Raw genomic sequence first — 56,675 nt, forward strand, 5'->3', positions numbered from 1 at the left:
TGAGTTTCTCGTTACGCGCGTTGACCTCGAGGAGGGTACGGCCGAGCGCTTTGAGATCCTCGGACGCCTCGGGATCGGAGAGGGCGATCTCGAGGACCGTACGGTTGATCGTGAGCGGGGTGCGCAACTCGTGGGAGGCGTTGGCCACGAATCTGCGCTGGGTGTCGAAGGCGACGTTGAGGCGGGTGAGCATGGCGTCGAAGGTGTCGGCCAGCTCCTTCAGCTCGTCATTGGGGCCTTCGAGGGCGATGCGCTGGTGGGCGAGCGTGCTCTCGGAGAGCTTGCGCGCCGTGGCGGTCATCTTGGCCACCGGCCGCAGTGCCCGGTCGGCGACGAAGTAGCCGATGATGAGCGACAGGATGCCCACGCCGACCAGCGCCATCAAGGAGTTGCGCAGCAACGCGTTCTGGGCGGCCGTCACGGCCTGCTGCTGCGCGTCCTGCCAGAGGAGCTGGGCCTGAATGGACTCGACGTTGAGCGTCGGCCAGGTGTTGTCGATGGCCTGGGCGACGATCGAGTAGACCGAGAAGAGCAGCACCGCGGACGCCACGAAGACGAGCGCGCCGTAGGTGAGCGTCAGCCGCCACCGAATGCTGACCTTCCCGTGCAGCTCCTTCATCCGCCCCATCGCCGTGCGCTGGACCGGCGCCAGCCCTGGCGGTGGCGGGCCGTCCCAGACGGGCGGCCCGCTGGGCGGCGGCGCCTCCTGGACGCGCGTCGCCTTCCTCGCCGAATGCGGGCTGATCATCGGATGCGTCGGCCCGGCTTCGCGCTCTGGCCTGTCTGTCACAGTTTGTACCCAACCCCGGGCACAGTCTCGATCACCTGAGGCTCGCCCAGCTTCTTCCGCAGCGTCATCATGGTCACGCGGACCACGTTCGTGAACGGGTCGATGTTCTCGTCCCACGCCTTGTCCAGCAGGTCCTCCTGGCTGACCACGGCGCCTTCGGCCCGCATCAGCTCCTCGAGCACCGCGAACTCCTTCTTGGTCAGCACGACCTCCTTACCGTCGCGCTCCACCAGCCGCTTGCCCGGGTCGAGCCGGATGCCGGCGCGCTCCAGGACGGGCGGCAGGGCGGGGGCGGAGCGGCGGCCGAGCGCGCGCACCCTGGCGACCAGCTCGATGAACACGAACGGCTTGGCCAGGTAGTCGTCGGCGCCCAGGCCGAGCCCCTCCACCTTGTCGTCCACGTCGCCCGACGCGGTCAGCATCAGGATCCGTGAGGCGGTCCGCTGCTCCACCAGCCGGCGGCACACCTCGTCGCCGTGGACGACCGGCAGGTCGCGGTCCAGCACGATCACGTCGTAGTCGATGTACGAGGTCCGCTCGAGGGCGCCGCCCCCGTCGTAGGCGACGTCGACCGCCATGGCCTCGCGCCGCAGCCCGGTAGCGATCGCGTCGGCGAGCACCCGCTCATCCTCAACCACCAGCACCCGCACGCCTGATGCACCTCTCTCCGATTGTGGTCACTCATTCTGCTCACAGTGTCGATAAGCGCACGGTAAGCCATGTTCAGGGGTGAGTGACCCCGTGGTCAGGCACGGGAGACAGAAATTCATGTTTCGGGGAGCGACAAGCCGGGGTATGCCTGCGGGACACCCATTTCCCGGCAATGCGGCGTACTTCGCCCCAGGCACGGAACGGACCCCAGAGAGAAGGTGAGATGGGCGAGTTCACGACCACGATCGAACACCGCCTCGACCAGGCTTATAAGGGCCTTCGGGAGGCCCGCAGCAGCGGCGACGACTACCTCGCCGACACGCTCACCGCCGAGATCGAGGACCTACGGCGGCTGGCCGACGATCACGGCATCCCGTTGCCGCGCTAGCCACGCGAAAACGGCCGGAGCCCGGGGCTCCGGCCGTTTCGCGTTTCACCGAGCGGTGTCAGGCGTCGCGTTCCGGGTCGAGCGGCGCCAGCAGGTCGTGCAGCTCCTCGAAGAGGCCCGGCGCCGCGCACAGCGCGAACTCCGGGCTGACCGGCTTGCCGTGCAGCCCTTCGAGGCGGGCCCCCGACTCGGTCGCCACCAGGCCGGCCGCGCCGAAGTCCCACGGGTTGATGCCGCGCTCGTAGTAGGCGTCCACGCGGCCGGCCGCGAGCGAGCACAGGTCGATCGCGCACGAGCCGCCGCGCCTGATGTCGCGCACCCGGGGCAGCACCGCCGCGACGACCTGGCCCTGGACCGCGCGTTTGGCCACCGAGTAGCCGAAGCCGGTCGCCACCAGCGCCTGCGCGAGCGGCACCCCGGTGTTGCAGCGCAGCCGCTCACCGCCGAGCCAGGCGCCCTCGCCGAGGGCCGCGGTGTAGACCTCGCCGCGCGTGGGCACGTTGACGACCCCGGCCACGACCCGGCCGTGCACCTCGACGGCTATCGACACTGCCCAGTCGGGCAGGCCGTACAGGAAGTTGACGGTGCCGTCGATCGGGTCGACCACCCAGCGCACGTCCGAGTCACCGGGCTCCTCCCCGCCCTCCTCACCGAGGATCCTGTCACCGGGCCTGGCGGCCAGGATGCGCTCGCGGATGAGCTCCTCCGAGGCCGTGTCGAGCGCGGTGACCACGTCGGTGGGGCTGGACTTGGTCTCGACCTCCTCGGACATCGTGGGCCGCTTGGCGAGCAGCATGTCGCCCGCCTCGCGTGCGATGTCCTCGGCCAGTCGCAGGAAATCCGTCATCAGGCCACCGAGTCCGGGCGCTTCCACTCCTCGCCGAGCACGTGCTGGGCCAGGAACGCGAACACGGTCTCGTACCAGGCGATCGCGTTGCCCGGCTTGAGGATCCAGTGGTTCTCGTCGGGGAAGTACAGGAACTTCGACTCGACCTCCGTGCGCTGCAGGTCCCACCAGAGCCGCAGGGCCTCGCCGATCGGCACGCGGTAGTCCTTGTCGCCGTGGATGACGAGGAGCGGCGTGGTGATCTTGTCGAGGGAGTGGTGCGGCGACAGGAGCGTGTAGCGCTCGGAGCCGGGCTCGCCGAACTCGCGCTGCCAGTACATGGAGGCGTCGGTGGTGCCGGCGAACTGGTCGAGGTTCCACAGGGACGCGTGGGTGACGATGGCCTTGTAGCGGTCGCTGTGGCCGGCGAGCCAGTTGGCCATGTAGCCGCCGTACGAGCCGCCCATCGCGCCGATGCGCTCGCCGTCGATGTCGTCCCTGGCCAGGGCCACGTCGACGATCGCGTCGAGGTCGGCCTGGGTGCGCGGGCCCCAGTTGCCCCAGCCGCGGTCGATCATCTCCTGCCCGTAGCCGGTGGACAGGCACGGGTCCGGCATGAGTACGGCGTACCCGCGCGCGGTCATGAGCCACACCTGCCAGCGCCACTGCCAGTCGTTCCACGAGGCGACCGGGCCGCCGTGGATCCACAGCAGGAAGGGCGCGGGCTGGTCGGCGGAGGCGCCCTCGGGGAGCGCGAGCCAGCCGCGGATCGTCGCGCCGTCGTCGGCGGTGGCGGAGATCTCGGTCAGCGTGCCGGGCACCTCCGGGCGCGGCGCCGGCGAGGGCAGGTCGGCGATCTCGCCGGTCGTGACGTCGATCCTGGCCGGCCCGGGCGCGAGAGCCAGGCCGCTGCGCAGGGCGTAGACGAACGCGCCGTCGGAGGAGACGTTGAGCCCGGCGTAGGCGGCGTCGTCCTGGGTGAGCCTGGTCGTCTCGCCCTCGAGCGGGACCCGGAAGATCGGGCGGCGGCCCTGGTGGTCGGCCACGAGGTAGACGGCCGAGGAGTCCGGCGCCCACTCGATGTCCGCGGGGAACAGGTCGGGCGCGTACGCGCGGCCCTCGCCGGTGGCGAGGTCGGCGATCCACAGCTCGACGCGCGCCGAGACGTCCAGCCCGGTGAAGCGCTCGCGCGCGCAGGCGACCTTGGTTCCGTCGGGCGAGATCGCGATGGGGCTCTGGTAGTCGTGGCGGTCCTCGGTGAGCACGGTGCGCCGCTCCCCCGTGGCCACGTCCACGGCCACCAGGTCGATGCGGTGCTCGCCCTTCGGCAGGTACGTGCGCCAGGTCGTGATGACCGTGGCGCCGTCGGGGGTCAGCTCGAACGCGGGGTCGCGCAGCGCCTCGCCCGCGTCCGGGGTGAGGTCGCGCACGTCCTCCAGGCGGTCGGCGCCGAGCCTGGCGGCGAACAGGCGGGTGCGGCCGGGGCCGAGGTCGTGGTCCCAGTAGCGGACCGGGTAGCCCTCGTGCAGGACGGCGCTGATCCCGGCGTCCTTGCGGGCCTTGCGCCTGGCCTCCTCGGCCCCCTCCTCGCCGTCGAGCACGTCGGCGGCGAACACGACGACGTCACCGGCCGTACGGACCGCGCCGATGCCGCCCGGGCGCGTGGCCACCTGGCGGGCCTCACCGCCCGCGCGGGGCAGCAGCCAGAGCGAGGGCACCTCGTCGGTGGAGTCCTTGACGGTGGGGTCGGGGCGGGCGGAGGTGAACAGCACGTCGCCCGCGTCCGTGAAGACGGCGGCGGACTCGCCCTTGGCCGAGCGGGTCAGCCGGTACGGCTCGCCGTCGACCGGGATCGCCCAGAGCGCGGTGCCGAAGGACTTGCCGTCGGGGTTGAGTGACTGGACCGTCGAGATCAGCCTGGAGCCGTCGGGCGAGAGTCTCAGCGAGAGAACCCGAGGGATGGCCACATAGTCGCGTATGTCGTTAAATGCGCTCACTCCATCGAACCTACCCGTCCACGGCCACACCTCGTGAGGCGGCTCGGTCACCGAGATCCGCCGCGAGGACCGCCCGCACTTCGGAATACTGTGGTCACGTGGGAAATTACGACGCGCTGCTCGTCCTGTCGTTCGGCGGTCCCGAGGGGCCGGACGACGTGATCCCGTTCCTGGAGAACGTCGTGCGCGGCCGGGGCGTGCCGCGTGAGCGGCTGCTTGAAGTGGCCGAGCACTACCAGGGCTTCGGCGGGGTCAGCCCGATCAACCAGCAGAACCGCGAGCTGGTCGAGGCGCTGCGCCCGGTGGCGGGCGTGCCGGTCTACTGGGGCAACCGCAACTGGCACCCGTTCGGCGAGGACACCGTGCGCCGGATGAAGGAGGACGGGATCAGGAAGGCGGCCGTCTTCGCGACGTCGGCGTTCGCGGGCTACTCGAGCTGCCGCCAGTACTACGAGGACATCGCCAGGATCTCCGTCGAGGGCGGCCCCGAGCTGGTCAAGATGCGGCACTTCGGCGACCACCCGGGGTTCGTGGCCGCGATGGCCGACCACACGCGGGCGGCGCTGGAGCGGCTCGGCCGTGACGACGCCCGGCTGGTGTTCACCGCCCACAGCATCCCCGTCTCCATGGCCGAGACCGCCGGTCCGTCGGGCGGGCTGTACGAGGCGCAGCTCCGCAGGAGCGCCGAGCTGGTCAGCCAGGCGCTCGGCCGCAGCGAGCCATGGGACCTGGTCTGGCAGTCGCGCAGCGGCCCGCCGCAAGTGCCGTGGCTGGAGCCGGACGTCTGCGACTTCCTGCGCAAGACGGACGCGGGTTCGGTCGTGCTGGTGCCGATCGGGTTCGTCTCCGACCACATGGAGGTCGTCTACGACCTCGACACGGAGGCCAGGCAGGTGGCCGCCGAGCTGGGCCTGCCCCTGGAGCGGGCGGCGACGGCGGGCACGCACCCGCGCTTCGTCCGGATGGTGCGCGAGCTGATGGACGAGCCCGAGCCCGTCCCGTGCGCGCTGACCTGCTGCCCCGCGCCCCGTAGGCGTCCTCAGGCGTAGGTCCTGGCGTACGCCTCGGCGATCCCCATGACCTTGTTCACGTAGTCCCAGGAGTGGTTGTAGAACCAGATCGCCTTGCGCAACTTCTCGCCGCCCTGGCCCGCGCCGTTGGCGCACAGGTAGTTGGCCGCGCCCGGCACCGCGTCGTACGGGCTCCAGATGTCCGTCTTGCCGTCGCCGTCGCCGTCCACGCCGTAGTGCTTCCAGGTCGAGGGCATGAACTGCATCGGCCCAAGCGCGCCCGCGCTGGACGGGCCGTTGTTGCGCCCGTGCCCGCTCTCCACCTGCCCGATGGCCGCCAGCACCGTCCACGACAGCCCCGGGCAGCGGGTGGCCGCGGCCCTGTACAGGTCGAGGTAGCTGCCGGGGCGGCCCACGTTCACCGTGGTCCGCGGCTTCTGCTGCTGCGGCTGCTTGGCGGTGCGGTGCGCCGCGTCCAGCACGACCACCTGCGAGCCCTTGCCGAGCAGCTTGCGCACCCCCGCCTCGCTGATCGTGCCGGGCTTGCCGTGCAGCAGCACCGCGACCCCCGGCGCGAACCCCAGCGCCTTGCCCAGGTCCGCGCTGACCAGCCCGTCCACGCCCGTGAGCCCGAGCGTGGCCGAGGCCGCGACGCGCAGCCTGGGCCCGCCGTCCACCTGGTACATGGCGCCCAGGATCATCCCGAACTTGCGCATCGAGCCGGCGTCGGCCACCAGCTCGCCCCGCGCCAGCGCGCTCCACACGGCGGGCTGGTCGGCGACCGGCTGCGGCGTCCAGGAGCGGAAGTCGGCGGGATCGACGGCCAGCAGGTTGAGCCCGGTGCCCGACACCTTGACCGCGCCCGCGTCCACCACGATCACCTTCTGCACGTGCTTGAGCGCCCCGAGGGCGAACCTGGTGCTCTTGGGCACGGTGCCCGCGGCGATGGCCAGCACGCGGGGCGGGGTCGAGGTCACCCCGGGTCCCCCCTTGCCGAACTCCTTGACCGGCTCGGCCGTGGGGACGAGCTGGTCGAGACGGGGGGCGGGCTGCGACTGCCGCGGTGAGACCTGCCTGCGTACGGGTTCCTGCACGGTTCTGACCAGGTTGTCGCCCATGATCACAACGACGCCGCCGGCCGCGGCCGTGACCGCGAGCACGGCGATGACCATGAGCATGACCGCACGAAACGAGGGGAGACCGGACACCGGGCCACGTTAACCCACTCCGCCCATAAAACACTTGCCATCCGGACATACGGTGCGCAATGGTTAGCTGGCTCAAGTAAGGGGGAAACAGCGTGGTCGGGCCTTACCGGCGGTTGTTCGACAGGCCCGGCGTCAAGGGGTTCGTGCTGGCGGGTTTCGTCGGCCGCATGCCGATGTCCATGCAGGGCATCGGGATCGTCCTCCTGATCTCCACGCTCACCACGTCATACGCCACCGCGGGCGGGGTCGCCGCCATGACCAACGTGGCCTTCGCCGTCGCCGCCCCCCTGACGGGCCGGCTCGTGGACAGGTTCGGGCAGAGCAGGGTCATCCCGCCGTTCTCCGTCGTCAACGCGCTCGCGCTGGTCTCGCTGATGCTCTGCGCCGGGTTCGGGCTGCCCGACTGGACGCTGTACGCCTCAGGACTGCTCGTCGGCGCCACCTCGATGTCCATCGGCTCCATGGTGCGGGCCCGCTGGTCGGCCCTCCTCGGCGGATCGGGCAAGCTGCACGCCGCGTTCGCCTTCGAGTCGGTCGTGGACGAGGTGGTCTTCGTCACCGGGCCCGCGCTGGTCACCGTGCTGGCCACCGCCGTGAACCCGTACGCGGGGCTGGTCGTGGCCCTGATCTTCATGCTCCTCGGCTGCCTGGCGCTGGCGGCGCAGCGGCGCACCCAGCCGCCCGTGCAGCCGGTGAGGTCGGCGTCGGGCACGCCCATCCTGATCCCCGGCATCGCCCTGCTGGCCTGTGTCGACCTGGCGCTGGGCTCGGTGTTCGGCTCCGTGGACCTGATCTCGGTGGCGTTCGCGGAGGAGCACGGCGTGAAGGGGTCCGCCGGGTTCCTGCTGGCCGCGTTCGCGGGCGGCTCCATGGTGTCGGGGCTGTGGTTCGGGTCGCGGCAATGGAGGATCTCGCTGCGCGGGCGGTTCGTCCGGGCGCTCGGGCTGTTCGTGGTGGGGCTGGTGCCGATCATGTTCATCGACGACGCGTGGATCATGGCGGGTGCGCTGTTCCTGGCCGGCTTCGCGATCTCGCCGACCCTCATCACGGGCTTCTCGCTGACCGAGCGGCTGGTGCCGCCCTCCCTGCTCACCGAGGGGATGGCGTGGATCTCGACGTCGATCGGGTTCGGCGTGGCGATCGGCGCCTGGGCCGGCGGGCGGCTCACCGAGGCGTTCGGCGCGTCCGACGCGTTCGCCTTCTCCTGGGGCTCGGCGATCCTCGCCGCGGTCGTGGGAGTCGCAGGTTCGGGTTTGCTGAGACTTCCGGAGGCTCCTTCACCCGCCAAGAGCTGATCCGCTACCGTCAGGGACATCCCTCGCAACACCCATCACAATGGAAGCTTTACTTATGTCCCGAAAGATCAGTTCACTTCTGGCCATCGCGGCTGTCTGCGTCACGCTGGCCCCGGCGCCCGCCTTCGCACAGACGCCCAAGAAGGCGCCCGTCGACTGCGAGCAGGTCAAGTGCATCGCGCTGACCTTCGACGACGGCCCGGGCAAGTACGCGGGGACGCTGCTCGACACACTGAAGAAGTACGACGCGAAGGCGACGTTCTTCCTCGAGGGCCAGTACGTCAAGAGCCGTCCCGCGTTCGTCAAGCGGATGGCCGCCGAGGGCCACGAGCTCGGCAACCACAGCTACAGCCACCCCGACTTCACCAAGTCCGAGGCCGACACCATCAGGACCGAGATCCAGAAGACCCAGGACGCGGTGAAGAAGGCCGCGGGCGTCGAGCCCAAGCTGCTGCGGCCGCCGTACGGACTCGCCGACCTGCAGGTCTCCGACATCGCCACCGAGTTCGGCATGCCGATGATCCTCTGGACCGCCGGTTCTGAGGACTGGAAGACCAAGAACGTCGAGGCCATTCAGAAGAAGACGCTCGAGGTCGCCCAGCCCAACGGCATCATCCTCATGCACGACTGGGTGAAGCAGACCGTCGACGGCATGCCCTCCCTGATCAAGACCCTGCAGAAGAAGGGCTACCACCTGGTGACGGTGTCCGAGGTGCTCAAGGGAGAAGGCGAGAACCTCCAGCCGGGCGACATCTTCCCGGTTCCCGCCGGCTGGGAGAAGTGAGTATCGTTCGCGTCTAATCGAACGACGCTCTGAAGGGGTGCGCATGGCGTTCGCGAACTGGGCGCGCAACCAGTCGGCCACCCCTGCGGAGGTGCGCATGCCCGCCTCCGTCGAGGACGTCGTACGCGCCGTGCGGGACGCCGCCGCCTCAGGGCGGCGGGTCCGCATGGTCGGCACGGGCCACTCCTTCACCGGGGTGGCCCTCACCGACGGGATCATGCTGCGCCCCGGCGAGCTCACCGGCATCAGGTCATCGGCCGGCGATCGTGTCACCGTGCTGGCGGGCACCCCGCTCCGCGTGCTGAACGAGCTGCTCGACGAGCGCGGCCTGGCCCTGGCGAACATGGGCGACATCACCGAGCAGACCGTCGCGGGCGCGATCCAGACCGGCACGCACGGCACCGGGCGCGACAGCGGCGGCCTCGCGGACCAGGTCGTCGAGCTGGAGCTGGTGCTGGCCGACGGCTCCGTGGAGACCGTCGGTCCCGGCGAGGACCTGTTCGACGCGGCCAGGGTCGGGCTGGGGGCGCTCGGCGTGCTGACGGCCGTCACCTTCCGGGTGGAGCCCGCGTTCCTGCTGCACAACCGGCGGCGCAAGCTGCCGCTCGGCGAGATCCTCGGCTCCCTCGACGCGCTGACCTCCGAGAACGAGCACCTCGACTTCTTCTGGCTGCCGCACACCGACGCCTGCCTGGTCAAGACCAACAACCGCAGCGCGGGCCCGGCCCGCCCGCCGGGCGCGTTCAGGCACTGGCTGGACAACGTGTTCCTGGAGAACACCGTCTTCGGCGCGGCCTGCGCCATCGGCGCACGCTCCCCCGATCTGATCCCGCGGATCAACGCCGTCAGCGCGGCGGCGCTCGGGGACTCGGAGTCGGTCGACACCTCGTACAAGATCTTCACGGCGCGGCGGGACGTGCGCTTCCTCGAGATGGAGTACGCCGTGCCGCGCGAGCGTCTCGCCCAGGCGCTGCGCGAGACGCGGGACCTGATCGAGCGGATGGACTGGAAGATCACCTTTCCGGTGGAGGTGCGCGTCACGCCGCCCAGCGACGCCTGGCTCTCCACCGCGTACGGGCGGCCGTCGGCGTACATCGCGTGCCACATCTACCGGCCGACCCCCAACCCCGCCTACTTCGAGGGCGTGGAAGAGATCATGACCCGGCTGGACGGGCGGCCGCACTGGGGCAAGCTGCACACCAGGGACGCCGCGTACCTGAGCAAGGTCTATCCCCGCTTCGCGGACTTCAGGGCCCTGCGCGACCGGCTCGACCCAGGACGCCTGTTCGGCAACGACTACCTGGATCGAGTGCTCGGCTAACGCATCATCAGTTGACCCGCACCTCGCCGCGCAGGGCGAGGATTCCCGTCCCGCCTATGGCGGCGGGTGCTTGGCGCTTCACAGACCCGGCCACCGCCTGAAAGATCTCCGTGCCCTGAGACGACCGGCCCGGCCGCCTTGTGGTTGCTTTTCGTGCGGCCTTAATTACTCTCCGCATGTCAAAGACAGCAAACCTTCTGGGACCACGGGCCTTCGGTAAAGAAGCTTCCCCGGAAGCGTGTCCCGGCATCCCCGCGGCCGTGGGACGGGCATTCTCGTAACTCGTGCCCCGACGACTCACCCTGCCCTCCGTGTACCTCGCCGCGGCCGTGGCCACGGCCGCCACGACCGCCGTGCCTCTCGCCATGACGCCCGCCTCCGGACTCGCTCTGCGCCCCGGCCCCTCGGAGCCCACCCGGCCCTACATCGTCACCGCGCGCAGCCGGACGGCCGCCCGTGACCTCGTCGGTGAGGTGAGATGGCGGGTGCGGCGCTTCTACACCGCGGCACTGCCCGGATTCGCCACCTTCCTCACCGCCGCCGAACTGGCCGAACTCCGGTCCGACCCGCGGGTACGCGCGATCGAGCCCGACCGCCAGGTCCTCCCCGCGCCCGCGGGCAGGGCCCGCCCGCTCCCCCGCTCGGCCACCACGTTCTACGTCGTGGACAGCGGCGTGGACACGGGCAGGGCCGAGTTCGGCGACCGGGCCTGGCGCGCCTTCGACGCCACCGGCGGCACCGGGCACGACTGCCTCGGCCACGGCACGGAGGTCGCCAGGCGCGTCCACACCGCGGCGCCCAGCGCCCGGATCGCCTCGGTACGGGTGCTCGGCTGCGGCGGCTCGGCCACCCTGGCGGACGTCCTGGCGGGGCTGGACTGGATCCACAGACACGCGCGCGGCCCGTCCGTCGCCCACCTGTCCCTCGACGGCTCCGGCTCCCCCGCGCTCGACGCGGCCGTACGGGCGCTGCTGCGGTCGGGCGTCTCCGTCGTCCGGGGCAACGCGATTCGCCAGAACCCGTCGGCGGCATCTAGCCTCCAAATACGCAACGGCGGGCTCTAGAGTGATGGATCTTACGAATGTGACCGGCGTCACACCGTCCCGGGAGTATCCCAGGAAGGCGATGTTCGGACATGCCGGGTACGGTGCTGGCAGGCAACCGGCACACGCGAGAGACTCAAGGGTCCGGGGGAAGAATGGCGACGCTGACGAAGGGACTCGCATGCAGGAGCTCCGACTCGTCGCGGTGAGTGAGGACGGCACCTATCTCGTGCTGGCTACTGCCGGGCGAGGTACGCGCTTCACGCTTCCCGTGGACGACCGGCTCCGTGCTGCCGTCCGCGGCAATTTCTCCCGTCTCGGTCAGTACGAGATCGAAGTGGAGAGCCCGTTGCGTCCCAAGGAGATCCAGGCACGTATCCGTGCCGGAGAGACGGCGGAGGAAATCGCCGCGACCGCCGGGATCCCGGTCGAACGTGTCCGCTGGTTCGAGGGCCCGGTCCTCCAGGAGCGCGAGTACGTCGCCCAGCAGGCGCAGCGCGTGGCCGTACGCATGCCCGGGGAGTCGGCTCCAGGGCCCACCCTCGGTGAGCTCGTGGCGGAGCGCCTGACCAGGCGGGGCGTGCCCACGGACGAGATCGACTGGGACTCCGCCAAGCGCGACGACGGGCTGTGGCGGGTCAAGCTCGGCTACGTGTGGAACGGTCACACGCGCCACGCCGAGTGGCTCTTCGACCCGCGCAAGCGCCACGTGACGCCCCACGACGACGAGGCCATGCGGCTGTCGTCGGCCGACTTCGACCCCGAGCCGACCGTGGTGGAGGACACCACGGTGACACCGTTCACGCCGCGGGTGGCCAAGCTGCAGCCGGTGCCGCCGCTCACCTCCGTGCCTTCGGTGGTGCGCCGCGAGACCGCCGAGGAGCCTGCGGTCGGCTACAACCCGCCGCCGAGGTCGTCGGATCCGGCGTACGGCCGCGCCCAGGACGCCTCGCCGCCCTTCGACCGCCCCGCCCCTGCCGCCAGGGAGTCGTCGTTCGACGCGCACGACACCGACGAGCGCCAGGACGCTGCGTCCTCGCTGCGGCGCGACCTCTCCAGGGATGCCGTCCAGTGGGACGAGCCGCCGTCCCGCGAGCCCTTCCGCCAGGAGCCTCCTGCGCGTGAGACCGGCTACGCCCGTCCGGGCGACACCTCGTCCCGCCGCGGCGGGTCGTCGACGTGGCTGCCCGACTTCGGCTCCGGCCGTCCGGGCGACCACGACCCGGACGCGATCCACGCCCCCGCCACCGACCCGGCCCCCACCCCCACACCGCCGTCCTCCCCCTTGTCGCCGTCCGCGCCGTCGTCTCCGGTCTCGCCGTCGTCTCCGGCCTCGCCGTCGTTCCCGGACTCCCGCACGGCTCCGCCGCCCGCCGCCGAGGAGCCGCCCGCCCGGGACCCCTTCGTCGCCCGCGAGCCGGGGCCTGTCCAGGCTCCGGGCCAGCAGCAGGCCGCCGCGACCACGCAGCCTCCTGCCCAGGCAGAGGCCGCCACCCAGGCACCCGCTCAGCCAGAGGCCACCGCTCAGACGCCCGCCCAGGCAGAGACCAGTGCCCAGACGCCCGCTCAGGCAGAGAGCACCGCGCAGACGCCCGCCCAGGCAGAAGCCAGTGCCCAGACGCCCGCTCAGGCAGAGACCACCACCCAGGGGCCTGCCCAGGCAGAGGTCAGTGCTCAGACGCCCGCTCAGGCGGAGGCCGTGGCCCAGGCACCCGTTGCGGTGGAGTCGCCTTCCGCACCGGAAGCGGCCACCGAGTCGGTTCAGGGTGCCGGCCCGGAGACGGTCGGCCAGCAGGGCGCCATCTCAGCACCTGCCGAGCCCGCCACCGCCCCGGTCGCCCCTGCCGTGCCCTCAACCGAGCCCGCCGCACCGGCGGCATCCGCCGAGCCCACAGCCACCGCCGAATCCACGGCAAGCGCCGAGCCTGCAGCCACCGCCAAGCCCGTGACACCGGCGGCATCCGCCGAGCCCACGGCCACCGCCGAACCGGTGGCAAGCGCCGAGCCCACGGCCACCGCCGAGCCCGTGGCAAGTGCCGAGCCCACGGCAAGTGCCGAGTCCGCAGTCACCGGCGAGGCTGTTGCAAGCGCCGAGTCCCCAGCAGCTGCTGAGCTCGCGGCCACCGCCGAACCCACGGCAAACGCCGAGCCGGACGTGGCCTCGCCCGCGAACGCCGAGTCCGCTCCGGAGGCCGCCGCCGCACCCACCGCCGTGTCCGGCGACGTCACGGGACCGGACTCCACGACGACCCCCGGCACCGCGACGCCCGCATCGGCGGAAGCGAGTGCGGCGACCACCGCCACCGCGCAGGCCGACACGCCCGACGCCTCGGACGCCAAGGCGGCTGCCGGAGCGGACGCCACGTCGCCCACTGCCGCGGACACCCAGGCGCCCGGCACCGGGGACGCTCAGAAGGCGGACGCCGCGGACGTTCAGACGCCCGCTGTCGTGGAGGCTGAGGCGGCCAAGGCTGCAGAGGTCGTGACCAGCCCGGTCTCGTCTGAGCCGACGGCGACCGCACCGGAGGACAAGGCGACGGCCCAGACCGTACCGGACGCCAAGCCACAGCCGGAGAGCCCCGCACAGCCCGCCGCGCCGGAGTCCGAGAGCACCACCCGGCCGGCGGCGTCGGAGGCCCAGCCGCCCAAGGCCGAGCAGCCTGCGCAGGAGAGCGAGCCCGCTCAGGAGAGCGAGCCCGCCCAGGAGCCCGAGCCTGCCCAATCCCAGGCTGCCGAGGAAGCCCCGGCTGCTGAGGAGGCCCCGGCTGCCAAGGAGGCCAAGCCGCCGGCGCCCGCTCCCAAGCCCAAGCCTGCGGTCCCGGCGGCGCGTTCGGGCAAGGCAGCGGCAAAGGAGGAGCCGGCCGTGCCCGTGCCGTCCCCGCCGCCCGCCCCGGCCGCCCGCCAGGCGCGCAAGGGCTCGAGGGGACGCAGGGCTTCGGTCCCGACCTGGGACGAGATCATGTTCGGCGCCCGCCGCCAGGACTGACCGCGCACCCAGCCGGCAGCCACCGCGCCAAAACCCGCTTCCGACCATCTGCGGCCGTCGTCAGAACCGCCGCCAGGACCGGATTCACCAGCCCACGGCCGCCGTCAGGGCCGCCACCGCAGAGATCGGCCGCGGTGGTGGCCATGCCGGACAGGCCGGTCAGCCTGCGCACGCCGATCCGGACTCGACAAGGGGTCAGGCTGTGGGCGATTCGCGAGGGCCGAGGAAGGGTCGGCCTGCGGGCTGCCGCCGAGGTCCCGGAGAGAGTCGGCTTGCGGGTGGCCATCGAAACCCGCGCAAGGGACGCGCCCAGGCGCCCTTCGAGGCCCGAGGAGAGGGACAGCCTGCAGGCCAGGCAACCGTCGAAACCGCGCACGGGACGCCTGCACGTGACTGCCGAGGTCCGAGGAGGAGCCAGCCGCGCGGCCTTCCAGAAGTCCCGCGAAGTCGGCCTTTGGACGCCGTTCAGGGCCCGCGGAAGGCGTCAGGGTGCGGGCGGGGTCGGGGGCTTGAGGAAGGGGGCGAGCCAGTCCGGCGTCACCTCCGCGGGAAACGCCGCCCCCTGAGCCTCCGACACGTCGATCGCCGAGTAACCGCCCTTGCCGGCCCCGACTCCCGCGATCAGCGTGAGCACCCCCGCCCGCCGCTGGAACCACGTCTGCCGCAGCCGCCATCCCACCACGGCCCGGCGTTCGACCACGGCCTGGGAACGCCGGAGCGACCCGGAGCGCACCGCCAGTCGCACCCCGTCGTAGCCGTGCCCCAGCGAGGCGTACCGGTCGAGGCCCAGCGGGATCCCGGCCCCGGCCAGCAGCAGCGCCGGCACCAGCAGCACCCACCACAGCGTCATCCCCGTGGCCCAGGCCGCGAGGATGGTCGCCACCGCGAGCGCGGCCCACGGGAAGACGGCGCGGAACAGGCGGCGGTTGCGCGCCACGGGCGGGTGGGGGCGGAGGGGGGCCAGGTAGGGGCCGATGGCCTCTCCGGTCACCTGGTACGCCACGGGCCGGGGCACGTCGGGCAGGAGTTGCCCGCGCGTCTCGGAATCGCCCAGCCCCGTCACGATGGCCCAGACACGTACGACCCCGGCCCACCGCTCGGCGAGGCCGTCCACGGTCTCGTAGCCGCGTACGCGGGCGGACTCCAGTGACACGCTGCGCCGGTTGATCAGACCGCGCTCGGCCACCAGGTAGCCGTCGCGGCGCTTGAGCCGGAAGTCCCAGTTGAAGATGGCGTACATCAGCCCGCCCACGAACGGCATCGCCACCACGAGCAGCAGCACTGCGACCAGCAGCAGGTAGGGATGGCCCCACAGCCACTCCCCCGCGCTCCAGGCGGCGTCCTGGTCGAGCCCCAGGTCGTCGCCCCACTGGAACGCCAGCCCGATGGCGCCGCCGGCGAGCGCGAAGGGGGTGAGCAGGTACGCGCCCGACAGCGGCCCGTACAGCAGCCACCTGCGCGGCACGCTGACGATCACCCGCTCCTGGGGCGTCGCCAGGTGGGGCACGTGCGCCTCGGGCCGGGCCGCGCGCCGCAGGAGCACCGACTTGAGCCGTTCGGCCTCCTGCAGCGTGACCCCGTCGAGCTCGGCCTCCTCGTCGTCCCCGCTCGCGCCCGTGTCGATCTTGAGTACGGCCAGCCCGAGCAGGCGGTGCATGGGCGGCGTGGACACGTCGACGCCGCGGATCCGCTCCAGCGGGATGGTGCGGACCGAGCGGCTGATCAGCGAGCGCTTGGTCTCCAGCCGGTCGCCGGCGATCTCGTAGGTGAAGGTGGCCCACCTGACGACGGCGAACGCCACGGTGCCCGCCACGCCGAGCGCCGCCCAGATGTACGACCTGGCCGAGAAACCGCCCACGAAGAGCACGCCGACGAGGGGCAGCAGGAGCGAGGGCAGCATGCGTACGGGATCGATGAGCAGCACCTTCGGGTGCAGCCGCAGCGGCGCGCGCGCCGGAGGGGCGCTCTGCGGCGGAGCCTCGCCCCGCGGCTCGGGGTCGGCGTGCGGCTCGGGGCCGGCGTGCGCGGCGCCGTCTCCCTGTGGCGGGACGGGGCCGGCATGCGCGGCGCCGTCGCCCTGTGGCGGGACGGGGCCGGGGTGCGGGGCGCCGTCGCCCTGTGGCGGGACGGGGCCGGTCATGTGGCGTCGTCCCTGAGGGCTTCGGCGCGGTGCGCGAGCTGCTCGGCCAGCCCGGCCGCGACATGGTGGTCGAGGCCCTTGATCGTCGAGGAGCCCGCGTGGGACGCCGTGCGGATCTCCAGGGTGGCCAGCCCGAGCATCCGTTCGATCCAGCCCTGCGCCTTGTCGACCGTCTGGATGCGGCTCACGGGCACGAACACCCACTCCCTGGTCAGGAAGCCCGACCTGGCGTAGACGACGTCCCCAGAGAGCTCCCAGCGATGCACGGCGTACCGTATGAAGGGCTCGGCCACCAGGAACGGTCCCATCAGGACCACGACCGCGCCGGGCAGCAGCCAGGAGTGCTCCGCGAACCAGCCGGGCACCCACGACCATCCGCTCCCGCCGACCCACCGCGCCACCAGGAGCGAGCCGCCGAGGAAGAGCACGAAGGCGATCAGTGACTCCAGCAGCCAGAGGCGGACGGCCTTGGGGGAGACGCGGTTCGCCGGATCGCGCAGCGGGCCAATTGACGTCACAAGGCCAGCTTAGGGCGCGAACCGCCGAAGGCGATCTGTCGCCGGGCGGCCCGGATCCGGAGGCTCCGACTCCGGGCACTCGCGCATGATTTTTGCGGACGGAGCTGAAGGGCGGCGACCGAACCCGATGTCCGTTTTGTCAGGGCACCGTACGAGATCCCGCCAGAAGTCCGGCCGCGGCGAACCAGCAGGCCACAAAGGGTCCGCCAGTACGGCGCCATTCACGTCCCCGCCATCGGCAAGGACAGAGATGTGTTCAAGCTCACTACCCGGATCCCATGATTCTGCCTCGTTTCGGATCCTTTACCGAGGACCGACCATCGAGAAACGGTCTGCGCATCGCCGTGAGCCGCGTAGCATCATCCGGCATGGGGCTGTGTAACGCGGCATCACGCATGCGACACATCACCGTCACTGTGACGGTGGTGACCGCCGCGCTCGCGTCGGCAGGTTGCGGCAGCCTCATCGGTAGATCCCAGGCCCAGGACATCTCGCAGATCAACGTCTCGAGCCCGGAGCTGCGCGAGGGCAAGCCGCTGCCCGCCGAGTTCTCCTGCCGAGGCGACCAGGGCAGCCCGCCGCTGCGCTGGTCGAGCCAGCCGCTGACCCAGGCGAAGTCGATCGCGATCGTGGTCGACTCGCACACATCGTCGGAGTCGGCCGTCAACTGGGTGCTCTACAACATCCCGGCGACCACGACGGAGCTGGGGCCCAACGCCGCGGCCGAGCCTCCCGCAGGCTCCGGCCAGGCGAAGGTGACCAGTGGCAAGGTGGGCTACGACCCTCCCTGCAAGGACCCCGGCACCTACCGCTTCACCGTCTACACGCTGAACGACAAGGTGGTCGTCCCGAAGGATGGCGGGCTCCCCGACATCCTCAAGGACATCGCCAACAAGACCATCGCCCGGGGCAGACTCACGGCGGTCAACATCCAGTGAGACCCCGAACACAGCAGGTAATACGGTGTACCAATTCTTCACGTAGGGTGTGACAACGCTCATAGTGGTCCGACACAATCAGATCCAATTGTTAGGTACTGGTGATCAAAGGGGGCAGGTCGCGTCGATGGCCGCGCGATCTCACCGGTGCCGAAGGGAGGCCATGGCTTTGAGGGTGGTGCAATGATCGCGGTCGTAGTCAGCCTGGTCGCCGTCGTGCTCCTCGTGCTCGTCGTCGTGGCACTGGGCATGCGTTCGATGAGCCGCAGGGAGAGCTCTCTGCCTCCGGAACGGCTGAAGGAGATGGCCGAGAAGGAGGAGCGGACCCAGACGCGGTCCACTGACGAGTTCGCCTCGCACGAGCCTCGCATGACCAACTTCAGCCCCGACTTCAGCCCCATCGGCGAGCGCGAGCCCAAACCGGTCCGCACCGGTCAGCGTGGCAGGCGTGGCGTCGACGAGTGGGGCAACCCGACCTCCGACGACGAGGACGAGGAGTTCTGGGCCAACATCCGCAGCGACGCGGAAGAGGGCGGCTTCGGCGCTGGTGGCACCGTGGCGGCCAGGAAGGGCGCCTCCCGCCCCGTCGAGCGCGAGCGGCCCACCGAGCGACCCGCCGAGCGACCCGCCGCCAAGCGCCAGGAGCGCGCCGCGCAGCCCGCCGCCGCCTCGGCCGACCCCAACGCGACCACCGTCCAGTCCCCCCTGCCGCAGCGCCAGCCGGCCGCCGCGGCCGCCAACCTCGCCGACCTGGTCGAGCCGGCCAAGCGCGCCACTCCGGCCCAGGCGGACATGGCGGACCAGCGGACCATGACGTTCGCGGCGCCGACGGCCGACGTGATGAGCATCCTGGGCGTGGGCGCCCAGCCGGTGCCCTCCTCCCGCCCCGACTCCCTGTCGTCCAACGGGACCGGCAACGGCTCGGGCTCCTTCCCGGCCACTCCGGCCTCCGGCGGCTACTCCGCGACCCCCGTGACCCAGCCCAACCCCCTCAGCGGCGGCTCGTACGGGAGCGGCTCCTACCCGGCGACCCCCGCGGCGAACTCCAGCGGCTCCTTCCCCGTCCAGCCCGCCGCCATCCACGGCGCGCCCACGAGCGACCCGTTCCCCGCCTACACCAACGCCGCCGAGACCACCTGGGTCAACAGCGCGCCCGCCACGCCGTCGTCGTCCGGCTCCTGGCCCGCCGCCCAGCCGGACATCCTCGACGACCCCTCACCCGTCGCCGGCACCTCCTGGCCCGCCTTCGAGCAGCCCGCCGCGCGCTCGTCGTACCCCGCCTCGTACGAGGTGCGCTCCGGCTGGGCGGTCGCCGACGACACCGACCCGCTCACCGGCCCCTCCCCCGCGACCGGCACCCCGACCGCGCCCAGCAGGGCGGTCTCGGCCTACGACGACGTGCTGTCGGCCCCCACGCCGAAGCCGGCGCCGGCCCCCGCGCCCGCCTCGTTCGCGTACGAGACCGGCGACTTCGCCTCGGCCGCCTGGCCGGAGCCGCCGTCGAGCGCGACCCAGCGGCCGACGTACGGCTCCCAGAACGGCAGCAGCGGCAGCCACCGCCGCTCGCCCGCCGACCCGGACTACCCCCACGACTACTACCGGTGATCTCAGGCGCCCATTAATGGGTAAAACCCGCGTGACACAGCCTTAAAGCGGGGTCGACGGAGCAATAGGGTTTGCTCCATGATCCCCGACACGAAGAGTAACTGGCTGGGCACACTCAGGCACGACGTGCCGGCCTCGCTCGTGGTTTTCCTCGTCGCGGTGCCCCTCTCGCTGGGCATCGCGATGGCCTCGGGCGCCCCGCTCGCCGCCGGGCTGATCGCCGCCGTGGTGGGCGGGATCGTGGCGGGCTCGCTGGGCGGCTCCGCCGTTCAGGTGAGCGGGCCCGCAGCCGGATTGTCGCTGGTGGTCGTGGATCTCGTGCAGACGTACGGGTGGCGGGCCACCTGCATGATCACCCTGCTGGCGGGCGTCGTGCAGCTGCTGCTCGGCGTCTTCAAGGCGGCCAGGGCGGCGCTCGCTGTGTCGCCGGCGGTCATCCACGGGATGCTGGCGGCCGTCGGCGTGATCATCGCGCTCGCCCAGCTCCACGTGGTCCTCGGCGGCAGCTCGCAGCGCTCGGCCGTGGCGAACCTGATCGAGCTGCCCGGCCAGATCGCCGACCTGCACGGGCACAAGGTCGCCGTCGGAATCCTCACGATCTCCGTGCTCGCGTTGTGGACGCGGATGCCCAAGCAGGTCAGGGCCGTGCCCGCGCCTCTGGTGGCGCTGCTCGTCGCGGCGGTCACGGCCTGGGCCTTCGGCTGGGACGTCACGCGCGTGGACCTGTCCGACAGCGTCGTCTCGTGGGCGTTCCCCGTGCTGCCGCAGGGCGACTGGCACATGGTGGTGGCGGCGGTGCTGCTCGTGGCGCTGCTGGCCGGGTGCGAGTCGCTGCTGTGCTGCGTGGCGGTCGAGGGGCAGCACGCGGGCCGCCGCGCCGACCTCGACCAGGAGCTGACCGGCCAGGGCGTCGCGAACATGGTCAGCGGCGCGCTCGGCGGCCTGCCGGTGGCCGGCGTGATCGTGCGCAGCACCACGAACGTGCAGGCGGGCGCGCGTACCCGCTGGTCGGCGATCCTGCACGGGGTGTGGGTGCTGGTGTTCGCGATCGGGTTCGGCTGGACGATCAAGCTGATCCCGCTGGAGGCGCTGGCCGCGCTGCTGGTGTTCATCGGCGTGCAGATGGTCAACCTGGGTCACATCAAGAAGGTGCACGGCCACGGCGAGGTGCCCGTCTACGTGGTGACGATGCTCGCCGTGATCCTGCTCGGACTCGCCGAAGGCGTGCTGGCGGGGCTGGCGCTGGCCGCGCTGCTCGCGCTGCGCCGCCTGACCTGGGTCACGGTGGCCAAGCGGCAGGGCCACGACGGCCGGGTGCACGTGACGATCTCCGGCTCGCTGACGTTCCTGGGCGTGCCCAGGCTGACGCGCGAGCTGCGGGCCATCGCCTCGGGCGCCGCCGTGGACCTCGACCTGAACATCGACTTCATGGACAACGCCGCCTTCGAGGCCATCCACTCCTGGCGGCTCGACCACGAGCGCATGGGCGGCACGGTCGAGATCGACGAGCTGCACGACGAGTGGTACTCGCTGGCGGCCAGCGGCGCGCGCATGTTCCCGGTCAAGTCGCCGCCCAAGGCGCCGGACCGGTGGTGGCTGCCGTGGGCCCATCGGCACCGTCTCCCTGCGCTGCCGGACACGGCCGGGGAGGAGTGCCGGCTGACGGCGGGCGCGCGGGAGTTCCACCGGCGTACGGCGCCGCTGGTGCGGCCCATCTTCACCGAGCTGGCCCGCAAGCAGCAGCCGTCGCACCTGTTCATCACGTGCGCCGACTCCCGGATCGTGCCCAGCCTGATCACCGCGAGCGGCCCCGGTGACCTGTTCACCGTGCGCAACATCGGCAACCTGGTGCCGCGCAGGGGCTCGGAGCCGCACGACGACTCGGTGGTGGCGGCGATCGAGTACGCCACCCAGGTCCTGGGCGTGCACACGATCACGGTCTGCGGCCATTCCGGGTGCGGCGCGATGGCCGGGGTGCTCAGCGCGGGCGTGCAGGCAGGCAGCCTGCCGGGGCTGAGAAGGTGGCTGCGGCACGGAAACCACAGCCTGGCCAGGTTCATCGAGACCGAGGGCGATCGGCTGCACAGCGGTGCTCTGGACGTGCTCTGCCGGGTCAACGTGCAGCAGCAGCTGGAGAACCTGCGCACCTACCGCAAGGTCGACGAACAGGTCCGCGCCGGGAAGCTGGCGCTGGTGGGGCTCTTCTTCGACATCGGCGCGGCGAGGGTGCACATCGTGCCGCCGCTGCGCCCCACGTTCTCCGCTCTGGGTGAAGAACGCGGCTCGCAGTCCGAGGATGGGCGAACAATGAGTGCGTGAAACTTCTGGTTATTGGTGGTTCGAGGTTCCTGGGGCGTGCCGTCGTCGTGGAGGCGCTGGCCCGAGGGCATGAGGTGACGACGTTCAACAGAGGGGTGAGCCACGACGACGTGCCCGGCGTCGAGGTCGTGCGCGGTGACCGTGAGGTGCGCGCCGACCTCGACCGGCTGGTCGCCGGCCGGTCGTGGGACGCCGTGGTCGACACGTGCGGCTACGTGCCGCGGGTCGTGGGCGAGTCGGTGCGGGCGCTGTCCGGGCACGCCGGCACGTACGCCTTCGTCTCCAGCGTCTCGGCCATCGACGGCTTTCCCGGCAAGCCGGCCGCCGAGGGCAAGCCGGGGTGGCCGTGCGCGCCGGACGCCGGGCCCGACGACGGCGACTACGGCGTGCTCAAGGCGGGGTGCGAGCGGGCGGTCGAGCAGGGGTTCGACGGCAACGCGCTGATCGTCCGTCCCGGCCTGATCCTGGGGCCGCACGAGGAGGTGGGCCGGCTGCCGTGGTGGCTGAGCAGGATCGCGCGCGGCGGCCGGGTCCTCGCGCCCGGCGACCCGGGCACGCCGATGCAGCTCGTCGACGTGCGCGACGTGGCGATCTTCACCCTCGACCAGGCGGAGCGGAGCGCGTCCGGCACCCACGTGGTGACGGGGCCCGCGGGCAACACCACCTACGGCGAGTGGCTCGGTCTCTGCAAGGAGGTGACCGGCTCGGACGCGCAGTTCGTCTGGATGGAGAGCGAGTTCCTGGTGGAGCAGGGGGCGGGGCTGTGGGTCGAGCTGCCGCTGTGGGGCGGGCCGCCGTCCGCGGAGACCGACAACTTCTGGAGCGTGCCGACCGCCGAGGCGCAGGCGGCGGGGCTTCGCACCCGTCCGGTGGCGGAGACCGTGCGCGACACGTGGGCCTGGCTCCGGGAGATCCCGGAGGAGCGGCGCGTTTACGGCGTCAAGAGCCCGCACGGCATGGCGTCGGAGAAGGAGGCCGCCATTCTCGCGGCGTGGGCCGCCCGTTCTGAGTAATCCTCCGCAGACGTTGGGCATGGGGGCGAATTAGTGTCGCGGGCGCCGGCGAGGTTCTCCCGGCGACGGTCCTGACTCCCAGGGGCCGGAGGGGCGGAGGCTGTGCGGTTGCCTCCGCCCCTCACCTGCGTCGGCGGTCACGCCAGTCGTTCGCCGAGGAAGCGGTGCACGTTGCCGCCGACGATCTTCAAGACGTCCTTCTCCGGGACGCCGCGGGCGAGCAGGCCCTCGGTGACCATGGGCAGCCCCGACGGCCCCTCCAGACCGGCGACGGCCAGCCTCGGGTTGACGCCTCTCGCGTTGACGCCCTCGCAGCACGGCGGCGTCAGGTCGTCCATGACCTCCCGGATGAAGTCGGGACCCAGGCCGACGTGGTCGATACCGGCCACGGACGCGATGTGCTCGATGTGGTCGAGCAGGCGGTCGAGCGTCATGTCCTCCTCGCGTTCGGCGAGGAAGGGGGCCAGGAAGTTGACGCAGATCACGCCGCCCGTGGCGGCCACCCCGCGCAGCTGGTCGTCGGTGAGGTTGCGGTGGTGGTCGCGCAGCGCCCGGGCCGAGGAGTGGGTGGCCATGACGGGTCTGGTGGCCAGCTCCAGGACGTGCGCCACGCCGGAGGCGCCCAGGTGGGAGATGTCGAAGACGATGCCGAGCCGCTCCATCTCCTGCAGCGCCGCCACGCCGTGGGAGGTCAGGCCGCTGCCCGTGGCGTCCTCACCGCTGCCGTCGGCCAGCGGCGTGCGGCCGAAGTGGGCGATGGACGCCACCCGCACGCCCAGCCGGTGGACGGTCGAGATGAGCTCCACGTCCGCGTCGATCCCCGGCATGCTCTCCAGCGCGATCACCAGTGCGATCTTGCCTTCGTCGAGTGTGCGGTCGATGTCGGCGGCGTCCAGACATATGCGGACGTGGTCGGGGTTGCCCTCGGCCAGCACGTGCGCACATTCGATCATGCGCAGCGTCTGCCGCAGCGCGCCCTCCGGCCGGTACTGGTCGTCGATGAAGACCGGCAGGATCTGCAGGTTCACCCCGCCGTCGACGAGCTGGGGCAGCCACCTCTGGCGGAAGAACGCGGCCCACTGCTCAGGTGGCCGCGCGGAGACGGCCATGAGCAGATCGTTGTGCGTGTCGGCCACGACCGCGCGCCGGTGCAGGGAAAGGGTCATGAGATGGACGTTATCGCGCGGACCGGACTGCTCCAATGCGCCGGGGCTGGACGCGGAGGGGGCTAGGCGCGGCGGTAGGCGGGGGCGGGAGGCCTGGAGGTGAGTTTGCGGTAGAGCGTGGTGGTGCCGGGCCAGTTGTTCGTCACGCGGCCCTCGGGGGTTTTGTACCAGCTCTGGCACCCGCCGCCCCACACCATCCGCGTCATCGCCGCGTCGAGCTGCCTGCGCCACGCCGCCATGGCCTCGGGGCGCACCTCGATCGGCCCGGTGGCCGACAGGCGCGGCAGGCAGGACATGACATGCCTGACCTGGCACTCGATCATGAACACGATGGAGTTGTGGCCGAGGTTCGTGTTGGGGCCGTACAGGAGGAAGAGGTTCGGGAAGTTGGGCATGGATATGCCCAGGTACGCCTCGGCCCCGCCCTTCCACTGCTCCTCGAGCGTCCGCCCCTCGCGGCCCACGACCTCCATCGGCGCCAGGAACTCGGTGCTCCTGAAGCCGGTGGCGTGAACGATCGTGTCGACCTCGTAGCGGCCCTCGGTGGTCTCGATGCCCTTCGGTGCGATACGTACGATCCGGTCCGTCACCACATCGACGTCGGCCCTGGTCAGCGCCGGATAGAAGGCGCTGTCGATGACGACCCGCTTGCAGCCCGGCGGGTAGTCGGGGGTCAGCTTGGCCCGCAGCGCGGGGTCGGGCACCTGGTCGTGCAGGTGCCGCAGGGCGCGCTTCCTGAGCAATTCCGCGCTCCACCCCTGGGCCAGGGCGGGGTAGAGGGTGGCCTCGGCGTAGCGGAAGATCCATTCGCGGTAGACGCGCTGGAGGCCGGGGACGAAGCGGAGCGCGAGCCTGGCCAGCGGCCCGAACGCGGTGTCCGGCTTCGGGATCACCCAGTTGGGCGTGCGCTGGAAGACGTACAGATGGCCGGCCTGTTCGGCGATGCGCGGGATGAACTGGGCCGCCGACGACCCGTTCCCGATCACGGCGACGCGCCGGCCGGTGAGATCGTGATCGTGGTTCCAGCGCGCGGAGTGGAAGGAGACGCCCTCGAAATTCGAAATTCCGGGAATGTCGGGGAGGCGGGGGCGGTTGAGCTGGCCCACGCTCATGACCACCACGTCGAACGCCTCGGTACGGCCGCCGCTGGTCACCTGCCACGTCGTGCCGTCGAAGGCGGCGCGCTGGACCTCGGCGCCGAACCGGATTTTTCGCCTGACGTCGTATTTATCAGCGCAATGTTCAAGATATTCAAGAATTTCGGGCTGCTCTGGGTAACGGCGCGTCCAGCTCGCGTACTTCTCGAATGAGTACGAGTAGAGATGCGAGGGAATGTCGCACCCTGCCCCCGGATAGCTGTTCTCCCGCCACGTGCCGCCGAGCCCGCCGGCCTTCTCGAAGACCGTGTACGAGCGGATCCCGGCGCGTTCGAGCCGGATCGCCATGCACAGTCCACCGAACCCCGCTCCGATGATGGCCACGCTGGGTGACATGCCGCCCTCCGCAGGTCAGGGTCCACTTACAGTACGCCGAACGCCGTTCCGACGACACCCTCCCCCAGGCCGATAGTCTGCGCACGTGGCTGCTGTGACGTTGACGAACGTGATCGAGGTGCTGGAGGCGGCCTACCCGCCCGCCCGGGCCGAGTCTTGGGACGCCGTGGGGCTGGTGAGCGGCGACCCGGCGCAGGAGGTGCGGCGGGTGCTGTTCGCGGTCGACCCGGTCGCGGCCGTGGCCGACGAGGCCCTGCAGTGGGAGGCCGACCTGATCGTCACCCACCATCCGCTCTACCTGCGCGGCACCACCAGCGTGGCCGCGACCACGCCCAAGGGCCGCATGCTCCACACCCTGATAAAGAACGACATCGCCCTCTACACCGCCCACACCAACGCCGACGTGGCCAATCCTGGCGTGTCCGACGCCCTGGCCCGAGCCGTCGGCCTGGTCGGCGACCTGGTGCCGCTCCAGCCGTTCCCCGACGACCCGTGGCGCGGGCTGGGCCGCATCGGCGAGCTGCCCTCGGAGATGACGTTGGGCGAGTTCGCGGCGCAGGCGGCCAAGGGCCTGCCCCGCACGCCCGGTGGCATCCGCGTGGCGGGCGACCTGACCCGCCCCGTCACGCGCGTGGCGGTCAGCGGGGGCGCGGGCGATTCGCTCCTCGGTACGGCGAAGGCCGCGGGGGTCGATGTGTTCCTCACGGCGGACCTGCGGCATCATCCGGCCAGTGAGTTCGTGGAGTCGGGCGGGCCCGCGCTGATCGACGCCGCGCACTGGGCGACCGAGTGGCCCTGGCTGGAGGGCGCGGCGTCCATCCTGCGCTCCAGTGGCGTTACCGTTGAAACGCGTGTCTCCGCCACGGTCACCGATGCTTGGACAAGAGGATATTGATCATGAAAGCAGCCCCTGAGGCCCAGAAGAGACTGCTCGACCTGGCAGAGCTCGACTCCGTGATTGATCGGCTGGCGCACCGCCGCCGCACCCTGCCCGAGCTTGCCGAGATCGACGAGCGGTCGAAGTCGTTCGCCAGGCTCGCCACGCAGGTGATCGAGGCCGAGACCGAGGCCGGCGACCTGGCGCGCGAGCAGGCCAAGGCCGAGAGCGACGTCGACGCCGTGCGCACCCGTGCCGACCGCGACCAGAAGCGCCTCGACTCCGGCGCCGTGACCTCGCCGCGCGACCTGGCCAGCCTGCAGTCGGAGATCGCCTCGCTGCACAAGCGCCAGGGCGACCTGGAAGAGGTCGTTCTGGAGATCATGGAGCGCAAGGAGGCGGCCGACACCAAGGTCACCGACCTGGTCGCCCAGCGCGACGAGATCGCCGCCGCCCTCGCCACCGCCGAGGCCCGCCGCGACGAGGCGCTCAAGGAGATCGACAAGGAGTCGGGCGAGGTCCAGGGCCGCCGCGCCACCGTCACCGGCGACATCCCCACCGACCTCCTGGGGCTCTACGAGAAGCTCAAGGGCCAGTACGGCGTGGGCGCCGCGATGCTGCGCGGCGGCCGGTGCCAGGGCTGCAAGGTGGCCCTGTCGATCGCCGAGATGAACCGCATCAAGGCCGCGCCCCATGACGAGGTGCTCCGTTGCGAGGAGTGCCGGCGCATCCTCGTACGTACGGCAGAGTCAGGGCTGTGACCTCCTACATCATCGAGGCGGACGGCGGCTCGCGCGGCAACCCGGGGCCCGCCGGCTACGGCGCGGTGGTCATGGACGCCTCCGACGGACAGGTTCTGGCGGAGGCGGCCGAGGCCATCGGCGTCACGACCAACAACGTCGCCGAATACCGCGGCCTGATCGCCGGCCTCCAGGCCGCGCTCCGGCTGGGCGGCGAGGGCGCGCCGGTGGCCGTCCGGATGGACTCCAAGCTGGTCATCGAGCAGATGGCGGGCCGCTGGAAGATCAAGAACGAAGGGCTGCGCCCGCTCGCCATGGAGGCCGGGTCGCTGGTCAGGCGGCTGCGCGTGACGGAGTGGACCTGGATCCCGCGCGAGCGCAACAAGCACGCCGACCGGCTGGCCAACGAGGCCATGGACGCCGCCGCCAAGGGCCTCACCTGGAAGGCCGGCGGCACGACCGAACCGGTCCCGTCCGGAGGCCAGGGGCCGGACGCACCAGTCCGAACGAACGCCCCCGAAGGTCCCTCTGGGGCGACGGCCAGCTCCGCCGCCGCGTCCTCTCCGCGCGTGGCCCGGCAGACGGACCTCCTCGACGCGGGGAGCGCCATTTCCGAAATATCCGCCCCCACCGCCTCCATCGCCGCCGCCCAGCAGCGCACCGGCAAGGGCACCGGCTGGCGCCCTCCCACCCGCGTGGCCACGTCACTGCTCCTGCTCCGGCATGGCGAGACCGAGCTCTCCCTCGAACGCAGGTTCTCGGGCAGGGGCGACGTCGAGCTCACGCCCAACGGCCTGGCCCAGGCGGCGGCCGCCGCCGAGAGGCTGTCGCGCGAGCCGTACCGACCGGATGTGATCGTCTCCTCGCCGCTCAAGCGCGCCCGGCAGACCGCGGAGGCGGTCGCCCAGCGGACCGGGCTCGACGTCGAGGTGGACGAAGACCTCAGGGAGCTCGATTTCGGCGCCTGGGAGGGCCACACGTTCACGGAGGTGCAGCGCCGCTGGCCGGCCGAGCTCGCCACCTGGCTCGCCGACCCGGAGACCGCGCCACCGGACGGCGAGAGCTTCGCCTCGGCCGCGCGCCGCGTCCAGGCGGCCGGAGAGCGGCTGATCGAGCGGTACGAGGGCAAGACCGTCGTCGCGGTCTCGCACGTGACGCCCATCAAGATGCTGCTGAGACTGGCCCTCATGGCCCCGCTGGAGTCCCTGTACCGCATGCACCTCGACCTGGCGTGCCTGTCGCTGATCGAGTACTACGCGGACGGCCCGGCCGTGGTGAAGTCGTTCAACGACACCGCGCACCTGCGCCGGGGATAACGTAGGTCTTGGTACAGTTTTGCTGACGAGTCGGCCGGGCGACCGCGTCGGGCCACACGGCCCGCCGAGGAAGGTCCGGGCTCCACAGGGCAGGGTGGTCGGTAACGCCGACCCGGGGTGACCCGCGGGACAGTGCCACAGAAAGCAGACCGCCTCCCGGTTGACGGGAGGTAAGGGTGAAAGGGTGGTGTAAGAGACCACCAGCGCCCACGGCGACGTGGGCGGCTAGGTAAACCCCACCCGGAGCAAGGTCAAGAAGGGACGCTCTCCGGAGCGTCCCGCGCGCGACGTTCGAGGGCTGCCCGCCCGAGCCGCGCGGGTAGACCGCTCGAGGCCGCCGGCAACGGCGACCCTAGATGGATGGTCGCCCCTTCTCACGAAGGACAGAACCCGGCCTACAGGCCGACTCGTCACCCATTCCCTCTCCGACCTGGGAGGGAACGGCGTACCCCACGATCAGGGCACATCCAGTGTTGATCTTAAGGCCCTGTCGGGCGCTTCTCTGGCCCTGGCGGAAGCTTTGAGGACGAGGCGGCCGTACAGGTCCACCGTGGTTGTGATCGACTCGTGGCCGAGCCGCTTGGAGACCTCCGAGATCGGGACGCCGGAGGCGAGAGCCGTGCTGGCGAAGGTATGCCTAAGGTCGTGAAAGGTCGTGTCCGGCATCAACTTGGCCGCCTCGGGCCACAGGGCGGGGGCTGTCAGCGGCACGTCAAAATTGATCCGCTGGACGACTACACGCTACTTGGCTTATCAAGGCCAACGTTCGACGATCAACACCACGATGGCGGTCAAGAAGCATGCCAGCCCTACAGACACGATGACGATCGTTTCCGGAACGTCGTTGCTGCCAGGGCTGCTGAAAAAGATCCCGCACCCGCCCAGAACGATGATGAGCCAGCCGAGGATCAGAGGGACCAGGTGGCCATTACGCCTGTGGTTCAAGGATTACCTTCCATGGTCGTTTGGACCAAACGATATCTCGGGACAGGGGCTCGGCACCGTGCCGCCATGACGACGAGCGATGTGCGCCTCAAGCAACCGAACGGCCAGTCCGTGACCGTAGTGGAAGGCGAAGAGCAGCGGAACGTCCCCGTCGGGGCCCGGACGTTCGGGGTCGGCGCCATAGGCCAAGAGCACGGCGGTGCATGCAGCGTCCAGTGGCTGCCCGGTCTGGGCTGCTCCATCAGCTTCCACGTCGATCGCATGCAAGAGCAAGGTCATGTTGGACCACACCTCATTTGGATCGGTACCGGCGTCGAGTAACCGAGTCAGCGCCGCCAGGTGGCCGTGCTCCACCGCCTGGTGCGCCTGAGTCATCGGCTCACAGGCTGCCGCTTCATGTTCCATGGCTGTAATTGAGCCTCCTCGCAGGGCGACACGTGAAAGTTTCAGGGGTTTCGGAAGCACAGGGCGATCTCTGGCAAGCTCACGATTCCGTGAGAGCGCCGCGAGAACTTCGGGGCTCGTCGGGCGCGGGCGGCACTGTCATGATTCCTGAGGTGTCCGTCGCGAATCTCAAAGGAGAATCAATGGGCAAAGCTCGATCGTTGGCCGTCACCGCCGCACTGGCCGCCGGTCTGACCTTGTCGGTGGGGGCCGCTCCTGCTCAGGCCGACAGCATCAGGTACGTCTACTACCTCTACTCGGACTGCGTCAACGGGGGGAACCTCGGCATCCAGTGGGGATGGTGGACCAACTACAACTGCGTCTACACGGAAGCCTACGGAGGGAAATACGCGCTGTGGGCCTGACCATTCGCTGACGGCATTCCTTTCAAGCACCATCCGTAATTGAGGCCGAGCCCGGACGCCCTCAGTAAGTCGGGTTGATTCCGTCGCATGTCGAGTGGCGTCCGGTGCGGTGCGAATTTCATAGTTGCTTGTTTCTCGCTTTCTCCGGTGTGTTCTGCGCGGATTTCGCCACCCGGAAGAGGATCAGTCTCGTGATCCTCACAGACTGTGTGAAGACGGCGTGCTCGGTAGGCTTGACGATCCTGGCTATGGCGCCGATCGCCGGCCATCGGCCGCAACCCAGGACAGTGGGAGAAAATTCGCGGGAAGGAGCGGCTCCCGGCGGGCAAGCAGGGGTGTCCACCTCATTCGGGAGTTCTTGAGTGATCACTGCCCCTGACGCGTTCGAAGCGGTCTTCGACGCCCACTACGAGGAGATCCGCCGCTACCTCGGCCGCCGGGTCGGCCTCGACGTGGCCGAGGATCTCGCCGCCGAGACGTTTCTGATCGCCTTCCGCCGGCGCGAGACGTTCGATCCCTCGTTCGGCGAGATCAGACCCTGGCTGTACGGCATCGCCACCAACCTGATCGGGCGGCACCGGCGTACGGAGCTGCGCCGCTACCGGGCGCTGGCGAGAACGGGGCCGCCGCCTGACGACGACGGGCTCGACCAGCAGGTGGTCGACCGGCTCACGGCCGGGGTGACGGTGGAGCGACTGGCGAAGGCGCTGGCCAGGCTCACTGCCGGAGAACGGGACGTGGTGCTGCTGGTGGCGTACGGCGGTCTGAGCTACGCCGAGGTGGCGAGCGCGTTGCGGGTCGCCGAAGGGACCGTCGCCTCGCGGCTGAGCAGGGCCAGGACCAAGTTGCGTGGCGCGTTGGGGATGGAGGCGTGATGAAGGAGTTCGAGTTCATCGACCGGGTGATGCCGGATGTCCCGCCGCCCTCTCCGGCGCAGGTCGCCGCGGTGCGGGCCCGGATCGCAACGGAGGCCGCCGGAAGCCGTCGCGCGGCTCCGGCGGCACGAGGACGCGGCTGGAGGGGCGTCGTGCTCGCCGCGGCGGCCGTCGCCCTGGTGATCGCCGCGATCGTGGTCATGGTGCCCAGAACGGGCGTCAGGCAGGTCGCGGCCACCCCTGAACGGCTTCTTGAGCTGGCAGCCGCCAAGCTGGCGGCTCAACCGCAGGGTGCCGGACGCTATTGGCGGCTGGAGACCGAGGAAATCCTCCGATCGAAAGACGAGGGCGATTACACCGTCGAGAACCGCGGCCGTGACGTGCTGGTCATCGGGCGCGACAACAGCCGGTACACCTGGTTCGAATCCGTCTCCGCCAAGCCGTACAGCACCGAGGACACCGAGGCGTGGAAGCGATCGGGCTCCCCGCGGCTCTGCCCGGCCCGAGGTTGCGACAAGAACCTGCGCTTCTACCCGCGCCGCGACCCGGAGCACGTCCTGGCCCTGGCGGACGGTTGGGAGCCGACCGTGAAGGAGGTGCTCGCGCTCCCGCGGGAGGCGAAGGCGCTCAAGGCCGAGCTCCTGCGACACCGTTCCGCCTCTTCCGAGCTCAGCCCGGACGACTGGGTGCTGCAGACAGGTGCCCGGCTCGTCCGGGATGTGCCGGCCGCCCCAGGGACCCGGGCGGCGGTCTACCGCATGCTGGCCACCATGCCCGGCGTCAGCGTGCTCGACGACGTCCGCGATCCGATGGGGCGCCAAGGGGTGACCTTGCAGCTCCCCACGCGCGGGGCCGACCGCGTCCAGCTCGTCATCGACCCCCGGAGCGGCGAGCTGCTCGCAGTGCAGCACATGGCGCCCATGCCCGGCCTCCCGCAAGGCGTGCCATGGTCCGCCTCGATCATCAAGAAGGCCGGTTGGAGCGATGCCCGTCCCGTGCCGCCGCCCAATTGCGACGGCTGCGCGAGCAGGCACTGAGCGACACGGAACCGCGGCGGCGCGGAGGCCGTACGCCTATACGAGAGGGCCGAGCTTCCGCTCCGCGACGCAGCTGTTGGAGAACTGCCGGTGGTACGAGACGTCCTCGCCGTGCCAGTGGCCGGCCACGTCGACCGTCACCGGGTCCCAGATCATCGGGCACGGCCCCGGATCCACGTCGAGATCCTCGACGTGGCCATCCACCTCGCGCAGCGCGTCGCACGCCTCGACCGGCCGCGGATGGAGGCCCCCGTCCGGGTCGCAGGTGAGGGTCCGCGCGTACTCGCCGCCCGACGAGGGCCTGACGGTGATGAACAGCTCCGCGCCCGGCGGTTCGTCGTCGGCGGCGGTGGCGGGCAGCGGGGCGAGGAACGGCGTCGCGCACAGTCCGAGCACAGCCAGGCCGCGAGCGGCGGTGAGCACGAGCGTCATGGGAACCTCCGAGGTCGACGGATCTCCGATCGACTACTGAGAGTAGTCGTGCAGGCACGCGTCACGGGCTGCGCCCCGCCGTGGGTAAATGGAGGGGTGATGGGTGATGTGGTGATCAGGGAGTTGCTGGAGATCGACGAGTTCGAGGAGGCCTACCGGCTCTTCGACGACATCTGGCATCCCGCGCCGCACAACCCGCCCGTGACCGTGGAGCTGATGATCGGGTTCGCGCACACGGGCAACTACGTGGCGGGCGCGTACGAGGCAGGCAGGCTGGTGGGCGCCTCCGTCGGGTTCCGGGCGGCCGACGGGGCGCTGCACTCCCACGTGACCGGCGCCGTCGTCGGCCGGGGCATCGGGTACGCGTTGAAGTCGCACCAGCGGGACTGGTGCCTCGCGCGAGGGCTGGAGCGGATCACGTGGACGTTCGACCCGCTCGTACGCAGGAACGCCCGGTTCAACCTGGTCAAGCTGGGCGCCATGCCGGAGGAGTACCTGGAGAACTTCTACGGGGACATGACCGACGCGATCAACGAGGGGGACGCCTCCGACCGGTTGCTGGCGGTGTGGCGGATCACCGATCCCGGGCGCGGGGAGCCACCGGCCGGCGAGGTCCTGCTCGCCGACGAGCACGGGTGGCCGGCGACCAAGGACGCGCGGGGCGACGTGGTGCTGGTGGGGACGCCGCCCGACGTCGAGCGGCTGCGGCGGGAGGATCCGGCGGCGGCCAAGGCGTGGCGGCTGGCCGTACGCGACGCCCTTGGCGGGTCGATGAAGGACGGCGGGCGGGTGGTGGGGCTCACTGACCGGGGCGAATACGTGGTAAAGCGACTTAACTAGCTATTCCACCATCGATTCATATCTCTGTAATGTGGCGGTCAGGCAACGCTGAGCAAGGAGATCCGCATGGCGGAGTACACCCCGACCGTTCCTGCGCGAGTCCTACCGTCCGTCACCGTCCGCGACCTCCCCGAACCTCCTCGATCCAAATGGCGCATCATCGGCCCTGGGCTGGTGGGCGCGGGGGTGGGGCTGGCGTCGGGCGAGTTCATCCTCTGGCCGTACATCGCCTCCCAAGTCGGGCTCGTCTTCATCTGGGGAGCCGCGATCGGGATCATCACCCAGTGGTTCCTCAACATGGAGATCGAGCGCTACACGCTGGCCACCGGCGAGACCGCGCTCACCGGGTTCAGCCGGATGTGGAAGCACTGGGGCCTGGTCTTCGTCGTGATGACGCTCTGCTCGAACCTCTGGCCGGGCTGGGTCACCACGTCCGCGACCATGGTGACGTACCTGACGGGCTCGGGTGCGGGCAGCGTGCGGTGGATCGCCATCGGCATGCTCCTCGTGATCGCGCTCGGCCTGACGCTGGCGCCGGTGATCTACACCGTGCTCGAACGGGTCATCTTCGTGAAGATCGCCCTGGTGGTGACGCTGATCGTGGTCGCGGTCCTGTTCGCGATCAATGCCGACAGCTGGGTCGAGCTGGGCAAGGGCATGACCGTCGGGGCCGGCTTCCCCGTGCCGCCGCTGGAGTTCTCGGTGCTGATGGGCGCGATCGCGTACGCCGGCGCGGGCGGCGGCCAGAACCTCTGCCAGAGCAACTGGATCCGCGACAAGGGCTTCGGCATGGGCCAGTACGTGCCGCGCCTGGTCAGCCCGGTGACCGGCCAGGAGGAGGCGGCCGCTTCGACCGGCTTCCAGTTCCCGCCCACCAAGGAGAACCTGGCCCGGTGGAAGCAGTGGTGGCGCTTCGCGAACGTCGAGCAGGCCTGGACGTTCGCCGTGGTGTCCTTCCTGACCATCGCGTTCATGTCGATGCTGGCCTACTCCACCGTGTTCGGCCGGGAGGGGCTGGCCAACAGCATCCAGTTCCTGCAGGTCGAGGGCAAGGTGCTGCAGGACGTCGTCGCCCCGTGGTTCGGCGTGCTGTTCTGGGTGATCGGGGCGCTGGCCCTGTTCGCCTCGGCCATGGGCATCGTCGACTACACCTCGCGGCTGGCCTCCGACACGATCAAGACGGTCTACCTGCGTGACAAGCCCGTCTCGGTGAACCGGGTCTACTTCTACACGGTCTGGGCCATGGCGCTGATCGGGATCGCGGTCCTGCTGGCGGGCTTCGACCAGCCGCTCATCCTGCTGGTGTTCTCCGCGTGCTTCGCGGCCGTGATGATGTTCGTGTACTCGATCCTGCTGATCATCCTCAACCGGCGGTCGCTGCCCGAGGCCATCAGGGTGCGCTCGTACCGGCTGGGCGCGCTGGTGTGGTCGGTGGCCTTCTTCGGCGCGCTGACCGTGATGGTCGTCATCCAGCAGGCGCAGAAGCTCTTCGGCGGTTCATGAGCAGGGAGCTTTCGAGTTGACCTCAACCGCGCTTGAGGTATCAGACTCGGCCGTATGAACGTGATTCAGGTGACGAGGTTCGGCGGTCCCGAGGTCCTGGAGCTCCGGCAGGCGCCGGAGCCCCAGGCCGGTCCCGGCCAGGTGCTCATCGGCGTGTCCGTGGTGGATGTGATGTCGCTGGACGCCCAGTTGCGGACCGGGTGGGGGCGCGAGTGGTTCCCGAACGAGCCGCCGTTCGTCCCCGGCACCGGGGTGGCCGGACGGGTGCTGTCAGTGGGCGAAGGCGTGGACCCCGGGTGGGCGGGGCGGCGGGTGGCCGCGTTCCTCCCCGGCGGCGGCGGGTACGCCGAGCAGGTCGTGACCGGCGTCGAGACGGTGGTCGAGGTGCCCGGCGAGGTGCCGTTGTGGCGGGCGGCCTCGCTCATCCAGGTGGGGCCCGCCGCGCTGAGCCTGGTGGAGGCGGCCGAGCTGAAGGCCGGGAGCCGCGTGCTGGTCACCGGGGCGGGAGGCGCGCTGGGACTGCCGATCGTGCGGCTCGCGAGCGCGGCCGGCGCCCACGTGACGGCCGCGGCCCACGGCGCGGCGAAGCGGCAGGCCGCCCTGGACATGGGCGCGGCGGAGGCCGTCGACTACGCCGAGCTCGGCGGGCGGTTCGACGTGGTGTTCGACGGGGTCGGCGGGGAGGTCGGCGGCGCCGCGTACGAACTGGTCGAGCCCGGCGGGACGTTCTTCGCCTACGGCGTGCCCAGCGGCGCCACCGCCCAGATCAAGCCCGGTGCCGCGCGGGTGGTCGGCATGGAGCAGGTCCAGTTCGCCCCGGACGAGTTCAGGCGGCTGGCCCGACGGGTCATGGAGGAGGACCGGCTCGCCACCGTCGTCGGGCTGGCCGTGCCGCTGGAGCGGGCGGGCGAGGCGCACGCGGCGCTGGACCGGCGCGAGCTGGTCGGCAAGGCACTCCTGCTCGTCACCGCCCAGGCCGCCCGCTACCGGGCCAACGGCGGCCCCGAGGTGCTGACGCTGGACGAGATCCCCCTCCCCCAGCCGGGCCCCGGACAGGTGCGGGTCGCGGTCAGGGCGGCCGGGGTGAACCCCATCGACTGGAAGCTCCGCCGCGGCGGCCCTCGAGGCACCGCCGACGGCAGCCCGCAAGGCACCGGCCTGGAGCTGGCCGGGACGATCGACGCGATCGGCCCGGGGGTCACCGGGTGGCGGCTCGGCCAGCCGGTGTACGGGCAGGTCCCGCCGGGGGCGGCGGCCACGCATGCGATCGCCGAGGCCGCCGCGCTGACGCCCAAGCCGGACGGGCTGACGTACGAGGAGGCCGCCGCGCTGCCGGTCGCCGTCGAGACGGCCACGCGCGCGCTCCTCGAGCTCGACCTCCAGCCAGGGCAGACGCTGCTGATCCACGCGGTCGCGGGCGGCGTGGGGCTGGCCGCCGCACAGCTCGCCATCGCCAGGGGAGCCCGGGTCGTCGGCACGGCGAGCGAGCGCCACCACCCCTACCTCCGCGACCTCGGCGTCCACCCGGTCACCTACGGCGACGGCCTGGAGGAGCGCCTGGAGGGGCCCGTCGACCGGGTGCTGGACGCCTCGGGCAGGGGCGAGCTGGAGCTGTCGGTGAGGCTCACCGGCGACCCCGCCAAGGTCCTGTCCATCGCCGACCCGGTCAACGCGGAGAAGTTCGGCGTACGGTTCTCGCACGGCGGCGCGAAAGGCCCCGTACCGCCCCATGACGTACGGATCCCGGTCGCGGAGGTCTTCCCCCTGGAGCGGATCGCCGACGCCCACCGGCGCAGCGAGGAAGGCCACCTCCTCGGCAAGATCGTGGTGAACACGGAAGCCACCTTGCCGCGATAGCGGGCACACTGGTCTCCATGCTGGAAACCTCGGCCCGCCTGCTGAAACTCCTCTCCCTCCTCCAAGCGCGCCGGGAGTGGACCGGCCCCGAGCTCTCCGCCCGGCTCGGGGTCTCCACCAGGACGATCCGCAACGACGTCGAGCGCCTGCGCTCGCTCGGCTACCCCGTGCACGCCACGCCGGGGGTCGCGGGCGGCTACCGGCTGGGCGCGGGGGCCGCGCTGCCGCCGCTGCTGCTCGACGACGAGGAGGCCGTCGCGGTCGCGGTGGGGCTGGGCAGGGCGGCGGGCGGCGGCGTGGAGGGCATCGAGGAGACCTCCGTACGCGCCCTGGCCAAGCTCGAGCAGGTGCTCCCGTCGCGGCTGCGCCGCCGGGTGAGCGCGCTCAACTCCTACACCGTGCAGATTCCCGGCAACGCCCCGTCGGTGGCGCCCGAGGTGCTGACCACGATCGCGAACGCGGCCCGCGACCACGAGCGGCTCCGCTTCGACTACACCGTTCACGAGGGTGAGACGGCCGTGCGGAACGTGGAGCCGCACCGCCTGGTGCACCGGCGCGGCCGCTGGTACCTCGTGGGATACGACGTCGAGCGGCGGGACTGGCGCACGTTCAGGGTGGACAGGGTGCGCCCGCGCACGCCGGCCGGACCCAGGTTCACCCCGCGTGAGCTGCCGGAGGGCGGCGACGTGGCGGCGTTCGTGGAGCGGGGCGTCAACACGGCGATGTGGCGCCACCACGGCACGGTGCTGCTGCACGCCCCGGCCGAACAGGTGAAGGCGCTGCCGCTGGGGCTGGAGGTCGAGCCGGTGGACGAGGCCACCTGCCTGCTCAGGCTGGGCGGCGACGACCTGGAGGGCATCGCCGCGTGGATCGGGATGGTCGGCGTGGACTTCGAGGTGCTGGACCCGCCGGAGCTGGCCGAGGCCGTGCTGAAGCTGTCCGAGCGCTACCGGCGGGCGGTGGGTCCCCGCCTTCACAGCTCCGACAGGTAGTCCTCCCGCACCTTGGTACGCGACATCTTGCCCGTGGGCGTACGCGGCAGCGGTGAGCGGTATTCGATCACTTTCGGCTGCTTGAACCTGGCGATGCGCGGCCCGCAGTGCTCCAGCAGCTCGGCCGTGAGCTGAGGGCCGGGCGTGACGCCTTCGGCGGGCTGGACGAGCGCGACCACGTTGTGGCCCCACTCCTCGTCGGGCACGCCGATGACGGCCACGTCCGCCACCGCCGGGTGCTCGAGCAGGGCGGCCTCGATCTCGGCGGGGTAGATGTTGACCCCGCCGGAGACGATCAGGTCGGTCCGCCGGTCGCACAGGAACAGATAGCCGTCCTCGTCCAGGAAGCCGATGTCGCCCGGGGAATACCACTCCCCCAGCATGCTGGCGGCGGTCTTCTCCGGGTCCTTGTGGTACTCGAACGTGCCCATGCCGGACTTGACGTAGATCATGCCGGGCTCGCGGGGCGGCAGCTCCATGCCCGCCTCATCAACGATCTTGGCCTCGAACATGGGCACGGGCCGGCCCACGGTGCCCGGCTTGGCGAGCCACTCCTGCGGCTTGACCGCGAACGCGATGGCCGACTCGGTGGAGCCGTAGTACTCGTACAGCACCGGCCCCCACCAGTCCATGATCTGCTGCTTGACCGAGACGGGGCAGGCGGCGCCGGTGTGGATGACCTGGCGCAGGCTCGACACGTCGTACTTGTCCCTGACCTCCTCCGGCAGCTGCAGCATGCGGTGGAACATGGTCGGCACCATCATCGCGTTGGTCACCCGATGCCGCTCGACGAGCTCGAGGACGGTCAGCGGGTCGAACTTGGGCGCGATGACCACGGTGTGCCCGAGGTGGAGCGCGAACTGGGTGTGCGCGCACGGCGCCGAGTGGTACATCGGCGAGGTCACGAGATGCACGTCGTCGCCCGGCCGCAGGTCCACGACCTCGCCGAGGAACCACTTGTACGCCGGCACCATGTGCTCGGGCGCCACGCCGGGCAGCGGCCGCTGCACGCCCTTGGGGAAGCCGGTGGTGCCGGAGGTGTACCACATGACCGCCCCGGACGTCCGCTCGCCGGGCGCGTCGGCAGGCCGGCCTTCGGCCAGCCCCGCCGTCCCGATCTCCGCTCCCGGCACGGCGAAGTCGGGGCCGGTGACCACGAGCTTGGCGTCGCAGTCGTCCAGGATGTACGCCACCTCGGACGCCGTCAGATGCCAGTTGATCGGCACGTAGTAGAGCCCGATCTGCGCGGTCGCCGTGATCATGACGATGGCGTCGATGCCGTTGGGCAGCACGCCCGCCACCACGTCGCCGGGGACGAGGCCGCGTGCCCTGAGGCCGTGCGACACCTGGTTGACCCGGGCGAGCAGCTCGCCGTAGGAGGTCTCCGTGCCGTCAGAGTCGATCACCGCGCGGCGGCCGGGGTCGGCGGCGGCGATGGCGTAGAAGCCGGGCAACTGGCTGATGTCCATTTAGAGCTCCAGCAGCTCTGCGAGGCGGGCGCGGTGGATGCGGGGCGGGCCGAGCAGCACCTCGTCCGCCTTGGCCCGCTTGTAGTAGAGATGCGCGTCGTGCTCCCAGGTGAAACCGATGCCGCCGTGCAGCAGCAGATGGTCGCGGGCCACCTCGAAGCAGGCGCGGCCGACGTACGCCTGGGCGAGGGCGGCGGCCTCGGGCAGCTCGTCCGGCGACTCGTCGGCGGCCCAGGCCGCGTATCTCACGATGGACTCGGCCTGTTCGAGCTTGGCGTGCATGTCGGCGAGCTTGTGCTTGACCCCCTGGTACGAGCCTATGTAGCGGCCGAACGCGACGCGGATCTTGGCGTAGGCCACGATGGCGTCCAGCGCCGCCCGCATCACGCCGAGCTGCTCGGCCGCCAGCGCCACGCACAGCCGGTCGCCGACCTGCGGCGCCGGGCCCAGCACGCGGGCGGGCGCCCCCTCCAGCGCCACCCGCGCCTGGCCCCGCGTCAGGTCGAGGGCCGCCAGCGCGGTCCTGGTGACTCCGGGCCCGGCCAGCTCCACGGCCACGAGGACCGCGTCGCCGCCACCTTCGCCACCACCTTCGCCGCCACCTTCGCCGCCACCTTGGTCGTCGTCTCGGTCGCCGCCTTGGTCGCCGCTGTGGTCTCCGCCTCGGCCGCCGCCTTGGTCGCCGCTGTGGTCTCCGCCTCGGCCGCCGCTGCGGGCGGGCGCCACCAGCACGTCCGCCTCCATGCCGCTGAGCACCTGCGGCAGCGTGCCGCGCACGGCCGCGCCGTCGTGGTCGAGGGTGTCGCGGGCGAGCGTGGCCGTGACCCGGCCTTCGGCGATCGCGGCGAGCAGCTCCTTGTCGGGCGTGCCCGCCAGGGCGATCGTGGCGAAGGCGGTGGCCAGGAACGGCCCCGGCAGCAGGGCCGCGCCCGTCTCCTCCAGCGCGACCGCCAGCTCGGCCATGCCCGCGCCCGCGCCGCCGTACTCCTCGGGGATGATCAGCCCCGACAGGCCGAGCTCGCCGTTGAGCCTGGCGTACACCTGCGGGTCGTAGCCGTCGCGCACCTTGGGCAGCGGCGAGGCGGTGCGCAGGAAGTCACGCACGGCGTCGCGGAGCTGCCGCTGCTCCTCCTCGAGTACGAGCTTCACCCCTGCGTCCCCACCTTCAGCTCCTTGAACGGCACGTTCTTGTCCACCCTCGGCTCCGGCGGCAGGTTGAGCACGCGATCACCCACGATGTTACGCATGATCTCGTTGGTGCCGCCGCCCAGCGACATGGCGGGGGCCAGGGAGATCGCGTACGCGAGCGGGTGGTCGCCCAGCGCGGCCTCCGGCCCCACGAGCCGGGTGGCCAGGTCGGCCCGGAACATGGTCAGCTCGGCCAGCAGCAGCTTCGCGGCGCTGCCCCGCGCGCCGGGGAAGATCCCCGCCTCGGTCTCCTGGGCCAGCCGCTGGTTGAACAGCGCCAGGGCGCGGCTGCGGATGTGCAGCTCCACGAGCTCGTCGCGGACCAGCGGGTCCTCGGTGTCGACCACCTGGCGCAGCGCCTCCAGCGCGGTCGGGTCGTCTTTCTGGCCGCCCATGCCGACGCCGGCCGAGATCGACAGCCGCTCGTGCAGCAGCGTCGTGACGGCCACGCTCCAGCCGTCGTTCACCTCGCCGACGCGGTGCTCGTCGGGGATGGGGACGTTGTCGAAGAAGACCTCGTTGAAGCTGGACCTGCCGCTCATGTCCTTCAGCGGCCGGACCGTCACCCCCGGGTGGCGCATGTCCACCACGAACATCGTCAGGCCCTTGTGCTTGGGCACGTTCACGTCGGTGCGGGCCAGCAGCAGGCCCCAGTCGGCGTGATGGGCGACCGAGGTCCACACCTTCTGCCCGTTGACGATCCAGTGGTCGCCGTCTCGCTCGGCCCTCGTCTGCAGGCTGGCCACGTCACTGCCCGCGCCCGGCTCGGAGAACAGCTGGCACCAGATCTCCTCGCCGCGCAGCAGCGGCCGGAGGAACCGCTCGCGCTGCGCGTCGGTGCCCCGGTCGACCAGCGTCGGCCCGGTCATGCCGAGGCCGATCGAGAAGACGTACGTGGGGAGCGCGTAGCTCCGGGCCTCGGCGGCGAACGCGCGCTCCTCCGCCTGCGTGAGCCCCTGGCCGCCCCACTGCCTGGGCCAGGTGATGCCCGAGTAGCCGGCGTCGTGGAGCCTGGCCATGAACTCCTTGGCCCTGGCGATCGCGCCCGTCTCCGGGGCGTCGCCGGCGGAAGGAATCGTCGGAGCGTTCTCCTGCAACCAGGCCCTGGCGGCGCGCCGGTAGTCAGCAAGGTTCACATCGGCTCCTTGGCATCAGCGCTCACTTACTCTGGGCCCATTCACTCTAGCCAGGCGGCCTGAGCGCGCATAGAGCGCCGTTCTGGGGACCCTTAGCGTGATTTGTCGTCGAATCTCCCATAATTGGAGATAGAGGAACGTACTGTGATCACCTGATTACGGGGGGATTGAGGTGATCGCACGGCTGGGTAAGTCCATTCGCGCGCGGCTGGCCCTGTGGGCCAGCGTGGCGATGACCCTGCTGTGCCTGCTGGCCGGCTCGGCCATGTTGTGGGTGGGACACGACGCGGCGACCGACCTCCGCACGAGAGAGTTGATCTTCATCTCCCGCCGCCCGATCCACTGGATCAAGCAGTACGAGCTGACCCCCGTCATCGACCTCCCGCTGAAGGGGGCCCAGGTCATCGGCCCGGCCGGGCAGGTGGCGGCCTCGACACCCAACCTGGCGGGCTCGCCGCGCCTGTCCCGGACGATGCCGGACCCGGTCAGGAGCGAGCGGGTGGAGGAGGCGTGCGGCCTGCCGCAGTTCCGCGGCCAGTGCCAGATCATGGTCGTCTCCCGCGTCGACCGAGGCGATGGCCAGTGGCTCGTCTACGCCTTCAATCCCACAGTGCCCTGGTACGTCAGCCCGGCCGCCCTCGGTTCCACGGTCGGCATGTCCGTACTGCTGGTCATGATCACCTGGTTCGGCGTGTCCAAGGTCGTGGCCAGGACGCTGGCGCCGGTGAACGAGATCACCGAGCGGATGATCGAGATCACCCAGCGCCAGGAGGCCATGCGCGTGCCGGTCCCGGAGAACGCCGACGAGGTCAAGGCGCTCGCGGAGGCCGCCAACCGGATGCTGTCGCAGATGGAGGCCGCTATCGAGCAGCAGCGCAGGTTCGCCTCCGACGCCTCCCACGACCTGCGCAGCCCGATCACGGCCATGCGGGCCGAGCTGGAGGCGGCCATGCTCGCCCCCCAGGAGACCGACTGGTGCGACACCGGCGACAGGCTGATGGCCAGCCTCAACCGGCTCCAGAACATCGTCACCGACCTGCTGGCGCTGGCCAAGCTCGACGCAGGCGCCCCCGGCGCGTTCGAACCCGTGGACCTGGCGGAACTGGTCGCCGGCGAGACCACCAGGCCACGCTCGAGGAAGGTCATCACGAGCCTGCAGCCCGGCGTGGTCGTCATGGGCGACCGGCTCAGGCTGGCGCGCCTGCTGACGAACCTGCTGGACAACGCCGAGCGGCATGCCGACAGCACGATCCTCGTGACCGTGCGGCGGAACGGCGAGGCCGTGCTGGAGGTCCTCGACGACGGGGCGGGCATCGCGCCCGAGCAGCGCGAGGTCGTCTTCAGGCGCTTCACCAGGCTGGACGCCTCGCGCAGCCGCGACGCCGGCGGCACCGGACTGGGCCTGTCGATCGCCCGCGAGATCGCGCGGCTCCACCAGGGCACCCTCAAGATCGAGGATTCGGATGTCGGGGCCCGCTTCGTTCTCCGCATACCGATACGGCGGGACTGATGCTGGGTATGACAGGCTTTTTGACCTTGCTCGATATACCGGAGGTGAGCTACGCGCTGTGTCATCAGGGTTCAGCCGATTAAGGCGCGAGGATTTACTCAAGACAGCCTGCGAGGTCATCGCGGAGCAGGGATTCGGGCATACCCGGACAATTGACATCGCAAGGGCTGCCGGCGTCAGTCAGGCGCTGCTCTTTTACCACTTCGAGACCAAGGAACGCCTTTTCGCCCAGGCTTTCACCTACGCCGCCCGCCTCCATCTCAACGCGCTCGCCGACATCGAGCAGTCCACGGGCACGCCGCTCGAACGCCTGCGTACCCTGCTCAGGCTCTGCTCCCCGGCGATCCCCACCGAGGGGTGGCGGCTGTGGATCGACGCGTGGTCCGAGGCGATGCGCAATCCGGAGCTCGAGGAGATCTCGCGGCGCATCGACTACCAGGGCCGGGTGCTGTTACGCGGGATCATCGAGGCCGGCGTGGCGTGCGGCGAGTTCAAGTGCGAGGACTCCGACGACGCCACGTGGCGGATCCTCGCCCTCGTGGACGGGCTCGCGATCCAGACGCACGTGCACGCCAAGGTGCTGTCGAGGCGCCGGGTGAACGTGCTGATCCGGACGGCCGCCGCCGCCGAGCTCGGCATATCCGCCGAAAAGCTGTGACGCTCCCCCCTTCCGGCGCTATTGGATGCTCCGTACAATTAGAGGGCGAGGAGAGGAGCACGCGATGGCATCGGCACCGCGCTCTACCGCCGCCCGCGAACGGGACCAGCAGGTCGCCGGCAGGGGCGCCTACCACGCGGTCATCGAACGCCTCTCGAAGGCGTCGGTCGACAAGCACTGGGAGCCGTACCGGGACATCCCGTGGGACGACCCCGAGTTCCAGGTGGACCCGGCCGACCCGCGCTGGGAGCTGCCCGAGGTCGACAAGCTGGGCGGCCACCCGTGGTACCGCAGCCGCCCGCCCGGGACGCGCGCGGCGATCGGGCTGTGGCGGGTGGCCACGGCCATGAAGATCGGGTTGCAGTTCGAGAACCTGCTCAAGCGCGGGCTGCTCAACTACGCCTACCGGCTGCCGAACGGGTCCCCGGAGTTCCGGTACGTCTACCACGAGACCATCGAAGAGGGACATCACGGGATGATGTTCCAGGAGTTCGTGAACCGTACCCGGATGCCGATCCGGGGGATGCCGGGGCCGCTGTCCGTGATCGCCCAGGTGGCGCCGTGGATCCCGCTGGTCTCGACCGAGCTCTTCTTCGTGTTCGTGCTGGGCGGCGAGGACCCGATCGATCACGTGCAGCGCAAGGTGCTGAAGGACGGGCGGGCGCACCATCCGCTGGAAGAGACGATCATGCGGATCCACATCGCGGAGGAGGCCCGGCACATCTCCTTCGCCCGGCACTACCTGCGCGACCGGGTGCCCCGGATGCCCGCCCACCGGCGGCTCATCCTGGGCGTGCTGGCGCCGATCGTCCTGGGGGTGATGGCGCGGATCATGCTGGCCCCTCCGGGGGCGATGATCAGGCGCTTCCGGATCCCCGCCCACGTGGTCGCCGAGGTCTACCTGCGCAATCCCGCGGCCAAACGGGAGATCCGGGACTCGGTGGCCAGGACGCGGGAGCTGTGCGCCGAGATCGGCCTGATCAACGCGTTCACCGGGCGGATCTGGCGGGCCATGGGCATCTAGCCGCGTCTACTTCCGCGGGCGCCGGGCGATCAGCACCTCGGTGACCACCACGTGCTCCCACCTGCCTGTGGGGTTAAGTCCGAGCAGCGCCTTCCTGGCCGCCTCCTTGAACGGCTCCAGCCGGGCGCCGAGGCGGGCGGGGGCCGAGTAGGAGTAGGAGAGCTGCAGGCCGACGACGGCGTTCAGGTCGTACACCAGGCGCTCCTCGTACAGGGTGGAGTCCATGGCGCTGAACGGCGAGACGGCCAGGACGTCGTGCGGGTGCTCCCCGGTGGCCTGGTAGGAGTTGCGCGCCGTGAACGTGTTCACCTCGAACTCGTCACGCACCCGTCGCATGGCGCGCTCCCACGGCTCCTCCTGAGGATCACGGGTGGGGCCGAGGATCGCCACGACGCCGCCCGGCGGCAGCAGCTCGTCCAGCTCGGCCAGCACCGTACGGCGGTCCATCCAGTGGAACGACCTGCCCATGACGATGTGGTCGAACGCCGGCAGCTCGCGCAGCCTCGTGGAGTCGCCCCGGATCCAGCGGACGTTCGGGACGCCCGCCGCCAGCCGCCTGCCCTCCGCCAGCATCTCCTCGTCGGGATCGACCGCGAGGACCTCGCGCACGCTGCGCGCGAGCGGGATCGCGATCGTGCCGGGGCCGCAGCCGAGGTCGAGCACGGTGCTGTCACGGCCGAACGTCATGGCCAGATGCTCGATGGCGGGGTCGCCGTGGCCGGCTCGGTATTTCGCGTAGTAGGGGGCCGCGCCGCCGAACAGGTCCTTCATGAATGGGACCATATACAGGTTCGTTGTCTTCGTTGGAAGGTTCTGACCCTTGAGGCGGCTACTCACGGTCCTCCTGCTCGCCTTCGCCACCGCCTGGGTGGCGGCGCCCGCGGCCCAGGCGCACAACGTGCTGGTCGGCAGCGATCCCAAGGACGGCGCCACGCTGTCGGCCGCGCCCTCGACGGTGACGCTGGTGTTCGACCAGGCGGTGCGTCAGGGGTACGCCCAGGTGGGCGTGACGGGCGCGGACGGGTCCTCGTGGGCGGACGGGGCCGCCGTGGTGGCGGCCGAGCGGGTCTCCGTACGGGTCAGGCCGCTGCCGGCCGGAGGGTCGTACGTGGTGGGCTACCGGATCCTGTCGTCCGACGGCCACCCGGTCACCGGCAAGATCACCTTCACCCTGTCCCCCGGGGCCGCCGGCGCTCCGGCCGCCGCCGCCACCGGGCAGGCGGCCCAGGGCACCAGCGCGGAGGCCGCCGAGGCGGCCGCCAACGGCGGGGCGGGCATGGCGGTGGTGTGGGTCGTGGGCGCGCTGCTGGTGCTGGCGGCGGGCACGGCCGTGGCCCTGCGCCGCTCCGGCCCGTCGGCTGCCCCGGCCGCCCAGCCCGCCTCGGACCCGCACCTCACCCAGGACCCCGGGTCTGCCTCTGACCCCCAAGGACCCCAGCCCGCCTCCGACCCGCGCCTCACCGAGGATGCCGAGTCCGGTCCCAGCCCCGAAGTGTCCCAGCCTGACTCGAGCCCTCAGCCCCCGGAAAGACGGGAGGCCGCCGCGGGGTCGCGGCCGGAGGGCACGGGCGAAGGGGTGCGGGCGTGAGCGTTTCCGCGCCTCCCGTCCCCCGGCAGCGGATCGGCGGGCGGCTGGTGGCCGGGGCGTTCGGCGTGTGCGCCGTCGTCTCCGCCGTGGCTGCGAGCTCGTTCGCCGCGCAGCAGGCCGTCCCCGGCATCCCCATGCCGGGCCCGCTGGTCTCCGTCGGGCTGCCCGTCGTCCGTGTGCTGCTCGACCTGTCCGCCGTCGCCGTCGTCGGCCTGAGCCTGCTGCCCAAGCTGCTCGGGTTCGACGACCCGGAGCGTACGGAGCCCGTCATGCTCAGGGTGCGGCCGCTGGCGGTGATCGCCGCCTGGGCGTGGGCGATCTGCGCGCTGCTCACCATCGTGTTCCAGGCGGCCGAGCTGAACCCCGGCCGCGTGCCCACGTTCGGGATGATCGCCGCGTACGTCGAGGACGTCGGCACCGGCCAGGGCCTGCTGTTCAGCGCGGCGTGCGCGCTGGCGGCGGCGGGCATCGGGCTGATGGCCGTGCGGTTCGGCGAGAAGGTGCCCGCCGAGCTGCGGGTGATCGTGGGGCTGTTCGGGCTGCTGCCCATCCCCGTCACCGGGCACGCCGTGAACTCGGTCTGGCACGACCCCATCATGATCTCGATGGAGATCCACGTGATGGGCGCGGCCGCGTGGGCGGGCGGGCTGGCGGCGACGGCCGTGTTCGTGGCGCCGCACGGCGACCTGCTGGCCCGGGTGCTGCCCAGGTTCTCCAGGATCGCCACCGTGTGCCTGCTCATGGTGGGCCTGTCCGGGCTGATCACCGGGCTCGGCACGATGGCGCTCACCCCCGGCGTGACGCTGCCCGGCGCGGTCCTGACCAGCCACTACGGCGTGCTGGTGCTGGTCAAGACGGCGCTGGTGGCGGCCCTGGTGCCGGTGGCCGCGCACATCCGCTTCCGCCTGATGCCGGCCGTGCGCCGGCGGCAGGCCACCGCCCTGGTGGGATGGGCGGCGGCCGAGGTCGCGGTGATGGGGCTGGCCTACGGCGTGGCGGTCGCGATCACCCGGGCCTCCATCGTCTGAGGTCTGCGCTTCTCCGCGACCCACTCCACGGCCAGCCAGACGATCAGCAGGCCGAGCCCTGCCCAGACGGCCGACGCCATGGCCTGCGGGGGCGCGCCGAGCAGCCCTTCCTGGCCCTTGATCGCGCCGTACACGCCGCCCATGATCGCGCTCTGCGCCGCCAGGGCGCCGTAGACGGCGGCCGTCCCGCCGATCGAGCCCAGCAGGGCCCGTACGTAGGGCATCCGCACCAGGAACGCGAGGTCGACCAGGAACCCGGCGACGACCAGGAAGAACGGCACGGCCGACGGCGGGAAGCCGGTGATCGTCAACAGCGGCCAGATCACCGTGCGGAAGCCCACATAGCCGGCCGCCACCAGGGTCGCGGCCCCGAACCTGCCGATCATCAGCCTGGCCACCACCAGCACCGCCAGCCCGACGACCACCGCGTAGACGGGATAGAGGTAGTCGGGCACCGGCAGGGAGAATCCCACCATCATGGTACGGTCCACCGGCCGCCCCATCTGGTCGGCCGCGAACCGGAGCAGGATCGGCTCGGCGTAGGTCGCGTGGTTGTCCCAGGCGCCGATCGACAGCGTGCCGTACTCCTGGTGCTGCTCGGGGAAGTGCACGTTCTCCAGGAAGAACGCGAAGAACGCGCCCAGCACCACGGTCCGCTCCCTGCCCGGGGGCGCGCCCATGAACCAGCCGCGGATCACGCCCGCGATCATGAAGAACGTGCCGAGGTAGAGCATGATGTGCGACGGGCTCCATGACGTGATGTCGAGCCCGTTGACGCGGTGGTTGATCAGGTCGAGCGGCACGGCGACGAGGAAGATCCCAGTCCCCCACTGGATCAGCCGGAGCGCCGCCTTGTCCACGCCGTACCCCGTGTAACCGTGGATCACGGTCAGGGCGAGGGCGACGGCCGTGCCGGCGGAGTTGAGCAGGTGGGGCGGGGCGAGATCGTCGCGCAGCCACTTGAAGTGCCACGAAACGTCCCACGCCGAGCCGAGCAGCTTGAGCGTGAGCGCCACCAGCCAGCCGAAATAGAGCACCCTGAACAGGTCGTGCGGCGTCTCGCGCCCCGCCTGACCCCTGGTCCAGTACGGCAGTGCCCAGGCGGCGGCCTTCTTGAACGATGCTGGAGACTTCACGGGAGTGCATCTTACGGTTCCGCGCGTTGCGCCGTTGCTGGGGCAATGCCGGGCTATGTCATCGAAGATCCACTCTGCGCCGACGCTCGCAGGGAGTAGACCAGCGGGACCCTGGGCGCGCCCTCCGGGAACCGGTGCGCCCCATCGCTCACCACCAGGGTGGCGAAGCGCCGGAAGAAGGTCTGGTCATGCTCGTGCAGGAACTCCACCCGCAGCCCGGCCGCCGTCACCGCGCTGACCACCTCGCCCAGCCCGTGCTGGAACTGCACGGAGGTCTGGTGCTCGAGGACTTCGCTGCCGGTGTAGGTGTGCGGGTACTCCCAGACGTGGGGTCCCTTCTCGAAGTAGTCGTGGGTGACGACGGCGCCCGTCTCTTCGTCGAGGATGTCGGCGAACGGGTGGAGCTCCGCGAGGTAGAGGAATCCGCCCGGCTTGAGCAGCCGGGCCACGGTCTCCGCCCAGCGGGTGAGGTCGGGCAGCCACACCAGCGCGCCGATGCCGGTGTAGACGATGTCGTACGTGGCCCCGCCGAGCGCCTCGACCGCGTCGTAGACGTCGGCGGTGACGAACCGGGCGGGGATGCCGCATTCGGCGGCGAGGGCCCTGGCCTGCTCGATGGCGCTCTCCGAGAAGTCGAGGCCGGTCACCTCGGCGCCGAGCCTGGCCCAGGAGAGGGTGTCCAGGCCGAAGTGGCACTGCAGGTGCACCAGGCTGCGGCCGGCCACGTCGCCGACCTCGTCGCGCTCGAACGACCTGATGGCGTTCCGGCCCGCCTTGAAGCCTTCGACGTCGTAGAAGTCGCTGGCGACATGGATGGGGACCCGCGCGTTCCAGTTGGCCCGGTTGACAGCCAGATAGTCCATGGAAGGAGCGTATGGGAGTCCTTGATCCCGCTGCCGCCGGTTTTCCGGCCGGGGCCGGATCGCCGATCTCAGGGATCTCTCAGGTGCGGAAAGTAGGCTCACCGTCATGAAGCGTGTGGCCGCGCTGGTTGCGGCTCTCGCCCTCATCGGGGTGACGGCGTGGCTGGTGTGGCCGTCGGCTCCTGCGGTGCGGGCCCAGGACCAGAGGATAACCGTCGTCGACGGACCCGCCGACGACCAACGGGTGGAGCTCGATACGACCTTCTTCCCGCCCCCGGACGGCGGGAAGGCACCGGCCGTACTGCTCGCCCACGGTTTCGGCGGCAGCAAGCAGAGCATGCGGGAGCAGGCGATCCGCGTCGCCCGGCAGGGCTACGCCGTGCTGACCTGGTCGGCGCGCGGCTTCGGCCGTTCGACCGGCGAGATCGCGCTCAACTCCCCCGACTACGAGGTCAAGGACGTCAAGCAGCTGATCGACTGGCTGGCCAAGCGGCCCGAGGTCCAGCTCGACGCCGCGAACGACCCGCGCGTGGGCATCGCGGGCGGCTCGTACGGCGGCGCCATCGCGCTGATGACGGCGGCCCTGGACCAGCGGGTCGACGCGATCGTGCCCCAGATCACCTGGTCCAACCTGGCCGACGCGCTCTTCCCCAACGCGGCCGCTCCCGCCGGGAGCACGACCGCCACGAGCGGCGTCTTCAAGCGCATGTGGGCAGGGATCTTCTTCGGCCAGGGCGTCTCCCTGGACACCTTCGCGCTGCGCGGACAGCGGCAGGAGGCCGCCGGCCCGTTGACCGCCGAGCAGGCGCGCTGCGGCCGGTTCCGGCCCGCCATCTGCGACATCTACCAGCAGGTCGCCAAGGACGGCCGGGCCACGCCCGAGGCCGTCGCCCTCCTGCTCAAGTCGAGCCCGATCACCGTGGCCGGCCGGATCAAGGCGCCGACCCTGCTCATCCAGGGCCAGCGCGACTCGCTCTTCCCCTTGGGCCACGCCGACGCCACCGCCAAGGCGATCGCCGCGACGGGCACCCCGGTGAGCCTGGCCTGGTTCGACGGCGGGCACGACGGCGGCAACGGCGAGGCCGACTGGGTGTCCGAGCAGTCCTCGGCCTGGTTCGCGCGCTACCTGAAGGGCGACAGATCGGCTCCGGCGGTGAGCGCGTTCACGGTCACCCGTGACGGCGGCCGTGACCCCGGCACCCGCCAGCGCATCCGCCTGCACCCGGAGGCCGGCTCCTACCCCGGCCTGGGCGGCACCGGCACCACCACCGTGCGGCTGGACGGCCCCGAGCAGAACATCGTCAACCCGCCGGGCGGCGCGCCCGCCTCGATCTCGACGGTGCCCGGCGTCGGCGGCCTGCTGACCGGCGGCGGCCAGGGCGGCACCGGCGTGTCGATCGACATGCCGGGCCAGAGCGCCGCGTTCGAGTCGCGGCCGCTCACCGCGCCGCTCCAGCTCACCGGCAGCTCCACGGTCCGGATCAAGGTGTCGGGCACGGGCGAGGCGACGCTGTTCGCCAAGCTGTACGACGTGGCCGACGGCACCCAGCTGCCGATCCTGCCCGCCGGCCTGGTGGCGCCGATCAGGGTGACGATCCCCGACGGCGCTGGCAGCGCGGAGGCCACGGTCACCCTGCCCGCGGTCGACTACCGCTTCGCCGTGGGACACCGGCTCCGCCTGGTGGTGACCACGACGGACATGGGTTACGCGACCCCTGCCACGCCGGCCACGTACCGGGTCTCGCTCGCCGCTCCCGAGCTGGCCGTGCCGACGGTGCGCACGCTCGCGGCTCCCCCGAGCGGGGTGGCGTGGTGGGTGTGGGCCATGCCGCTGGCCGCCGTGGTCGTCGCCGCCGTCCTGCTGGTCACCGGCCGCCGCACCCGGGGGGCCCTCGCCCCGGTGGCCGACGGGCAGCCGCAGCCGGGCCAGGCGACCGGTGACAAGGACGTCCCGCTGGAGATCACCGGGCTGACCAAGGCGTACCGGAACGGGGAGCCGGCCGTCGACGGGCTGTCGTTCCGCGTCGAGCGGGGCCAGGTCCTCGGCCTGCTCGGGCCGAACGGCGCGGGCAAGACGACCACGATGCGCATGATGATGGGCCTCATCCAGCCGGACGGCGGCGAGATCCGCATCTTCGGCGACCTCGTCACGCCGGGGGCGCCCGTGCTGTCCAGGCTGGGGTCGTTCGTCGAGGGACCGGGGTTCCTGCCGCACCTGTCCGGGCGGGACAACATCGAGCTGTACTGGGCCGCCACCGGGCGACCGGCCGCCGACGCGCACTTCGACGAGGCGCTGGAGATCGCCGGCCTGGGCAAGGCCCTGGACCGGGCCGTCCGCACGTACTCGCAGGGCATGCGCCAGCGGCTCGCCATCGCCCAGGCCATGCTGGGGCTGCCGGACCTGCTGGTGCTCGACGAGCCCACGAACGGGCTCGACCCGCCCCAGATCCGGGAGATGCGCGAGGTGCTCAAGCGCTACGCGCGCGACGGCCGTACCGTGATCGTCTCCAGCCACATGCTGGCCGAGGTGGAGCAGACCTGCAGCCACGTCGTGGTCATGCACCGGGGACGGCTGGTCTCCACCGGCCCGGTGTCGCGGCTGCTCACGTCGGCCGCCGCCGGGAACGGGAACGGCCACGGGCCGCGCCTGGAAGACGTCTTCCTCGACCTCATCGGAGACAAGTCATGACCGCCGCCACGGGCTACGCGGCCCACCGCACGCTGCCGCTGCGCGTGGAGATCGTCAGGCAGTTCAAGCGGCGGCGGACGATGGTCATGTTCGGGCTGCTGCTGGCGCTGCCGTGGATCCTGGTGATCGCGTTCCAGTTCGGGCCGCAGTCCAGCGGGCAGGGGCAGTCGTCGCTGCGCATCTCCGACCTCGCGACGGCGGGCGGCCTGAACTTCGCCGCCTTCGCCCTGTCGGTGTCGGCCAGCTTCCTGCTGGTGGTGGCGGTCGCGCTGTTCTGCGGCGACACCGTGGCGAGCGAGGCCAACTGGTCGTCACTGCGCTACCTGCTCGCCGCGCCGGTCCCCCGCGACCGGCTGCTGCGGCAGAAGCTGATCGTGGCTCTGGGCTACTCGGCCGCGGCGGTGATCTGCCTGCCGCTGATGGCGCTGCTCGCGGGCACCCTCGCCTTCGGCTGGAACGACATCCAGGTGCCCGGCACGGGTGAGACGATCCCGGCGCTGGACGTGCTGCCGCGCTTCGGCATCGTCATCGGGTACGCCCTGGTCAGCCAGCTCGTGGTGGCCGCCCTGGCCTTTCTGGTCTCGACCATGACCGACTCGCCGCTGGGCGCGGTGGGCGGCGCGGTCGGCCTCTGGATCGTCTCCAACATCCTGCAGGCCGTGGAGGCGCTCGGGGGGCTGCGCGAGTTCCTGCCCACGTTCTGGAACAACGCCTGGCTCGACGCCCTGGCGCCGGAGCTGGACTGGAGCGGCATGGCCAAGGGCGCCTCGGTGTCGGTCACGTACGCGGCCATCCTGGTCGCGGTCGCCTTCCGGCGGTTCCGGCGCAAGGACGTGGTGAGCTAGCAGGCCCAGGGCTTCCGCTCAGGCGTCCGACGGCTTCACGGTGTCGCGGTCCATGCCCGGCGGGAGGAATCGGGCGATGCACACCTGATACAGCCCGGCCCCGATGACCCCGCCGATCAGCGGGCCCACGATCGGCACCCAGAAGTACAGGCCGCCGTGCTGATCTCGCCACGCGCTGCCGTACCCGGTGAGGAAGCTCGCCAGGCGCGGCCCGAAGTCGCGCGCCGGGTTGATCGCGTAACCGGCGTCGGCGCCGAAGGCCATGCCGATGCCGACGATCAGCAGGCCGATGACGACGGGGCCGAGGTTCGCGCTGGGGGCCATGTTGGAGGTGTCGGACAGGGCGAAGACGACGAAGAGGAGGATGGCGGTGCCGATGATCTGGTCGCGGAGCGCGCCCAGCTGGGTCACCGGCAGCGTGCCGTTGCCCGGCAGGGTGGAGAAGACGCCCTGGGTCTTGATCGTGTGTCCGGGGTCCACCATGGCCAGCGCCTCGGTGTAGTTCCACCGCACGACCAGCGCCCCGGCGAAGGCCCCGGCCGTCTGCGCCAGGGCGAACGGGACGACCTTCCCCCAGTCGAACCCCCGGAAGACCGCGAACCCCAGCGTGACGGCCGGGTTGAGGTGCGCGCCCGTGGTCCGGCCCGCCACGTAGACGCCGAGCGCGACCCCGATCCCCCAGGCCCAGGCGATGCTGTCGTGATCGCCGAGCCTGGCGGCGACCACCTGCGCGACCACGCCGACGCCGAACAGGATGAGCACCATGGTCCCGGCGAACTCGGCGACCAGCTCACCGGCCAGCCGCATCTGATAGGGACGTTCGGCCACCCGGCCCTCCTTGCGCACGTGATCGTGATCTGCCTTCCCGATTTCCGGGAACGCACACCGATCGTGCGCTATGCGTCACGCAAAGTGACGCACGAAGGTCACCAGGCTCGTTCCCGGGCCGTTGTAGCCGGGGACGGGGTCGCTTGGCTCGAACCCCATGCGGCGGTGGAACGCGATGGACGCCCGGTTGACGGGTGCGGTGACGGCTTTCACGACGCGCCGGTCGTGCCGGCGGGCCAGCTCGAAGAAGCGCTCGTACATGGTGCGGGCGAGGCCGCCGTTCCTGGCGTCGGGAGAGACGCCGACGAAGTGGATGTACGCCTCGTCCGGCTCCGACGGGGAGAGGAAGCCGATCAGGAAGCCCGCCAGGCCCGCCGGGCCCTCCGCGATCAGGCTGGTCCGGTGGAAGTGGTCGAGGAAGAGCCTGGGCAGGGAGGGCAGCACCGGGCGGCCCCACCAGTCGTCGACGACGGCGGCTATGGCGTCGTAGTCCGCGGGGGTCGCGGCGCGCAGGACGTGGCCGGGGGATCGCGTCATGGTCGCCTGGGAGGTCTAGGCCCAGTGCGGAGGCTTGTTGTCCAGGTAGAAGGCGTCCGGGTCGGCCTCGCGCCAGTCGCCCCAGCCCTCGTCCGTGTCGTCCGCCGTCTGCTCCGGAAGAAAATCTTTCACGCCCACCATGCTACCCAGGCGCACAAACCCGCACCGAGCGTGTTCACAGCTCCAAGACAGGCGATAGCCACGGCGGTACGATGCGAGTGCAGGTGTCGCCTACCCCCCGTGAGGCTGCCCATGTCCACCCCGACAGGCTGGCGGCGTGAAGGCAATCTGCCGGCGGAGCTCACCAGCTTCGTGGGCCGGACCCGTCTCCTCGCCACCCTCAAACGGCACCTCAGCGAGTCCCGCCTGGTGACCGTGACAGGCATCGGGGGTGTCGGCAAGTCCCGCACGGTGCTGCGGCTGGCGCATCAGGTGCGCTCGCACTATCCCGACGGCGTGTGGTTCGCCGATCTCGGGCGGCTGCAGGACGCGGGCATGGTCAAGCAGACCATCGCCTCCGCGCTCGGCATCGCCGACCAGTCCTCACGGGCGGAGTCGGAGTCGCTGGCCGAGTGGGTGGGCGAGCGCGACATGCTGCTCATCATCGACACCTGCGAGCACCTGGTGGCCGGGTGCGCCGAGCTGGTGCACGAGCTGCTGGAGGCGGCGCCCAACCTGAAGGTGCTGGCCACCAGCCGGCAGTCGCTCAACCTGCCGTACGAGCACGTCATGCCGGTGCCGCCGCTTCAGGTGCCGGGTGACGATCCGGGCGAGAGCCTGTTCACGAACGAGTCCGTGCAGCTGTTCGCGGCGCGGGCCGGCGCCAGCGTGCCGGACTTCGTGCTCGACGAGAACAACATCGGCCCGGTGGCCGAGCTGTGCCGCAGGCTCGACGGGATCCCGCTCGCGATCGAGCTGGCGGCCGTGCGGCTGCGGGCACTGTCCGTGGAGCAGATCCTCGGGCTGCTGGCCGACCGGTTCAGCCTGCTGGCGGGCGCGAGCCGGACGGCGCTGGCGAGGCACCAGACGCTGCGGGCGGCCATCGGGTGGAGTCACGAGCTGTGCGAGCCCGCGGAGCGGCTGCTGTGGGCACGCCTGTCGGTGTTCGCGGGCGACTTCGAGCTGGACGCCGCCCGATTTGTCTGCTCCGACGGGCGCCTGTCAGCCGAGCACATCACCGAGCTCATCGCGAACCTTGTCGAGAAGTCCGTCCTGCTGATCAGGCACCACGAAGCCGGTATGCGCTACAAGCTGATCGACACCCTGGCCGAGTACGGCGAGGAGTGGCTGGACAAGCTCGGGCAGGCCGACCAGATGCGCCAGCGGCATCTGGAGTACTACCTCAATCTGGCCAAGCGCGGCGAGGATGCCTGGTCGGGGCCGCGGCAGATCTACTGGTTCGTCCGCATGCGCCAGGAACACCACAACGTCCGGATCGCCCTCGATTACGCTCTCAAGACGCCGGCCAAGCAGCCGCTGGCGCTGACACTGCTGTCGTCGCTCTGGTTCATGTGGGTCTGCTGCGGATTCGCCCGCGAGGGACGTCTCTACCTCGAGCGGGCGCTGGAAGCCAACCCGACCCCGAGCAGAGAACGATGCAAGGCGCTCTGGGTGCTCGCCTACGTGCGCAACTCCCAGGGCGACAGCGTCGGAGGCCAGTCGGCCGCGGAGAAGTGCAGCTCCGAGGCCGTCCAGGTGGGCGACTCCCGGGCGGTGATCCTGGCCTCCAAGATGCAGGGCACCGCCGCCATGCTCCAGGGTGACATGCAGAAGGCGAGCGCGCTGCTGGGCGTGGCGATCGAGTTCAACACCGACAACAAGGAGCTCAACCCCGGGCTGCTGCCCGCCATCGTCGAGTTGTCCATCGTGCTGACCGCGCAGGGGGAGTTCTATGAGGCCGAGTCTCTGCTGCAGGACTGCCTGCTGGTATGCAAGGAGCGCGGCGAGCTCTGGCTGAGCTCGCACGCGCAGTGGGCGCTGGCGGGCGCCAGGCTCGCGACCAACCGGCCCGAGGAGGCGCTGCAGAGCGTGAGGGAGGGGTTGCGGATCAAACTGCACTTCCACGACACCCTCGGCACCTTGCTGGCGCTGGAGTCCGCGGCACGGATCTTCGTGGCCCTGGACCGGCTACCGCAGGCCGCCTCGCTGCTGGGGGCGCTGCAGCAGAATTGGAAATCGGCCGGCCTGCCGCAGTTGGGCGCACCGTTCCTGTCCGCCGACCACAACGCGTGCGTCAGAGAGTGCGCGCGGCGGATGGGTGAGCTCGCCTACAAGAGCGCCTTCGAAGAGGGCGCCCGGTTCGATCTCGAGGAGGCGTCCGCGCTCGCGCTGGGCGAGCTGGACGCCCTCGACGGCAACTGATCTGGACCTCAGACGGCCTGCGGCCAGCGGGTGTCGTCCGGCCAGGCCTGCACGAAGCGTGCGCTGGCGAACGAGAACTCGATGTGGCCGCGGACCCAGTG

The 56,675-nt window shown here is 71.0% G+C and carries 51 protein-coding genes and 1 other RNA gene (2 of these 52 running past the window's edge); 30 read left to right on the forward strand and 22 right to left on the reverse strand.

Annotation, left to right across the window (positions count from 1 at the left end; translation table 11 throughout):
• Positions 1-790: the 5' portion of a HAMP domain-containing sensor histidine kinase gene (locus AB0H84_RS08635; protein WP_357600253.1), read on the reverse strand. Its footprint begins 503 nt before the window's first position; the window shows 790 of its 1,293 coding nt (coding positions 1-790); its start codon is at positions 788-790; its stop codon lies beyond the left edge, outside the window.
• Complete coding sequence (locus AB0H84_RS08640) at positions 787-1,440, reverse strand: response regulator transcription factor (protein WP_138693059.1); 654 nt, start codon at positions 1,438-1,440, stop codon at positions 787-789. The genes AB0H84_RS08635 and AB0H84_RS08640 overlap by 4 nt, the downstream gene beginning before the upstream one ends.
• A 224-nt stretch (positions 1,441-1,664) precedes the next feature.
• Here AB0H84_RS08640 and AB0H84_RS08645 point away from each other — a divergent pair, with 224 nt between their 5' ends.
• Positions 1,665-1,829, forward strand: a complete 165-nt coding sequence (locus AB0H84_RS08645) for a hypothetical protein (protein ID WP_185102527.1) — start codon at positions 1,665-1,667, stop codon at positions 1,827-1,829.
• 58 nt (positions 1,830-1,887) lie between these two features.
• On the opposite strand, the gene AB0H84_RS08650 is transcribed toward AB0H84_RS08645, so the two are convergent.
• Both AB0H84_RS08650 and AB0H84_RS08655 read right to left on the reverse strand, forming a co-directional pair.
• Positions 1,888-2,676, reverse strand: a complete 789-nt coding sequence (locus tag AB0H84_RS08650) for an inositol monophosphatase family protein (protein WP_357600256.1) — start codon at positions 2,674-2,676, stop codon at positions 1,888-1,890.
• A complete protein-coding gene (locus tag AB0H84_RS08655) occupies positions 2,676-4,652 on the reverse strand; it encodes a S9 family peptidase (RefSeq protein ID WP_357600259.1) in 1,977 nt (658 codons plus the stop codon). The genes AB0H84_RS08650 and AB0H84_RS08655 overlap by 1 nt, the downstream gene beginning before the upstream one ends.
• 98 nt (positions 4,653-4,750) lie before the next feature.
• Between AB0H84_RS08655 and AB0H84_RS08660 the strand changes: the two genes are divergently transcribed.
• Positions 4,751-5,701 carry a ferrochelatase gene (locus tag AB0H84_RS08660; protein ID WP_357600262.1) on the forward strand — a complete coding sequence of 317 codons (951 nt, stop codon included), beginning with the start codon at positions 4,751-4,753 and terminating at the stop codon, positions 5,699-5,701.
• Here the strand turns inward: AB0H84_RS08660 and AB0H84_RS08665 are convergent.
• Positions 5,692-6,870: a lytic murein transglycosylase gene (locus AB0H84_RS08665; protein ID WP_357600265.1), complete on the reverse strand. Its 1,179-nt coding sequence runs from the start codon at positions 6,868-6,870 to the stop codon at positions 5,692-5,694. The two genes, AB0H84_RS08660 and AB0H84_RS08665, sit on opposite strands and share 10 nt — an antisense overlap.
• A 92-nt stretch (positions 6,871-6,962) precedes the next feature.
• On the opposite strand from AB0H84_RS08665, the gene AB0H84_RS08670 reads away from it, so the two are divergent.
• The 5 genes from AB0H84_RS08670 to sepH all read left to right on the forward strand — a co-directional run bounded on the left by AB0H84_RS08670 (position 6,963) and on the right by sepH (position 14,299).
• Positions 6,963-8,165: an MFS transporter gene (locus AB0H84_RS08670; protein WP_357600268.1), complete on the forward strand. Its 1,203-nt coding sequence runs from the start codon at positions 6,963-6,965 to the stop codon at positions 8,163-8,165.
• Positions 8,166-8,220: 55 nt separating this feature from the next.
• Positions 8,221-8,949 carry a polysaccharide deacetylase family protein gene (locus AB0H84_RS08675; protein WP_357600270.1) on the forward strand — a complete coding sequence of 243 codons (729 nt, stop codon included), beginning with the start codon at positions 8,221-8,223 and terminating at the stop codon, positions 8,947-8,949.
• A 43-nt stretch (positions 8,950-8,992) separates the two neighbouring features.
• Positions 8,993-10,270, forward strand: a complete 1,278-nt coding sequence (locus AB0H84_RS08680) for a D-arabinono-1,4-lactone oxidase (protein ID WP_357600273.1) — start codon at positions 8,993-8,995, stop codon at positions 10,268-10,270.
• Between the two features lie 284 nt (positions 10,271-10,554).
• Complete coding sequence (locus AB0H84_RS08685; RefSeq protein WP_357600275.1) at positions 10,555-11,334, forward strand: S8 family serine peptidase; 780 nt, start codon at positions 10,555-10,557, stop codon at positions 11,332-11,334.
• A 160-nt stretch (positions 11,335-11,494) separates the two neighbouring features.
• Positions 11,495-14,299, forward strand: coding sequence for a septation protein SepH (gene sepH, locus AB0H84_RS08690; protein WP_357600277.1), 2,805 nt, complete (start codon positions 11,495-11,497; stop codon positions 14,297-14,299).
• Between the two features lie 484 nt (positions 14,300-14,783).
• On the opposite strand, the gene AB0H84_RS08695 is transcribed toward sepH, so the two are convergent.
• Together AB0H84_RS08695 and AB0H84_RS08700 are read right to left on the reverse strand one after the other, a co-directional pair.
• Positions 14,784-16,439, reverse strand: coding sequence for a PH domain-containing protein (locus tag AB0H84_RS08695; protein WP_357600280.1), 1,656 nt, complete (start codon positions 16,437-16,439; stop codon positions 14,784-14,786).
• Positions 16,436-16,957 (reverse strand): PH domain-containing protein, encoded by a 522-nt coding sequence (locus tag AB0H84_RS08700; protein ID WP_357600283.1) that lies wholly within the window; start codon positions 16,955-16,957, stop codon positions 16,436-16,438. The genes AB0H84_RS08695 and AB0H84_RS08700 overlap by 4 nt, the downstream gene beginning before the upstream one ends.
• A gap of 395 nt (positions 16,958-17,352) precedes the next feature.
• On the opposite strand from AB0H84_RS08700, the gene AB0H84_RS08705 reads away from it, so the two are divergent.
• The 4 genes from AB0H84_RS08705 (at position 17,353) to AB0H84_RS08720 (ending at position 22,832) form a co-directional block, all read left to right on the forward strand.
• Positions 17,353-17,895 (forward strand): YbhB/YbcL family Raf kinase inhibitor-like protein, encoded by a 543-nt coding sequence (locus tag AB0H84_RS08705; RefSeq protein ID WP_357600285.1) that lies wholly within the window; start codon positions 17,353-17,355, stop codon positions 17,893-17,895.
• A gap of 183 nt (positions 17,896-18,078) precedes the next feature.
• Complete coding sequence (locus AB0H84_RS08710; protein WP_357600288.1) at positions 18,079-19,500, forward strand: hypothetical protein; 1,422 nt, start codon at positions 18,079-18,081, stop codon at positions 19,498-19,500.
• Positions 19,501-19,578: 78 nt separating this feature from the next.
• Positions 19,579-21,819 carry a bifunctional SulP family inorganic anion transporter/carbonic anhydrase gene (locus tag AB0H84_RS08715; RefSeq protein ID WP_357600290.1) on the forward strand — a complete coding sequence of 747 codons (2,241 nt, stop codon included), beginning with the start codon at positions 19,579-19,581 and terminating at the stop codon, positions 21,817-21,819.
• Entirely contained in the window at positions 21,816-22,832 is a 1,017-nt protein-coding gene (locus tag AB0H84_RS08720) for an NAD-dependent epimerase/dehydratase family protein (RefSeq protein ID WP_357600293.1), read from the forward strand. Before AB0H84_RS08715 ends, AB0H84_RS08720 begins: the two co-directional genes overlap by 4 nt.
• A gap of 137 nt (positions 22,833-22,969) precedes the next feature.
• Here the strand turns inward: AB0H84_RS08720 and AB0H84_RS08725 are convergent, their stop codons facing one another.
• Positions 22,970-23,998: a membrane dipeptidase gene (locus AB0H84_RS08725; protein ID WP_357600295.1), complete on the reverse strand. Its 1,029-nt coding sequence runs from the start codon at positions 23,996-23,998 to the stop codon at positions 22,970-22,972.
• Positions 23,999-24,060: 62 nt separating this feature from the next.
• Positions 24,061-25,491, reverse strand: a complete 1,431-nt coding sequence (locus AB0H84_RS08730) for an NAD(P)/FAD-dependent oxidoreductase (protein WP_357600297.1) — start codon at positions 25,489-25,491, stop codon at positions 24,061-24,063.
• A 94-nt stretch (positions 25,492-25,585) separates the two neighbouring features.
• Between AB0H84_RS08730 and AB0H84_RS08735 the strand changes: the two genes are divergently transcribed.
• The 4 genes from AB0H84_RS08735 (at position 25,586) to rnpB (ending at position 28,838) form a co-directional block, all read left to right on the forward strand.
• Positions 25,586-26,386: a Nif3-like dinuclear metal center hexameric protein gene (locus AB0H84_RS08735; protein WP_357600973.1), complete on the forward strand. Its 801-nt coding sequence runs from the start codon at positions 25,586-25,588 to the stop codon at positions 26,384-26,386.
• A 2-nt stretch (positions 26,387-26,388) separates the two neighbouring features.
• The gene (locus AB0H84_RS08740; protein WP_357600300.1) at positions 26,389-27,129 is read left to right on the forward strand and encodes a C4-type zinc ribbon domain-containing protein; all 741 of its coding nucleotides are present in this window, start codon (positions 26,389-26,391) and stop codon (positions 27,127-27,129) included.
• On the forward strand, positions 27,126-28,424 hold the full coding sequence (locus AB0H84_RS08745; protein WP_357600303.1) for a bifunctional RNase H/acid phosphatase: 1,299 nt from the start codon (positions 27,126-27,128) through the stop codon (positions 28,422-28,424). The genes AB0H84_RS08740 and AB0H84_RS08745 overlap by 4 nt, the downstream gene beginning before the upstream one ends.
• Positions 28,425-28,450: 26 nt before the next feature.
• Positions 28,451-28,838: RNase P RNA component class A (gene rnpB / locus AB0H84_RS08750), an RNA gene on the forward strand.
• Between the two features lie 42 nt (positions 28,839-28,880).
• On the opposite strand, the gene AB0H84_RS08755 is transcribed toward rnpB, so the two are convergent.
• The 3 genes from AB0H84_RS08755 to AB0H84_RS08765 are packed head-to-tail and all read right to left on the reverse strand — an operon-like array spanning position 28,881 to position 29,774.
• Positions 28,881-29,135 carry a tyrosine-type recombinase/integrase gene (locus tag AB0H84_RS08755; protein ID WP_357600306.1) on the reverse strand — a complete coding sequence of 85 codons (255 nt, stop codon included), beginning with the start codon at positions 29,133-29,135 and terminating at the stop codon, positions 28,881-28,883.
• A 42-nt stretch (positions 29,136-29,177) separates the two neighbouring features.
• Positions 29,178-29,369: a hypothetical protein gene (locus AB0H84_RS08760; RefSeq protein WP_357600309.1), complete on the reverse strand. Its 192-nt coding sequence runs from the start codon at positions 29,367-29,369 to the stop codon at positions 29,178-29,180.
• Positions 29,370-29,372: 3 nt separating this feature from the next.
• Positions 29,373-29,774, reverse strand: a complete 402-nt coding sequence (locus AB0H84_RS08765) for an ankyrin repeat domain-containing protein (protein WP_357600312.1) — start codon at positions 29,772-29,774, stop codon at positions 29,373-29,375.
• A gap of 182 nt (positions 29,775-29,956) precedes the next feature.
• Between AB0H84_RS08765 and AB0H84_RS08770 the strand changes: the two genes are divergently transcribed.
• The 3 genes from AB0H84_RS08770 to AB0H84_RS08780 all read left to right on the forward strand — a co-directional run bounded on the left by AB0H84_RS08770 (position 29,957) and on the right by AB0H84_RS08780 (position 32,090).
• The gene (locus AB0H84_RS08770) at positions 29,957-30,178 is read left to right on the forward strand and encodes a hypothetical protein (RefSeq protein WP_357600315.1); all 222 of its coding nucleotides are present in this window, start codon (positions 29,957-29,959) and stop codon (positions 30,176-30,178) included.
• A gap of 362 nt (positions 30,179-30,540) precedes the next feature.
• Positions 30,541-31,053, forward strand: a complete 513-nt coding sequence (locus AB0H84_RS08775) for an RNA polymerase sigma factor (protein WP_357600318.1) — start codon at positions 30,541-30,543, stop codon at positions 31,051-31,053.
• Positions 31,053-32,090, forward strand: coding sequence for a CU044_5270 family protein (locus AB0H84_RS08780; protein ID WP_357600321.1), 1,038 nt, complete (start codon positions 31,053-31,055; stop codon positions 32,088-32,090). Before AB0H84_RS08775 ends, AB0H84_RS08780 begins: the two co-directional genes overlap by 1 nt.
• Positions 32,091-32,126: 36 nt before the next feature.
• Here AB0H84_RS08780 and AB0H84_RS08785 read toward each other — a convergent pair whose 3' ends face one another.
• Positions 32,127-32,522 carry an SSI family serine proteinase inhibitor gene (locus tag AB0H84_RS08785; protein ID WP_357600324.1) on the reverse strand — a complete coding sequence of 132 codons (396 nt, stop codon included), beginning with the start codon at positions 32,520-32,522 and terminating at the stop codon, positions 32,127-32,129.
• Positions 32,523-32,621: 99 nt separating this feature from the next.
• Between AB0H84_RS08785 and AB0H84_RS08790 the strand changes: the two genes are divergently transcribed.
• The 4 genes from AB0H84_RS08790 (at position 32,622) to AB0H84_RS08805 (ending at position 37,714) form a co-directional block, all read left to right on the forward strand.
• On the forward strand, positions 32,622-33,362 hold the full coding sequence (locus AB0H84_RS08790; protein WP_357600327.1) for a GNAT family N-acetyltransferase: 741 nt from the start codon (positions 32,622-32,624) through the stop codon (positions 33,360-33,362).
• A 66-nt stretch (positions 33,363-33,428) separates the two neighbouring features.
• Complete coding sequence (locus tag AB0H84_RS08795) at positions 33,429-34,865, forward strand: Nramp family divalent metal transporter (protein ID WP_357600330.1); 1,437 nt, start codon at positions 33,429-33,431, stop codon at positions 34,863-34,865.
• 54 nt (positions 34,866-34,919) lie between these two features.
• The gene (locus tag AB0H84_RS08800; protein ID WP_357600333.1) at positions 34,920-36,722 is read left to right on the forward strand and encodes a zinc-binding dehydrogenase; all 1,803 of its coding nucleotides are present in this window, start codon (positions 34,920-34,922) and stop codon (positions 36,720-36,722) included.
• A gap of 17 nt (positions 36,723-36,739) precedes the next feature.
• Positions 36,740-37,714, forward strand: coding sequence for a YafY family protein (locus AB0H84_RS08805; RefSeq protein WP_357600336.1), 975 nt, complete (start codon positions 36,740-36,742; stop codon positions 37,712-37,714).
• Here the strand turns inward: AB0H84_RS08805 and AB0H84_RS08810 are convergent.
• Genes AB0H84_RS08810 through AB0H84_RS08820 form a run of 3 tightly spaced genes read right to left on the reverse strand, consistent with a single transcriptional unit; the run spans position 37,696 to position 41,507 of the window.
• Complete coding sequence (locus tag AB0H84_RS08810; RefSeq protein ID WP_357600339.1) at positions 37,696-39,183, reverse strand: AMP-binding protein; 1,488 nt, start codon at positions 39,181-39,183, stop codon at positions 37,696-37,698. The two genes, AB0H84_RS08805 and AB0H84_RS08810, sit on opposite strands and share 19 nt — an antisense overlap.
• Positions 39,184-40,332 carry an acyl-CoA dehydrogenase family protein gene (locus tag AB0H84_RS08815; protein WP_357600342.1) on the reverse strand — a complete coding sequence of 383 codons (1,149 nt, stop codon included), beginning with the start codon at positions 40,330-40,332 and terminating at the stop codon, positions 39,184-39,186.
• A complete protein-coding gene (locus AB0H84_RS08820; protein ID WP_357600345.1) occupies positions 40,329-41,507 on the reverse strand; it encodes an acyl-CoA dehydrogenase family protein in 1,179 nt (392 codons plus the stop codon). Before AB0H84_RS08820 ends, AB0H84_RS08815 begins: the two co-directional genes overlap by 4 nt.
• Before the next feature lie 172 nt (positions 41,508-41,679).
• Here AB0H84_RS08820 and AB0H84_RS08825 point away from each other — a divergent pair, with 172 nt between their 5' ends.
• The 3 genes from AB0H84_RS08825 to AB0H84_RS08835 all read left to right on the forward strand — a co-directional run bounded on the left by AB0H84_RS08825 (position 41,680) and on the right by AB0H84_RS08835 (position 44,699).
• Complete coding sequence (locus tag AB0H84_RS08825) at positions 41,680-43,017, forward strand: HAMP domain-containing sensor histidine kinase (protein ID WP_357600348.1); 1,338 nt, start codon at positions 41,680-41,682, stop codon at positions 43,015-43,017.
• 58 nt (positions 43,018-43,075) lie between these two features.
• Entirely contained in the window at positions 43,076-43,675 is a 600-nt protein-coding gene (locus AB0H84_RS08830) for a TetR family transcriptional regulator C-terminal domain-containing protein (protein WP_357600351.1), read from the forward strand.
• A gap of 64 nt (positions 43,676-43,739) precedes the next feature.
• Positions 43,740-44,699: a diiron oxygenase gene (locus AB0H84_RS08835; protein WP_357600353.1), complete on the forward strand. Its 960-nt coding sequence runs from the start codon at positions 43,740-43,742 to the stop codon at positions 44,697-44,699.
• A 6-nt stretch (positions 44,700-44,705) separates the two neighbouring features.
• Here the strand turns inward: AB0H84_RS08835 and AB0H84_RS08840 are convergent, their stop codons facing one another.
• On the reverse strand, positions 44,706-45,470 hold the full coding sequence (locus AB0H84_RS08840) for a class I SAM-dependent methyltransferase (protein WP_357600356.1): 765 nt from the start codon (positions 45,468-45,470) through the stop codon (positions 44,706-44,708).
• 49 nt (positions 45,471-45,519) lie between these two features.
• Here AB0H84_RS08840 and AB0H84_RS08845 point away from each other — a divergent pair, with 49 nt between their 5' ends.
• Together AB0H84_RS08845 and AB0H84_RS08850 are read left to right on the forward strand one after the other, a co-directional pair.
• A complete protein-coding gene (locus AB0H84_RS08845; protein ID WP_357600359.1) occupies positions 45,520-46,287 on the forward strand; it encodes a copper resistance CopC family protein in 768 nt (255 codons plus the stop codon).
• Positions 46,284-47,315: a CopD family protein gene (locus AB0H84_RS08850; RefSeq protein ID WP_357600362.1), complete on the forward strand. Its 1,032-nt coding sequence runs from the start codon at positions 46,284-46,286 to the stop codon at positions 47,313-47,315. Before AB0H84_RS08845 ends, AB0H84_RS08850 begins: the two co-directional genes overlap by 4 nt.
• On the opposite strand, the gene AB0H84_RS08855 is transcribed toward AB0H84_RS08850, so the two are convergent.
• Positions 47,273-48,451, reverse strand: a complete 1,179-nt coding sequence (locus AB0H84_RS08855; RefSeq protein ID WP_357600364.1) for a hypothetical protein — start codon at positions 48,449-48,451, stop codon at positions 47,273-47,275. The two genes, AB0H84_RS08850 and AB0H84_RS08855, sit on opposite strands and share 43 nt — an antisense overlap.
• A 53-nt stretch (positions 48,452-48,504) precedes the next feature.
• Complete coding sequence (locus tag AB0H84_RS08860) at positions 48,505-49,314, reverse strand: class I SAM-dependent methyltransferase (RefSeq protein WP_357600367.1); 810 nt, start codon at positions 49,312-49,314, stop codon at positions 48,505-48,507.
• A gap of 106 nt (positions 49,315-49,420) precedes the next feature.
• Here AB0H84_RS08860 and AB0H84_RS08865 point away from each other — a divergent pair, with 106 nt between their 5' ends.
• Positions 49,421-52,003 (forward strand): CocE/NonD family hydrolase, encoded by a 2,583-nt coding sequence (locus AB0H84_RS08865; RefSeq protein ID WP_357600370.1) that lies wholly within the window; start codon positions 49,421-49,423, stop codon positions 52,001-52,003.
• On the forward strand, positions 52,000-52,848 hold the full coding sequence (locus AB0H84_RS08870) for an ABC transporter permease subunit (RefSeq protein ID WP_357600373.1): 849 nt from the start codon (positions 52,000-52,002) through the stop codon (positions 52,846-52,848). Before AB0H84_RS08865 ends, AB0H84_RS08870 begins: the two co-directional genes overlap by 4 nt.
• A gap of 18 nt (positions 52,849-52,866) precedes the next feature.
• Here the strand turns inward: AB0H84_RS08870 and AB0H84_RS08875 are convergent, their stop codons facing one another.
• Together AB0H84_RS08875 and AB0H84_RS08880 are read right to left on the reverse strand one after the other, a co-directional pair.
• A complete protein-coding gene (locus AB0H84_RS08875; RefSeq protein WP_357600375.1) occupies positions 52,867-53,676 on the reverse strand; it encodes an MIP/aquaporin family protein in 810 nt (269 codons plus the stop codon).
• A gap of 75 nt (positions 53,677-53,751) precedes the next feature.
• A complete protein-coding gene (locus AB0H84_RS08880) occupies positions 53,752-54,213 on the reverse strand; it encodes a GNAT family N-acetyltransferase (RefSeq protein WP_357600378.1) in 462 nt (153 codons plus the stop codon).
• A gap of 252 nt (positions 54,214-54,465) precedes the next feature.
• On the opposite strand from AB0H84_RS08880, the gene AB0H84_RS08885 reads away from it, so the two are divergent.
• On the forward strand, positions 54,466-56,574 hold the full coding sequence (locus AB0H84_RS08885; protein ID WP_357600381.1) for an ATPase: 2,109 nt from the start codon (positions 54,466-54,468) through the stop codon (positions 56,572-56,574).
• A gap of 8 nt (positions 56,575-56,582) precedes the next feature.
• Here AB0H84_RS08885 and AB0H84_RS08890 read toward each other — a convergent pair whose 3' ends face one another.
• Positions 56,583-56,675: the end of a hypothetical protein gene (locus tag AB0H84_RS08890; RefSeq protein ID WP_357600384.1), read on the reverse strand. Its footprint extends 774 nt past the window's final position; 93 of the gene's 867 nt are visible here — the last part of the coding sequence; the start codon falls outside the window, past its right edge; it ends in the stop codon at positions 56,583-56,585.

The sequence above is a fragment of the Nonomuraea sp. NPDC050786 genome (assembly GCF_040654115.1).
Classification (GTDB): domain Bacteria; phylum Actinomycetota; class Actinomycetes; order Streptosporangiales; family Streptosporangiaceae; genus Nonomuraea.

Excerpts from the sequence above, each read along its gene's own strand:
- AB0H84_RS08795 (WP_357600330.1), top strand. The coding sequence starts at position 33,429 with ATGGCGGAGTACACCCCGACCGTTCCTGCGCGAGTCCTACCGTCCGTC.
- AB0H84_RS08840 (WP_357600356.1), bottom strand. The coding sequence starts at position 45,470 with ATGAAGGACCTGTTCGGCGGCGCGGCCCCCTACTACGCGAAATACCGA.
- sepH (WP_357600277.1), top strand. The coding sequence starts at position 11,495 with ATGCAGGAGCTCCGACTCGTCGCGGTGAGTGAGGACGGCACCTATCTC.
- AB0H84_RS08835 (WP_357600353.1), top strand. The coding sequence starts at position 43,740 with ATGGCATCGGCACCGCGCTCTACCGCCGCCCGCGAACGGGACCAGCAG.
- AB0H84_RS08715 (WP_357600290.1), top strand. The coding sequence starts at position 19,579 with ATGATCCCCGACACGAAGAGTAACTGGCTGGGCACACTCAGGCACGAC.
- AB0H84_RS08730 (WP_357600297.1), bottom strand. The coding sequence starts at position 25,491 with ATGTCACCCAGCGTGGCCATCATCGGAGCGGGGTTCGGTGGACTGTGC.
- AB0H84_RS08770 (WP_357600315.1), top strand. The coding sequence starts at position 29,957 with ATGGGCAAAGCTCGATCGTTGGCCGTCACCGCCGCACTGGCCGCCGGT.
- AB0H84_RS08675 (WP_357600270.1), top strand. The coding sequence starts at position 8,221 with ATGTCCCGAAAGATCAGTTCACTTCTGGCCATCGCGGCTGTCTGCGTC.
- AB0H84_RS08785 (WP_357600324.1), bottom strand. The coding sequence starts at position 32,522 with ATGACGCTCGTGCTCACCGCCGCTCGCGGCCTGGCTGTGCTCGGACTG.
- AB0H84_RS08885 (WP_357600381.1), top strand. The coding sequence starts at position 54,466 with ATGTCCACCCCGACAGGCTGGCGGCGTGAAGGCAATCTGCCGGCGGAG.
- AB0H84_RS08765 (WP_357600312.1), bottom strand. The coding sequence starts at position 29,774 with ATGGAACATGAAGCGGCAGCCTGTGAGCCGATGACTCAGGCGCACCAG.
- AB0H84_RS08725 (WP_357600295.1), bottom strand. The coding sequence starts at position 23,998 with ATGACCCTTTCCCTGCACCGGCGCGCGGTCGTGGCCGACACGCACAAC.
- AB0H84_RS08650 (WP_357600256.1), bottom strand. The coding sequence starts at position 2,676 with ATGACGGATTTCCTGCGACTGGCCGAGGACATCGCACGCGAGGCGGGC.
- AB0H84_RS08695 (WP_357600280.1), bottom strand. The coding sequence starts at position 16,439 with ATGACCGGCCCCGTCCCGCCACAGGGCGACGGCGCCCCGCACCCCGGC.
- AB0H84_RS08680 (WP_357600273.1), top strand. The coding sequence starts at position 8,993 with ATGGCGTTCGCGAACTGGGCGCGCAACCAGTCGGCCACCCCTGCGGAG.
- AB0H84_RS08865 (WP_357600370.1), top strand. The coding sequence starts at position 49,421 with ATGAAGCGTGTGGCCGCGCTGGTTGCGGCTCTCGCCCTCATCGGGGTG.
- AB0H84_RS08800 (WP_357600333.1), top strand. The coding sequence starts at position 34,920 with ATGAACGTGATTCAGGTGACGAGGTTCGGCGGTCCCGAGGTCCTGGAG.
- AB0H84_RS08705 (WP_357600285.1), top strand. The coding sequence starts at position 17,353 with ATGCGACACATCACCGTCACTGTGACGGTGGTGACCGCCGCGCTCGCG.
- AB0H84_RS08870 (WP_357600373.1), top strand. The coding sequence starts at position 52,000 with ATGACCGCCGCCACGGGCTACGCGGCCCACCGCACGCTGCCGCTGCGC.
- AB0H84_RS08790 (WP_357600327.1), top strand. The coding sequence starts at position 32,622 with ATGGGTGATGTGGTGATCAGGGAGTTGCTGGAGATCGACGAGTTCGAG.
- AB0H84_RS08780 (WP_357600321.1), top strand. The coding sequence starts at position 31,053 with ATGAAGGAGTTCGAGTTCATCGACCGGGTGATGCCGGATGTCCCGCCG.
- AB0H84_RS08710 (WP_357600288.1), top strand. The coding sequence starts at position 18,079 with ATGATCGCGGTCGTAGTCAGCCTGGTCGCCGTCGTGCTCCTCGTGCTC.
- AB0H84_RS08645 (WP_185102527.1), top strand. The coding sequence starts at position 1,665 with ATGGGCGAGTTCACGACCACGATCGAACACCGCCTCGACCAGGCTTAT.
- AB0H84_RS08805 (WP_357600336.1), top strand. The coding sequence starts at position 36,740 with ATGCTGGAAACCTCGGCCCGCCTGCTGAAACTCCTCTCCCTCCTCCAA.
- AB0H84_RS08860 (WP_357600367.1), bottom strand. The coding sequence starts at position 49,314 with ATGGACTATCTGGCTGTCAACCGGGCCAACTGGAACGCGCGGGTCCCC.
- AB0H84_RS08880 (WP_357600378.1), bottom strand. The coding sequence starts at position 54,213 with ATGACGCGATCCCCCGGCCACGTCCTGCGCGCCGCGACCCCCGCGGAC.
- AB0H84_RS08740 (WP_357600300.1), top strand. The coding sequence starts at position 26,389 with ATGAAAGCAGCCCCTGAGGCCCAGAAGAGACTGCTCGACCTGGCAGAG.
- AB0H84_RS08810 (WP_357600339.1), bottom strand. The coding sequence starts at position 39,183 with ATGGACATCAGCCAGTTGCCCGGCTTCTACGCCATCGCCGCCGCCGAC.